The following is a 57,671-nucleotide window of genomic DNA, read 5'->3' on the forward strand; positions in this document are numbered from 1 at the left end:
GGTGGATAATGATTCTGATACCTACTTCGGTAGTGTCACTTCGGTAACGGCTTGTGAGCAACCTGTTGGGTATTCGCTTACGGCGCCTACTGCAGATGACTGTGATGATAATGATCCTAATGAGTTCCCTGGGCAAACTTGGTACATCGGGGTGGATAATGATTCTGATACCTACTTCGGTAGTGTAACTTCGGTAACGGCTTGTGAGCAGCCTGTTGGGTATTCGCTTACGGCACCTACTGCAGATGATTGTGATGATAATGATCCTAACGAGTTCCCTGGTCAAACATGGTACATCGGGGTGGATAATGATTCTGATACCTACTTCGGTAGTGTGACTTCGGTGACTGCTTGTGAGCAGCCTGTAGGCTACAGCTTAACAGCGCCTACTGCAGATGATTGTGATGATGCTGATGATACTATCTATCCTGGTGCTCCAGAAATCACAAATGATGGTATTGATCAAGATTGTGATGGCTTTGATCAAACAACACTTGATAGAGATAAATTAGAATTCCGAAATATTGCTGTAACTCCTAATCCTTTCGGAGATAATATCAATATTGCTTTACCATTAAGTTATAATAATACGGAATTCAGTATTCAGATATTCGACATGAATGGTAGATTAGTTATAGACAGACAGTATTCAAATAGTAATAATAAAATAAAGGTAAATGGTTTAGATAAATTAGATCAAGCGCCGTATATAATTAAAATTATTAATACAGAAACTGGATTCTCAATGATGAAACAGTTAATAAAATTTTAAACAAAAATAGAAGTTAAATGAGGTTGAATTTGGTATGAATTCAACCTCATTTTTTATAAAATCCTTATAAAAATTACTTCAAAATTTTAAAGCTTCAACTAGTTGATAATCAGTATTTTATATTTTATTAATGCATTTCATCGATTATTTTTGTATTTCATAGAGTTATAACTTACATTTGAGGCTTAAATAATTAGTCCCAAACTAAAAAATTTAACCTCTTATGAAAAAAATTACTTTTCTATTTAGGTTTAGTATACTTATTGTAGGTATTCTATTTTCTTCAGTTGCTTTTTCGCAAAGTCAAACATTTACATCTAGTGGTACATTTGTTGTTCCTGCCGGAGTAACATCAGTTAATGTAGCCGCATGGGGTGCAGGTGGTGGTGGTGGAGATGAAGCTAGTAATGACGGTGCCGGCGGTGGTGGCGGTGGTGGTTTCCGTGGAGGAACTATTGCAGTAACACCTGGTGATAATATTACAATAACTATTGGAAATGGTGGTGCTGGAGCCACATCTAACGGAAACGATGGAGCAAACGGTGGCAACACAATTGTTTCACATACGATAGGAACTATAACCGCAAATGGTGGTGATGGCGGTACAACTTCTTTTGGAAGTGGTGGATTCGGAGGTGCTGGCGGTGGCGGATCATTTACAGGAACGGTTACCAGCCAAATAGCCTTTTCTGGTGGTGATGGAGGCGATGGTGACGGAGATGAAGGTGGTGCCGGTGGTGGTGCAGCAGGAGATAGTGGTAATGGAAGTAACGGAGCTGATGCCGCAGGTAATTTTGCTCCTCCTGGTGGTGCTGGAGGTACGAATAATGGTAACGGTGGTACTGGAAACGGTGGTGATGGCGGAAATGATAATAATGGTCAAGATGGTGAAGATTATGGTGGTGGAGGCGGTGCTTCAGGAGATGGAAATGGTACTGGTGGAGATGGAGCTCAAGGATTGGTAATACTAACTTGGACAGTTTCTGCTCCAGAAATAAATATACAAGGTAATGCTACAACGATTACAGATGGTGATACAACTCCAACAACCGTTGACCATACCGATTTTGGTAATGTAGCAGTGGCTAGTACGCTAACAAGAACTTTTACTATTGAAAATTTAGGAAATGTAGATTTGAATTTAACAGGAGGTTCGCCTTACGTAGTAATATCTGGAGCAGATGCTGCAGATTTTAGTGTTACGGCCATACCTTCAACACCTATATCGGCTTCTGGTAGTACCACATTTTCTATTATGTTCTCGCCAAGTACAACAGGAACTAAAAACGCAACGTTAACGATAGCCAATGATGATAGTGATGAAGCTCCTTATAATTTTGACATACAGGGAACTGCTTATATACCTGCTCCTGAAATAGACATTTTAGGTAATAGCACAAGTATTAGTGATGGTGATATTACCCCTGCAACTGCAGACCATACCGATTTTGGCAATGTAGGAACAGGCTACAGCTTTACAAGAACCTTTACTATAGAAAATACAGGAACAGCCGATTTAAATTTAACTGGGGTATCTCCCTATGTAGTTATTTCTGGGGTAAATGCAGCGGATTTTAGTGTTACAACGATTCCAGCAAGTACAATCTCTGCTTCAAATTTTACAACATTTGTCATTACATTTTCACCTACAACCAATGGTCTGAAAAATGCGACTTTAACGATTGCCAATAATGATAGCGATGAAAATCCTTATAATTTTGCAATTAGAGGTACTGGTACACCCCCAGCTCCAGAGATAGATATAACCGGTAACTCTATTAGTATAGCCGATGGCGATACAACACCTGATATTAATGATTTTACAGATTTTGGTTCAGTAAGTGTCACTGGAGACACAAGAACTTACACCTTTACTATTGATAACCTAGGAACTGGTGATCTAAACTTAACTGGAGGTTCACCTTATATAACCATTTCTGGTACACATGCCGCAGATTTTTCGGTTACAAGTATCCCATCAACCCCTATAAGTGTTGGTTCTTCAACAACCTTTAGCATTACTTTTGACCCAAGTGCTACAGGTACAAGAAGCGCTACTATTACTATAGCAAACGATGATAGTAATGAAAACCCTTATACGTTTGATATACAAGGTACTGGAATCACATCATCACCATTACATACCATTTATTATGAAAATTTTGATAATAATAATGGTGGATGGACTATGACAAACGCTGGAAGTGGGTCTACTTGGGCCTATGGCACAAATGCAACTGAAGTTGGGGAGGGCAGTTATTGGTATACCAATAGTTATAATAATTATGCAACAAATTCAGCCACATATGCTACAAGTCCAGTAATAGATTTAACTGGGTATTATAATCTTGAGTTTAAAATTGATGTACGTTACAATACAGATAGCAATGATGGTGCTTATGTTCAATATTCGACTAACGGGTCTACTTGGACGACGCTAGGCGCTGTGGGCTCTGGTAATCAATGGTACAATAGTGCAAGTGTAAATGCACTAGGCAGTGTAAATGGTTGGAGTGGAGACAACGAACCTTCTCCTACTGCGGGAAGAAATAATTTCCATGAAGCAAGTATAGGCTTGCCCTCTGCTTTAGACAATCAAGCAACAGTGCAGTTTAGGGTATACTTTGCGTCTACAACAGCAAATGATAATGGTGTCTGTTTTGACAATGTCTTTATTCACGGTGACCCTTATACCCTATTTCCAGACCCAACGTATGCCCCAGGTGGTGTAACAAGTAACCTTAAACTTTGGCTGAAAGCAGATTCTGAAATTGGAACAGCAACCAATGGAACAGATATCGCTACTTGGGATGACCAAGCACAGGATAATGACGCTGTTAGTGTAACGACAAACAGTCCAGTGTTTTACAATAGTGCAGCTAACAACATCAACTTTAACCCTTATGTAGATTTTGTGAAGGCTAATCAAGACGTTATGAAAGGCAAGGGAGGGTATTATGCAAGAGAATATTTTATTGTTGTACAAGCTAACGATGTAATTGATTATCAAGTAAATAGCACACAAGCACCGCTCTCTGGTAGATACGCATGGGAAACTATGCATAGTGATGGTAGTGGGTTATATTTTGGTGCAGGTTCTCAACGATTTACAAATTACAACTCGATGGTAAATCACATGGTGAGTACCGTACCTCCGTCTTTAACGGGTGGTGTGGATCCAAACGGTAGTTATGGTAGAACATATTCAAGCAGTACAGACTCTTATGATAATGAAGTAATTGTATTTAATATTAAAAATAATACCGCTAACAATTCAACTGAAATTTACAAGAATGGTATAAGAATAGATAATGCGACTGGGGAAACCTCATCCTCATTCGAAACCTTACCATTTAATGAATTTTTGAACTCTTATTTCTGTTTAGGAAGTGGAAGAATTTCGATAAACGGCCACCCTTTTGACACCTTTTTTGATGGAAAAATAGGCGAGGTTTTAAGTTACTCTCAAGCCAATTCATCAACAGATCAACATAAGATTCTATCTGCACTTTGTTTAAAGTATGGTATTACGCTTCATGATACTGGAAGTACTACAGCCGTAAACTTAAATGATAGAGATTATATTGATTCTCAAAATACTGTGATTTGGGATACAAGCGCGAATAGTGGTTATAATTATGATGTTGCTGGTATTGGTAGAGATGATGCTTCAGAATTAACACAGAAACAATCAAGCAGTATAAATGATGAGGCTGACGGAACTGGCCCAATTGAAGGCATATTAACTATTGGGCTATCTGATATTTATGATACTAATAGTGATAATATTACGAGCAACCCAACAAACTTTAACGACCGTGAATTTTTAATGTGGGGAAGCAATGGTGCCGATTTAAATTTAGCAGCAGCATCAGTTGCAGTAGATATGAGTGATGGGATTACAGGTTTATCAACTCCAGTATCGTTTGTTGCAATGCAAAGGACTTGGAAAGTAGTTGAAACAGGTGGAGATATCCCTTCATGTAAAGTTAGAATACCTCAAAATGCGATAAGAAATATAACACCTCCAGGGAATTATTATATGTTTATTTCTGACACTGGAGTTTTCGATCCAACAGCTGATTATAGAGTAATGACCCCTGATGGTAGTGGTAACCTAGAAACAGATTACAACTTTAATGCTACAAAATATATTACTTTCGGGTATGCACCCCAAATTGTTGTTGAACGCTCTGTTTACTTTGACGGTGTTGTAGATTATATGGATATGGAAAACAACTTAGATTTGAACGCTACCGAATATACCTTATCAGCTTGGATTAAAAGAGATACAGGTACCACAAACGCCTCAATAATATCCAAAAGAAACGCTGCAAATACTGAGGGATATGATTTAAGAATTAATGGTGCAGGTAGATTAGCATATACTGTTAATGGTGCTGCGGCAACTGTTACCTCATCCGTAGCAATACCAGAAAACAGATGGCACCACGTTTCGGTAATTTATACTGGAGGTACAGCAACACTTTATATTGATGGAGTAGAAGATACATCAGCAGCTTTACCAGCGCCAATAGCAACTTCTCAAAAATTCTTAGTAGCGGCTGCCGATGGTTTCGATCCTAATACAACCGATTATTTTGCAGGAAACATTGATGAGGTAAGGGTTTGGAATACGGCACTTTCTGTAGATCAATTAAGATATGTGATGAATCAAGAAATTATGGATGATAGTACTTTAGCTTTAGAATACGGTGACGTTATTCCAACAACTATAACCAATTGTGAAATAAGTACTGTACCATGGACGGATTTGGCTGGATATTATCCAATGTCGGTATATACATATACCAATACTGATGATATGTCTGGGAATAACATCCAAGGAGCCTTAAGAAATTTAAACACAGTAGATTTCCAAACCGCACCACTTCCCTATCAAACTCAAGCTGCGGGTTCTTGGGATGCAGCAGGAACTTGGTTGAATAATTCTGTGATTAATCTTCCAAATTCCTTATCGATTGTAGATGGTGTAACACCTATAGACTGGAACATTGTTGAAATTAACCACGACACCTATCTTGGTGCTTCACCTACAGCGGTTAGAACTAGAAATTGCGCTGTTGAAGCATTAATTATTAATAGTGGAGATTTACAAGTGAATGGAGATACTGCAGCCAATACGGGAATAGGCTTAACAGTTTCACATTATTTATTACTTGATGGCACCATCGATTTGGAAGGAGAGTCGCAATTGGTGCAATCTGACCAAAGTGACTTTGATACAGCAAGTACAGGTACTTTGGAACGTGATCAGCAAGGTGTTGCAAGTACATACATTTACAATTATTGGAGTTCACCTGTGTCAACCACAAGCAATGCAGATTATACTGTAGCGGATGTATTTAACAATGTTGGTTTCCTAACATCTGGATATAATGGAACCGCAACTCCATCTGTACAAAACGCTGATTACTGGATTTGGACCTACACCAATTTACCAGATGATGATTATTCGCAATGGCAACATGCAAGAAGTACAACTCCTATTTCTGTTGGTGAAGGATTTACCATGAAAGGTCCAGGTGTAGCTACTCCAGAACAAGACTATGAGTTTGTAGGACAACCAAATAATGGAGATTTTACTTTACCAATTACGGTAGATAACGATTATTTAATTGGTAACCCATACCCTTCTGCTATAGATGCTGATGAATTCATTAGAGATAATTTAAGCAGTCTTGAAGTGGGTGCAGGTGGAAGAAATCCGCTTGGAAATGTAATAAACGGTGCCCTTTACTTCTGGGATCATTTTTCAGATAACACTCATGCACTTGGAGATTATGAAGGTGGTTATGCAGTATATACTTTACTTGGTGGTACTCTAGCGATATCAAGCGATGCCAGAATTAATGCAACTTATGTATCGGGAACTAAACGACCAGAGCGCTACATTCCTGTTGGACAAGGATTCTTTGTATCCGCCGTTAATGACCCAGGTTTAACTGGATTAACACAACCAATAGTTGGAGGAAATATTTTAATTAAAAATAGCCAAAGAGTATTCCAAAGAGAAGTTGTTTCTGGTACAAATACAGGTTCAATTTTTGTTAAAGGTAAAAGTTCAAAATCTTCTGCTAATAACAATAATTCCAATACTGAAGAAGATACAAGACAGAAAATTAGATTAATGTTTGATTCACCTAATGGATTTCATAGAGAACTACTTGTTGGTGTAGATGCTAATGCTTCAAACAGTTTTGATCTTGGATACGATGCGCTTTTATTAGATATTGGTAACGAAGATATGTACTGGAATTTAAATGACGCAGCGCTTGTTATCCAAGGAGTGGATAATTTTGATGAAAACCAGACATTACCTTTAAGTGTTAAAGTATCTAACGCTGGTTTCGGCACAATAAAAATTGAAGACCTTTTGAATATTCCAGACAATACAAATATCTACTTACATGATAAAGAATTAAATATTCATCATGATTTGAAACAAAGCGAGTACACTATAAATTTAGAACCTGGAGAGTATAAAGATAGGTTTGAAATTACATTCAGTAATAGCGCATTGTTAGGAATTGAAGATTTTGAGTTTGATGATGTAAAGATTGAATACCATAACGACAATAAAAACTTGGTAGTTCAAAATCCAAAACAGAGATTTGTTAATTCAATTGAAATTTTCAATCTATTAAGTCAATCTTTGAAGAACTTTGAAGAAACAACAAATAATAATGTTATAGAGCATACAATAAACGGTGTCTCTACTGGGGTTTATTTGGTGAAAGTTCATTTAGATAATGAAAAATCTATATCGCAAAAAATCATTGTTGAATAATTAGTTTATCAATTTAAATAAACGTACCAAAGTTGGAACATAAGTAAATATGTTCCAACTTTTTTTGATTTTAAAGCCCCTAATTAATTAAACTAAAATTTTAGACCTATTAAATTTTAACAAAACAAACACACTTTATCGATGTTTTTATACATTTTATCGTTGTTTTTAATAATTATTAGTTATATTAGCCAAGTATAAATGTATATACACAACCAAATATTTAGCCCCAAACTAAATAACCTAAATATGAAGCATTTTGCTATTATCGTTTTGATGGTATTCTCTCTCTTTTTTAGTACCTCAAAAGTATTTGCCCAACTTCATGACACTCCAGAATGTGGAAATAATTTCACATTAAATTGGTCTACATACCCACAAGAATCTAATGAATATGGTTGGCCCACAGGTACGCTTTCAAATACATTTACCAATGTTGACAATTCAGATGTAAATATTAACATCGCTTTTACAGGAGAAACTAGCACTCTTGGATTTTGGGCTGGACAAACGCCTAAAGTTGGTACGCAATCTAGCTACTTATACAAAGGTATCGATATATTGACTAACGGATTTACCGATGAGGGAATTACCTGTACTATTACATTTAGTAAACCAATATATGCCCTGTCTTTTGATATTCATCATATTAATATGTACTTGGTAAATGGTGATAAATATACCGTAACGGGAAAAGACACTAATGGAAACACCATTTATCCTAAGTTTACAAATTCTCCTAACCCATCGTATACCGCAGATAATACCACAGGAATTGTAAATGCCGTTTCTAATTTAACTTCTGAGGAAAACCCTATAGTTGGCGTTAATTTTTCAGATGAAAACTTAATTACCAGTATTACTATTCTTTGGGAGGACTGTGACGCTTGTGAACCTAACAAACCTCATGCCACTGGCATTGGTAATTTTAGTTTTTGTTCACCGCAAAAATTAGATTTTGATGGTGAAGATGATTACATAAGTAGTACTCCTTTTCTAGGTGGTAGGAATGAACTAACCATGATGTCGTGGATTAAGTTAGATAGTGGTTCAGATGGCGGTGAAATTATGGGGCAACCAAATTTTAGACTGTATATAGATTCCAATAAAAAGCTAAAAGCATTCCTTAAAACTGATACTGGGTTAGACATTGTTTCACCCGCCATAGACAAAGCGATACTAAAAGAAGATATTTGGCAACATGTAGCACTAGCGTTTAATGGTGATAATGGAAGGTTGAAATTGTATTTAAATGGAACACCAATTTGGAATATAAATGATGCATCTATAAAAAATACAATTACCAATAATACTCCTGAATGGAATAATAACTATAATTTTGAAGTAGGTAGAAACGCCCAAAACGAAAACAACTATTTCGAAGGATCAATTAATGAGGTAAGGGTTTATGATAAAGCGTTAACAATTAATCAAATACACCCCCAAATAAATCAAAAAATTGAAGAAGATAAGGGTAATATAAAAGGGGCACTAATACCAAAAAATATTGAAGGGCTATCATGGAATAGTCTACTTCTGTATTATCAGATGGATGCTAAAGGCACTGGATATACACTTGATAGCTCGGGTAATAATCGGGATGGATTATTGCACAATATGGATTCAGATTCAAATCAAGAATATACAGCTCCACTACCCTACCTTACTACCAATACTAGCCATGGCAATTGGCAAGATATTGATTCTTGGAAACATGGTGACGTTTGGGATATACAGGGCTATACCCCTGAACATGCTATAATCAAAGTACAAGGAAATTTAGAAATTGATACTAATATAAGTACAACTGGTCTCATCATAGATGAGGGCAAAACACTCACTGTAAAAAACAAAAATGCTTTAATTAATTCTTTTTATTTAAAACTCGATGGCACCTTAAAACTTGAAGGTGATGCTCAACTAGTTCAAACTGAACATAGCTCTCTTGATATAACAAGTGCGGGCATTTTAGAAAAAGATATAATAGGTACCGCCGATAAATACACCTACAATTACTGGGCATCCCCAGTAAGTAAACCTAATAACACTACAAATAATAATAATAATAATAATTATACCGTTAGTGATGTTTTTTTAGACGTAGATTTTTTAACCACTGGTTACGACGGAACAGAAATACCTTTGGGAATTGCAGATTACTGGATATGGAAATTTAGTAATAAACTAAGTGACGATTATGCGTCGTGGCAACACATTCGAAGTTCAGGTGAGATATATCCAGGTGAAGGATTTACCATGAAAGGCCCAGGGACTGGAAATATTCACGATGATCAAAAATACACACTAAAAGGAAAACCAAACAATCAAGATATAAACTTAACAGTGAATGCTGGTAATGATTATTTAGTTGGCAACCCGTATCCTTCAGCTATAGATGCCGTTCAATTTCTTTTAGACAATAAAGCAGAAATTTCTGGTTTAGGAGCAACAAACGGTACGTTATACTTTTGGAAACATTGGGGAGGAGGTTCGCACATAGCCAATGATTATCAAGGGGGCTACGCTACATTTTCTCTTTCGGGCGGTATCCCAGCAGCAACTCAGGGCACTAATAGTCCAGACATAGCCACTGGGGGAAATCTTATTAAAATCCCTAACAGATACATTCCTGTAGGTCAAGGATTTTATATTACCGCAGAGACTGATGGTACAATAAACTTTAATAATGGGCAGCGTGTTTTTCACATTGAAGATAATTCAATATCAAATAAAAATAGTTCACAGCATAAGAATACGATAACCAGTGCAAAAGATAACAGAATGAAACTTAGAATAGGTTTTAATTCTGTAAATACCCTTAGAAGACAACTACTCATCACAGTAGACGAAAACGCAACTGCAGGTATAGATTGGGGATATGATTCAAAATATATTGATACCCAAATTGATGACATGTATTGGATACTAAATAATGAAAAGTTTTTAATTCAAGGTATTGATGCTATTACAGACAAAACTATAATACCATTAGGAATTCATACAGACAAGGCAGGTTTAAATAACATTTCAATTGATGAAATAGAAAATCCAACTGAAAACTTGAGTATATATCTGCATGATAAAGAACTTAATTTGTATCATGATTTACAGGAATCAAAATATGAAACCTATCTGGAAGCAGGAGAATATTTAAATAGATTTGAAATCGCATTCTCAAAAGCACAAACTTTAAGTGCAGAAAATCTTGAACCATTAAATGATATAGACGTATATTTTTCAAATGAAAAGAAAAGCATTGTTATAAATAATACTGAAGGACAAGTTATAAAATCTGTAGAGATGTTTAATATTCTTGGTCAGTCCTTATTCAATTTAGACACAAATTCTTCCAAAAATCATTTAGAATATAGAGTTCCAAAAAACATATCAGGAAATTACATTTTAAATGTAGAAACCGATTTGGGTAAAATTTCTAAAAAAATATTAATCAATTAAATCAATTATGCTTAATAATGAATTTCATCAATTTTTTTTCCCTTTTATCGTATTTAAGATGACCTGAAACCAATTTCAGTGTCTAAACAGTAATTGTGCCCAACAAATTTTAGCCCCAAGTTAAAATAAATGAAACCATTAATAAACAATAAGCCTACAGATGAAAACTATTAGATTTAGCACTATACTAGTCATATTACTTCTTCTCTATGTCGAAAAAACATTTGGACAACTTCACGCCCCACCAAGCTGTGGAGAAAACTTTACTTTAGACTGGGCTAGTGTACCATCAGCAAGTAATGAATATAACTGGACACCAGGAGGTGCCTTAACAAATACATTTACAAACGTAGACAACTCTGGAATTAATTTTACCGTTACATTTACAGGTGAGACTGGTACACTTGGAAGCTGGGGCGGACAAACTCCAAAAGTAGGAACAGCTGCCAGTGGCGGTTCAACAGAAAATTTAGACTTGTATACTACAGGGTTTTCATCCACTGGTATCACCTGTACAATCACTTTTAGCTCTCCTATTTATGCTTTATCATTTGATTTACTGCATGTAAATGCTGGTGGCGGTCATGGTGATATGTATACCATAAATGCCACTACAACTTCAGGTGGAACCATTTATCCAACATTTACAAATTCAGGAACCCCATCATATACCTCTAATAATGCTACTGGTGTAGTTGATGCCAATGCATCTTCAACATCAGGAACAAATGCTATGGTTGGTGTTAATTTTTATGACCCAGACTATATTACAAGCGTTACCTTTTTATGGCAAGATTGTAGTACATGTTCTCCGTTTAGAGTTCATGGTTCAGGCCTAGGAAACTTTAGTTTTTGCATACCACAAACCTTAGACTTTGATGGCGTTAACGACTATATAAGTAGAAGTGCCTTTTTAGGTGGAGAATCTGAAGTCACCATGATGACATGGTTTAAAATGGATTCAGGTTCTGATGGTGGTGAAATCATGGGGCAACGTAATTTTAGACTGTATGTAGATGCCAGCAAAAGGCTAAAAGGATATTTAAAGACCAGTACTGCACTCGATATTTATTCTCCAGATATTCCAGCAGCATTACTTACCGACGATTTATGGTATCATGCCGCATTAAAGTTCAGTAGCACTAGCGGCACTTTTGAGCTCTTTCTCAACGGAACTAGTATTTTTAACTACACCAACCCTTCACTAGTTGGTATTTCCATAATTAATACATCAGGATGGAACTCAGACCATGACTTTGAAATTGGTAGAAATACATTTAACGACAATAACTATTTTGAAGGTTCTATCTACGAATGCAGAGTGTATGATAAGGCACTTACTACAGCACAATTACATCGCCAAATAAACCAAGAGATCGAGAACAATAGTGGAAACGTTAGAGGTACGGTAATTCCAAAAGATATTGAAGGTCTATCTTGGAGCGATTTAATTCTTTATTACAAGATGGATGTTATCGATACAGGATATACGCCCGATGATTCAAACTCTAATGTAGATGGGCAATTGCATAACATGAGAACCTATCAAGAATACACTGCCCCTTTACCATATGTTACAACGACATCGTGCAGTGGGGATTGGAACAATTCCAGTAATTGGGAGCACGGAGATGTTTGGGATATTCACAGTACACCACCAGACTGTGCCATTGTACAAATACAGGGCAACATAGAAGTGGATCAAAACACAACTACCGTAGGTATGATAGTTGATAGCGGTGCCTCTATTGATGTAAAAGATGATTCTGGATTATTTAACAGCTGGTATCTTAAATTAGATGGAAAGATTGATCTGGAAGGTGAAGCTCAGCTCGTTCAAAATGAAGATAGCACCTTAGACCCAACAAGCAGCGGAACGTTACAAAAGGACCAACAAGGAACCGCAGACACCTTTACATACAATTATTGGTCTTCTCCCGTAGGCAGAACAAATAACTCCACTAATAATAATGCCTACAATGTAACCGATGTTTTTACAAATACGAATTTTTTGAGCACAGGCTATAATGGTACCGTATCGCCTTTGGGCATTGCAGATTATTGGATCTGGAAGTTCAGTAACAGGCTAAGTGACGATTATGCTTCTTGGCAGCATGTGAGGCAATCTGGTATGCTTCAAGTTGGTGAGGGCTTTACCATGAAAGGCCCTGGAAGTGGAGGTATTACTGACGACCAAAACTATGTCCTTGAAGGCAAGCCCAATAATGGTGATATTGATTTGACCATAAGTGCAGGTAACGATTATTTGGTAGGTAACCCCTATCCTTCGGCAATAGATGCTGAACAATTTATTCTGGACAATGGAGCTACAATAGCGGGTACTGGCTCAACTACAGGCACCTTGTATTTCTGGGAACATTGGGGTGGCGGCTCACATATAGCCGACCAATACCAAGGTGGTTATGCTACTTATTCCCTAGCAGGGGGCGTACCAGCTGCTGCTATAGGCACAACAGATCCTGATGTGGCCTCAGGAGGAACACCTACCAAAATACCAGGAAGATATATTCCTGTGGGACAGGGATTCTTTGTTACCGCAGAAACCGGAGGAACCATAAGGTTTAATAACGGACAACGTGTTTTTCAAGTGGAAGATGGCTCTAACTCCTTGTTTGTAAAAAGCAATAACTCAAAGAAATTAGGTAAGGATATAGTTTCTAAAAATGAAGACACAAGAATGAAACTAAGATTAGGGTTCAATTCTACGAACACCTTAAGAAGACAGTTATTGGTTACTGTGGACCAAAACGCCACAAATGGCGTAGATTGGGGATACGATTCCAAGTATATCGATACCCAAATGGATGACATGTACTGGATAATTGACAATGAAAAGTTTGTGATTCAGGCTATTGACACCATTACAAGTGAAAGTATCATCCCATTGGGCATACATGTCAATAAAGCTGGACTTAACAGCATCACTATTGATAAATTGGAGAATGTAGCCGATAACTTAGATATATACTTACATGACAAGGAACTAGATCTGTATCACGACCTTAGGGCTTCTAAATATGAGATAAATCTTCCCGCCGGTGAGCACTTAAACCGATTTGAGATTACATTCTCAAAATCACAAACTTTAAGCAATGGCGATTTTGAAATTGTAAAACTAATAGACGTGTTCTACTCTAATGAAAAAGAAAGTATCATTATCGATAATCCAAAATCTCATCTTGTGCAAAATGTAGAAATGTTTAATATCCTTGGACAATCTTTGTTTAGGTTGCAACCAAATTCCAGCAATAAGAATATAGAATACAAAGTCCCCAGAAACATCGCGGGAAACTATGTTTTAAATATTGAAACCGAGCATGGTAAGATATCCAAAAAAGTACTTATAAAATAGTTTAGTTGAGTTAGTCTTTAGTTAGTGTAATCCCCAAAATCTAAATAACCTTAACTTTACTTCAAGTCCTGAACTGACCTTCAGGACTTCTTTTTTATGGTAGAGATCAGAACTTCCAACGACACTTTTTCCTGTATCCCTTTTTCCATATCCTTAAGCGCATATTTGTTTGAATTGATTTCTTCCTCCCCAACCAACACCACAAAAGGAATGTCCCGTCTGTTAGCATGGGTCATTTGCTTTTTCATTTTAGCTTTGTCTGGATAAAGCTCTGCATTAACACCTTCAGCCCTTAGTGCTTTTATAGCCTTTAAGCTGAATAAAGCTTCTTTCTCTCCAAAATTGATGAACAGCACCTCAACACTTTTAGAAACAGTTTCAGGGAACAATCCTAATTCTTCCAATACCAAATAAATACGATCTAAACCAAAACTAATACCTACACCACTCATATTTGGCATTCCGAAAATCCCAGTAAGGTCGTCATAACGACCACCACCACCAATAGAACCCATTTTTACACCTTCTGGAGCAGATACTTCAAAAATAGCTCCCGTATAGTAATTTAGCCCGCGAGCTAAGGTTACATCTAATTGCAGCTTAGCGGTTTTAAGACCTAATTCAGAAGTGGCATTGTCAATGAATGCTAATTCTTCTATACCTTTTTTTCCTTCTTCTGAAGTTGAAAGAATCGTTTTTAAACTTCGGATTTGAGATTCAAAATCTCCCTTGATAGAAAATAAGGGTTGCAATTTGTCAATACCAGATTGCGGAATACCCTTATCTAGCATTTCTTGTTTTACCTTCTCCTCTCCTATTTTATCCAACTTATCCAAGGCAACCGTAAAATCAATTAATTTATCGCTTGCACCAATAACCTCAGCAATGCCAGATAATATTTTACGATTGTTTATTTTGATGGTAACACCGTCTAACTTAAGAGCAGAAAATACGGAATCATACAATTGAATAAATTCCACTTCCTGCCATAGGGAATCGCTTCCCACCGCATCGGCATCACATTGATAAAATTCTCTAAAGCGTCCTTTTTGTGGTCTATCAGCACGCCATACAGGTTGTATTTGATATCTTTTGAATGGGAATTCAATTTCGTTTTGGTGTTGTACTACATAACGTGCAAACGGCACTGTAAGGTCGTAACGGAGGGCTTTTTCAGAAATACTCGATGTAAGTTTATTTGAGTCTTTTTCATTATAAGCTTCCTCATCTGCTTTAGATAAATAATCCCCAGAATTCAAAATCTTAAAAATCAAACGATCGCCTTCATCACCGTATTTGCCCATTAAGGTATCAGAGTTTTCAAAACTTGGGGTTTCAATAGGTTGAAATCCAAAAGTTTCAAATGCACCTTGAATCGTATTAAAAATATAATTGCGTTTTGCAACCTGCTCAGGGTTAAAATCTCTTGTGCCTTTTGGGATAGATGGTTTTTGTGCCATAACAATGCCTGCGGACGCAGGTATCTCTTATTTAATAATTCGTTTTTTAAATGGATTCCGCATCAAGCGCGGAATGACAAACTTCACGCAAAAATAACAAAAGGTCATATATTATGACTTTTTTTTCCACGCTAAACCAGAAGAGTTTCTAAAATCAATTAATAATATTATCAAAATAACGATACAACTCGCCTTTGGTAATAGAAGCTCCTTGTTCAATCATCTTGAATTTATCTAGGTTTTTATCTTCACTATAATCTTTATCGGCCTGAAGAAACTCTACACGCTCATCCATCAAATTTTCACGCAGCCAGTCATATCCTTCTTTAGTAGTAATATCTATAGCATCGTTCTTAACATTTACAACAATAGCATGCATTTTTTCTTCACTTAAATGAAACAAGTACATATGTTGTGGCGCAAAATGCTCCAAATACTCTGCATTATTTAGCACACCTTCCCAGATTAGATCACTAAAAACATCAAGTTCCATTTCAGCAACTTCTGGTTTATTGGCTTTTAAATTTGTCCATTCATCAGCTGTGATGGATTGCGTTGCCAAAAAGTTTATAAACTCTTGGTGTAATTCTTCAAACTGTTCTTTTGTAAGTCTAGCGTATTTCATAACCCTCTTAACCTCCTAAGCGGAGATATTTATTTCTTTTGTAAAAATAGTGTTTTAGTCGTGTAATGCTTTAGCAACCGCAAAAGGTCGGTCGGTAGCAATAACATCAATCCCCTTATCCACCCAAGTGTTGTAGAGAGCATCCCCTCTTGTTTCAGCACGTTTATCTAAGTTTCCCAAAGTACCCAACATAGTTTTTATACCATAACTGTGTATTTTAGCATACAGCGAATCTGGAGACAAGCGTGTTCCTGTAAATGCTATCATATTTTGAGTTGGAATTCCAGAACGCAACAACCATTCAAATTCCTGATGATTTCTTGCAGATACCGACAGCATTAAATCTGGCGCTACAGCATTTGCCAATTCTGCCTGTCTTAAATCGTAAGTAATAATAATTGAAACGTCTTCTGCTTTAACTTCCCTAATAAGGTCAACCACGTTTTCCAAAGCCACACTTCTTTTGATATCTATAGTTAATATTACCCCGTTGTTTTTAGCCCATTGTAACACCTCCCTAAATTTAGGAGTTTTAAATTTGGTTTCGTTACCAAAATCGTCCTCTAGGTTAAAAGCCTGTAGCTCCTTAAATGTAAAACTGGCAATATTTCCATTACCTGTTGCTGTTCTATCTATAGTATTGTCGTGCATCAATACCAAAACATCATCTTTTGTTTTTGCTACGTCAATTTCAAAAATGGCGTTATCAATGCTATCATTTATATATTTTAAGGTCTCAAGGCAATTCTCTGGATAATTTTTGATGCCTTTACCGCCTCTATGAACGCTTATTAATGGTTTAGCATTTGGAGAATACTTAAATTTTTCCAGCAGAATAGAAGATGTTGCCTGCTCCTCTGATACTGGCTCTACATTTTTTTTTCCTTTTTCGGTCTTACATGAAAAACAAAGCAGCACGAAAAAGATGATGAGTGTTTTCTTCATAAGTAATTATTAATTCAAGATATTACTAGAATACGAATTTGATGCAACTTACAACTTTAAGTTCGTCTCTTCTACTTCTTAAAATTGAATTTTATTAATAAAAAAACCGTTTAGAGCATATCCAAACGGTTTTAATTGTATTTAGAATTTTGAAATTACTTAGCTTGTGCTATAACTTCAAATGGTAATTCAACCGATACTTCTCTATGTAAACGAATAGTAGCATTGTACTTCCCTAAACGCTTTACATTTCCACCAGCAACAGAGATGAATTTTTTATCAATCTCATGTCCTTCTTTTTCTAAAGCAGCAGATACATCAATATTGTTTACCGAACCAAATAGTTTGTCTCCAGTTCCAACTTTAGATGCTATCTTAATTTCTAATGCTTTTATCGCTTCAGCAGTTTTATTAGCATCGTCAATTATTTTCTTCTCTTTAAAAGCTCTTTGCTTTAAGTTCTCTGCCAATACTTTTTTGGCAGAAGGCGTAGCTATTACAGCATGCCCTTGAGGAATTAAATAATTTCTACCATAACCGTTCTTAACTGTTACAATGTCGTCTTTAAATCCTAAATTTTCAACGTCTTGTTTTAATATAAGTTCCATTGTTATGATTGTTTTATTTTAATAAATCTGCTACATAAGGCATTAAAGCCAAATGGCGTGCTCTCTTAATAGCTACAGACACTTTACGTTGGTACTTTAAAGATGTTCCTGTTAAGCGTCTTGGTAAAATCTTACCTTGTTCGTTTACAAAACCTAACAACCAATCTGGATCTTTATAATCTACATATTTGATACCAGATTTCTTGAAACGACAATATTTCTTCTGTTTGTTAGTCTCTATATTAAGCGGAGTTAAATACCTGATTTCTCCGTCTTTTTTTCCTTTAGATTGTTGTTCTATAGTTGCCATAATTAAGCTTTTGCGTTAAGTTTTTCTCTTCTTCTTTCTGCCCAAGCCACAGCGTGCTTGTCTAATTTCACCGTTAAGTAACGCATGAAACGCTCATCACGTCTAAACTCAACTTCTAATTGTTCAATTACCTCACCGGCAACTTGGTACTCAAATAAGTGATAAAACCCACTTTTTTTGTTCTGGATAGGGTAGGCTAATTTTTTTAGCCCCCAATCTTCTTTGGATATCATCTTAGCACCTTTAGAAACGAGAAAATCTTCGTATTTCTTTACTGTTTCCTTTATCTGGTCATCAGATAAAACGGGATTTAAGATGAAAACAGTTTCATAATGATTCATAAAAATCTATTTTATTGTTAAAAATTGGCTGCAAAAATAACCATTTTTTGCTATATTGCAACACTTTCCTAGCATTAAATTTATGACAGTTAAAAACTGTTAATTTTATGTTAAAATCAACAGTTTACCGATGTTTTTTGGTTTTTAGCGGAATTTATTGTACTATTGTCGATATCTTAACCGAAATAATATAAAATGTTATGACTTTAAACTGTGTAGTAGTAGACGATTCAGCGATACAACGTCTCTCTATTGTTAAGTTAGTCGAAAATCACCCTTCACTAAACTTAATAGCTGAGTACAGTAGCGCACTCGAAACAAAAAATGGTTTAAATACGCATCAAGTAGACTTAATCTTTTTAGACATTGAAATGCCAGTGCTAAATGGTTTTGAACTTTTAGACGTATTGAACAAAAAACCCCAAATTATCTTTGTAACCGGTAAAACCGAATATGCTTTTAAGGCCTTTAATTACGATGCTACCGATTATTTACACAAACCAATTACCAAAGAACGTTTTAACACATCTGTTGAAAAAGCTCTTGAGCAACATAAATTGACACTAGATTTCCATGAAGAAGAAGGTGAGCATATTTTTGTAAAGAGTAACCTGAAAAAACGTAAAGTTTATATTAAGGACATTAAATGGATTGAAGCCCTTGGTGATTATGTGAAATTAGTCACTGAAGAAACAAGCTTAGTGGTATTGTCTACAATGAAAGCTTTTGAGGCAGAATTGCCAGAAAACAAATTTTTAAGAATCCACAAATCTTATATCGTAAATCTTGATAAAATTGACAGATTTAACAGTAAAAATGTGGAAGTTGGTGCTTATGAAATACCGTTAAGCCGAAATAAAAAGACACAATTGGTTGATGCATTAAATAACATTTAAACTAATAATTATCGACATTTAAAATTATTTTAACCGACCGAAAATCTTTTACACTAAAGAAGCTATTATTTATTTTAATGATAGCTTCTTTTGTTTTTGATAGGGATTGCTTTTTTGGAATCTTCACTAAAATATTTTTATAAAATTGATTCCTAATTCTTGATACTGGTGGTGACTCCGGCCCCAAAACATTATCTCCAAAAACTTGCCTTAAAGATTTTCCAAACCAAATAGAAGCCTGCTCTACCCTATTATAATCTTTATGCTTTAACGTAATTTTTATCTGTTTATAAACTGGCGGGTATTTATAATTGAAACGCTCATCCATTTGCTCCTTAAACATCGCTTCATAATTATTGGCCGAAACTTGTTGTAAAATATTATGATATGGATTATAGGTTTGCACTAAAACCTTTCCTCGTTTATCGGTTCTCCCCGCTCTTCCTGAAACTTGCATTATCAATTGAAAACTATGTTCATGCGCTCTAAAGTCTGGAAAATTAAGCATATTATCAGCATTCATAACCCCAACCAATTTTACATTTCTAAAATCCAATCCTTTGGTTAGCATTTGTGTGCCCACCAAAATATCAATTTCCTGTTGTTCTAATGCTGTAATTATTTTTTCATATCCATATTTTCCTCGTGTCGTATCTAAGTCCATTCGCGCCACATTATGCTCTGGAAATAATACTTTTACTTCTTCTTCAATTTGTTCTGTTCCAAAACCTTTGTTATCTAACTCGGGGCTTCCACAGGCACTACATGTCTTAATCATAGCGGTATTGTAACCACAATAATGACAACGCAATTGATTTCTATATTGATGATATGTTAAACTCACATCGCAATTTGGACATTGTGGTGCATGTCCACAGGTATTACATTCAATGATTGGCGAAAAGCCTCTACGATTTTGAAATAGTATAATTTGATGTCCTTCTGAAAGCGTCTCAGTCATTTCTTCGATTAATCTATCACTAAAATGACCTTTCATGAGTTTGCGTTTGTGCTTGTCTTTTATATCAACCAACTCTATTTCTGGCATCAACACATTATTATAGCGGTAGTTTAGCTCTACTAATCCATAACGCTGTTGTTGAGCATTAAAATAACTTTCTAAACTAGGGGTTGCAGAACCCAGAAGTGTTTTGGCTTGATGCATATTGGCCAAAACAATGGCTGCATCTCTTGCATGATATCTTGGTGCAGGATCAAATTGCTTAAATGATTGCTCGTGCTCCTCATCTACTATTACCAAACCTAAATTTTGAAAAGGCAAGAATATTGATGATCGAGCGCCCAAAATTATCTGCGCTTTCTTAGAATTATTTAAAACATTATTCCATACCTCAACACGTTCATGCGATGAATATTTGGAGTGAAATATGGCAACTTTCTCTCCAAAGTAATTTTGCAATCTACTGACCAATTGCGTTGTTAAAGCTATCTCTGGCAGTAAGTACAACACTTGCTGTTCTTTTTGCAATATTTCCTCAATTAGCTTTACATAAATTTCTGTTTTACCAGAAGATGTTACGCCATGTAATAAAACCGTATGCTGATTTTCGAATTCAGATTTAATTTCTGATAGCGCTTTTTCCTGATATTCGTTAAGATGTTTTGAGGCCTCATTGGCTTCTCCAGAATACACTACTCTATCGATTTTAATATGGTATTCCTCCAAAACACCTTTATCGATAAGCGTCCTAATAATTGCTGAAGACGCTTCACTTTGTGAAATTAATTCTGAGACTTTTACTGGTTTTTTAGTTTTAGACGACAACATAAACAAGGTCATTATTACCTGTCTTTGTTTCTTTGCCCTACTTAAATTTTCCAACAATTCTTGAAGCTTTAGCTCCGAAGAATAATCAGAAGCGAGCTTCACATAGCGCACCAATTTAGGCTTATACTTTTCAAAAACCTCTTCTTGAACAGATATGGCATCCTTTTCAATCAATCGCTTAATAACTGGCAGAACAGTTTTCTTATCCAAAATACTCATCACATCTTGAACTTTTAAAGACGATTGATGATGCAACGCCTCATAGACCAAAAACTCATCATCTTTTAAATCTTCATCATTAAGTTTCGAGGTGGTTTTGGTAAGTATGGTTTCACTTTCTAAAATAAAGGCATTAGGTAGTGCGGCGCGCATAATATCCCCCATAGTACACATGTAATAGCTTGCTATCCATTCCCAAAATTTTAGCTGCATTTTGGTTACTAAAGGAACTTCATCCAAGATTTGATGAATATCCTTTGCTTCATAAACCACGGGAGCTTGCTCATGAATATTTTTTACAATCCCAGTATATATTTTGGATTTCCCAAAAGGCACCGAAACGCGCATTCCCGGTTTTAAAAAATTTGCCTCTGCAGCTGTAACACTATAGGTAAATAGTTTCTGCAATGGAATTGGTAATATTACGTCTATAAAGTTTGGCAAAAGGAGGTGTTTAGGTTGTAAGTTAATCTTTAATACGTTCCCAATATTGTGTGGCATAGAAAAAAGCGACATAACCCCTAACCTGCAACAAATCTTCATTATCTTCATCTAAACCTAATCTACACTTGTACTTTTTTCCTTTCTGGGGGTCAAAGATGGTACCTCCTTCATAATATCTACCGTCTTTCTCTAGATTTCGAATCAGCACAAACCCCATAATAGGCTTATCCTTATCGTCCCCCTCGCATTTAATACATAACGCATCTTTACGATCTGGATTTAAGATATCCACTATTTTTCCAAATACTTTGCCGTTTTCTTTATAAATCTTAACTATTGATTTTGCTTCGCCAGTTTCATCATCAATGGTTTTCCATTTTCCAAAGATATCTTGAGCGAACATAGAGCAAGAGATCAAACATAAAACTAAAACGGCTATTTTATTTTTCATTACTTCTAATTTTTCTTAAAATATTTAAAGAGGCATTCAATTCATATCCTAACAGTAGGATATTAGAATTTAACCACAAATAAAGCAACAAGATGAGCAAAGCCCCAATAGAACCATATAACTCATTATATTTTGAAAAATTATCAATGTAAATTCCAAACAGATAAGAAGTAAGTATAATTAACAATGTGGTAAGCAAAGCACCGAAGGAAAAAAAGCGGGCATTTCTTCCTTCTTTAGTCCCAAAATAGTACAGGGTTGCCGTTGCTAGGTATACCATAATAACGAAGAACATGTATTTAGCAAAAATAATCCATCCTAACCCTTGGTCATCATCAAGTACTTCACCACTTAAACTTTCATAAATAGGACTCAAAACATAAATTTGAAAATACCCAAAAACAGCCACTGTAAGTAGCACTAAAATTGCTAAAATAAGCGCAATACCCAAAGCATACATGTATTGTTGAAAAACATTTCTTGTTAGCTGTTCGTGATAAGAATTCTCAAAACCAGAAAACACAGCATTAACACCGTTTGCCATTAACAACATGGACAGTAAAAACACTGACGATATCAAGCCTGCACCACTGCCGCTACTAATGTTTTCGAAAATGTTAGAAAAGAAAAAATCTGAAGTTTGGGGCGGTAAAAAAGAATTTAAAAAATCGAGAAACTCAGTTTGAAAATCTTCAATTGGTATGTACGGTATAAGGATGATAACAAATAACAAAAAAGGGAAAATTGCAGTAAAAAAACTAAATGCAATAGCACTGGCTCTGGTGGTAAGTGCGCCCTTTACTATTCCTAAAGCATATAATTCTAATAAGTCGTAAACGGACAGTCCTTCAAAACCCGGTAATTTAATCTGCTTTAAAAACCTAACTAAGACATTTATAATGGGGATTTTATCTAATTTGTCTTCAATCAGTTTCGTCATCAATCACTGTAATTTTCAAATATATCTTGCTATTAACGCAAGTTAAAAAATTAGTAGCATTAACTAAGAGAATGTTTCAGAAATAAAAAGAAAATTGCTATTTAACGGCTTTTAGGCTTAAGTCCATATTATGTACCGAATGTGTCAGAGCACCACAAGAAATAAAGTCCACTCCACATTCAGCATAATGTCTTACCGTGGTTTCATTAATGTTCCCTGAGGATTCCGTTAAGCACTTATTCCCTATTAATTTCACCGCTTTTCTGGTATCTTCGTAATCAAAATTATCCAATAGAATACGGTAAATACCATCACTCTGTAAAATCTCTTCTACCTCGATTAAATCTCTAGCCTCTACCATGATTTGAAGATCTTTACCTGTTTCCGCTAGATATTCTTTAGTTAAATCAATGGCTTTAGTGATGCCTCCTGCAAAATCAATATGATTGTCCTTTAGCATAATCATATCATAAAGTGCAAAACGATGATTTCTTCCTCCTCCTATCTGAACTGCCCATTTTTCGAGCACCCTGATACCTGGTGTCGTTTTCCTAGTATCCAAAATTTTAGTGTCCGTACCCTTAAGTAAGTCCACAAAAGTTCTTGTTTTAGTGGCAATGGCACTCATACGCTGCATTGCATTAAGCACTGTACGTTCCGCCTTTAATATAGACTGGGAAGGCCCTTCCACATAAAGCACAACATCTCCGTAAGTAACCGGAGTTCCATCCTCAATTTTTACTTCTACCCTAAGTTTTTTATCAACATAGTCAAAAACGCGTCTTGCAAAATTAACACCTGCAATCACACCTTTATCCTTAACAAGAAGCTTAGCTCTTCCTCTCGCATTTTCTGGAATACATGCCAAAGAACTATGGTCGCCGTCTCCAACATCCTCTCTTATAGCATTTTCAATAATGTATGCTACTTCTTTTTCAAAATACTCTTTCGTAATCATATTAGGGAATTTGCGCTAAAATAATAAATGGAAGTTTAATTTGCGAATTTTTTAGTTTTAATGCCGAAAAATGCTAATCTCATAAAAAAATGAAATTGTAATTTTGTGCCATGACAATAAAACTACTTGCCATTGGCAAAACTGATAATAAGGAACTAAATACTTTAATCGATATATATACAAAGCGTTTAAGGCATTATATCTCTTTTGATTTTGAAATAATTCCCGATTTAAAAAAGACAAAACACTTAAGCGAAGTTGAACAAAAGCAAAAAGAAGGTGAGCTCATTTTAAATAAACTAAATTCTGCTGATGTTTTGGTTGTTTTAGATGAAAATGGAAAGCAATATACTTCGGTAGATTTTTCAGGATATCTTCAAAAACATATGAATTCTGGGATAAAACGACTGGTTTTTGTTATTGGTGGCCCTTATGGATTTTCTGATGATGTTTATAAGAAAGCAAATGGGAAAATATCACTTTCAAAAATGACATTTTCCCATCAAATGGTTCGTTTATTTTTTATTGAACAGCTGTATCGCGGGTTTACGATTTTAAGGAATGAGCCTTATCACCATCGATAACTAGTGTGTTTTATATACCTGTTTACGTTTTTTTAGTTGTCGGTCTAAATCCTTTATGGTCTCTCTTACCGAAACTTCAAAATTATGTTCATTAGAAGTTGCATATATCCTAGGTCCTGGAAGGCTCAACTCTATATTACATATTTTACCTGCGTCATGATCCTTTTCGTCTTGTTTGAAGTACACCATGGCGCTTATTAAAAACTCATATTTATTAAACAATTTACCTAATTTTTCTTCTGTGAACTCAGAGAGTGTTTCACTAACATCTACACCTACATATTGAAAATTTACTGTCATAATCCATTTACTTTTTAATTGTTAATTCTTATCTAAGATACAAATTTCCACCCTCATCTTGAATGACTAAAATCATAAAAAATATTAAATTTTTTCAATTTCATGAAAGTTGGGCTAGTGCTTTTCGTCTATACTTATATAAACCAGTATATTATGGGAAAAGCAATAACACAGGATATAATAGTTTTTGATGGCGAATGTAATTTATGCAATGGTGTGGTGGGTTGGCTGTTAAAATTTGCCCCAGCTGATGTGTTTCAATTTGTAGCGTTTCAATCACCCTATGGCCAACAGCTTCTAAAAAATTATGGTTTCCCAACAAAGCGGCTGGATACTGTAATTTTAATAGATAACGAAGGTATACAAACACACTCAGATGGCTTTTTGAAGATTGTTTCAAAAATACCAAAGTGGCAACGAGTTGCTGCGCTTTTAGCATTCATCCCTAGATTAATTCGCGATTACATCTATAAAACGGCTTCAAGAAATAGAGTGAAATGGTTTGGCAAATCCAAAAGCTGTACTATTAGTTTTTAAAAAACATAAATTTTCACATAGTTATTCTATTCTAAAATTTCTATTTGTTTCAAAATCTGAGATTCAGATATCAAATAAGGTTTGTTATTTCTAATAGCTTGATAAACATCTTCAAAAATATTCATGTAGTTAGACCTGATTGATGGTATTCTTTCTTGTGTTTTGTTAATACCGTTTTCATAATAAGTCAATATACCTTCTTTACCATCTTCCTCAATACCAAACAGCTTATCGTTTGGTTTTATTCCTAACTCTAATTGGTCTTCTTGCACATCTGCTCGCTCCTTAACATAAGCACCATTTTTACCGTATAAAACGAATGCTGGCATTGGATGAGCAACCAATAAACTTGCTGTTATAAACACCTGTAATCCTTTGGGGTACTTTAAATGTATTTGAGCATAATCATCTATTTGGGTTTTGGGTCTAAACTGTCCTGAAGATTTACGCCATTCAATTGGATCACCAAATAAGGAAATTGCTGCATCAACACTGTGCGCTCCCAAATTGTACATGATACTATTTCCTGCTATAGGAGATTCTTTGTAAGCATTATCGCTTAGTGCATAAATATATCTATCATATCTAAAATGAACTTCTATTAAATCACCAAGTATACCAGTTTCTAAAACTTTTTTCACAGATAAATAATCACTGTCATAACGCCTATTTTGATATGGTAGGATAAGACGGTTGTGTTTTTTAGCTTCTTTATAAAGCTCTTTTGCCTCATCTAAAGTTACCGTAAATGGTTTTTCCATTATAATATGCTTCCCAGATTGGATTGCTTTTAAGCCAAACTCAAAATGTGTGGCACTCGGTGTGTTCACCACAACTAGCTCAATTTCAGAATCTTTCAACAATTCATCAATCGCATCATAGCTTTTAATCTGTGGATATTTTAATTGAGCCCTTTTTTTCGTTCGCTCTACAATAGCATACAAATGGAAGCCAGAATGCAATTCTAAAAACGGACAGTGAAATAAACTTCCTGATTTTCCATATGATAAGACTCCTGTTTTTATTTTTTGAATCATATAAATTTTTTCTTGGATAAACCTGTAATCTAATTTAGTGTTTTTTATATGAACCATTATCCTCGTACTTTTGGTATAACTATTAATTTTAATTATGCTATTAGTTTTTGCCACAAACAATCAAAACAAACTAAAAGAGGTTCAAACCTTAATTCCTGAAAATATTGAACTTTTAGGTTTGAAAGATATAGGATGTTTTGAGGATGTTCCTGAAACCAAAGAGACCATAGAGGACAATGCCATTCAAAAAGCCGAATATATCCAAACCCACTACGGTTACGATTGTTTTGCCGATGATACCGGATTGGAAGTTGACGAACTTCATGGTGCTCCGGGAGTATATTCAGCAAGATATGCCGGCCCACAAAGAGATGCAGCGGATAACACAGCGCTTCTTCTTAAAAATCTTGAGCAAACCACAAACAGAAATGCGCAGTTTAAAACCGTAATTGCACTTTCGCTTAATAGCAAACTCTCAACATTCACAGGAATTTGCAAAGGAGAAATTACCACAGAAAAACATGGTGAAAAAGGTTTTGGTTACGACCCTGTTTTTAAACCCTTAGGCCATGATGAAACCTTTGCAGAAATGGATTTAGCATTAAAAAATCAAATTGGACATCGTGGAAAAGCAGTAAATCAACTTGTAGATTTCCTGAATAAACTTTCTGAAAAAAAATAGAAAATCTGTATTGGCTATTAAAACGGTTTATCTTATTTTTATTCGATGTCTGAAGAAGAGATCGAAAAAGAAAATAAGTTAATAGCCAAGGCCTACAAAAACCTTTTGAAGGTTAGCTACACAACCTTGACCAATGAGGATAAGAAGCTAATAAGAAAGGCGTTTGAAGTTGCGCTTGATGGTCATAAAGACCAGCGCAGAAAGTCTGGTGAAGCCTATATTTTCCATCCACTGGCCGTTGCTAGAATTGTTGCCCAAGAAATTGGTTTAGACGCAACATCCATTGCTGCGGCATTACTTCATGATGTAGTAGAAGACTGCGAAGATTATTCAATCGATGACATCGAGCAATTATTTGGCGAAACAGTTGCCAGAATTGTTGATGGCCTTACTAAGATTTCTTCCTTAAGCAAGGAGCAGGACATGGACGTATCCCTTCAGGCAGAAAATTTTAGAAAAATGCTGCTCACTTTAAATGATGATGTTCGTGTTATCATTATAAAAATAGCAGACCGTTTGCACAATATGCAAACCATGGATTCCATGCGACCTGATAAACAGGTTAAAATTGCTTCTGAAACCTTATATATTTATGCGCCTTTAGCTCATAGAATAGGGCTATACAATATAAAAACAGAGCTTGAAGATTTATCGCTTAAGTATACTGAGCCTGATGTTTATAAAGATATTCTATTTAAAATAAAGGAAAGTAAAGAAGAACAGGATAAGTATATTGAGCAGTTTAGTGAAGTACTAAAAAAATCACTCGACAAAGAAGATTTTGAATACACTATAAAAGGGCGTCCAAAATCTATCTTTTCCATTCGTAAAAAGATGGTAACGCAAGGTGTTTCCTTTGATGAAGTTTATGACAAGTTCGCCATTAGAATTATTTATAAAAGCGACGAGCAAAATGAGAAGTTTTTGGCTTGGAAAATTTACTCCATAGTTACCGATCATTTTAGGCCCAATCCGTTACGACTTCGGGATTGGATTACATCTCCCAAAGGAACTGGTTACGAAGCTTTGCATATTACTGTTATGGGGCCTAAAGGTAATTGGGTAGAGGTACAAATACGCAGTGAGCGTATGAACGAAATAGCCGAAAAAGGATATGCAGCGCACTATAAGTACAAACAAGGGGCGGAAAAAGAAGATAACCTTGAAAACTGGATTAACAGATTGCAAGAAGCACTGGAAAACCCCAGTTTAAATGCTGTTGATTTTGTTGAGCAGTTTAAATTGAATCTCTACGCTCAGGAAATTTTTGTCTTTACACCTGCAGGTGAATTAAAATCGTTACCAAAAGGGGCTACCTCTTTAGATTTTGCATTTCATATCCATACCGAAGTAGGCATGCATACCAGAGGCGCCAGAGTTAATGGGAAACTGGTACCTTTAAGTCATGAGCTGCAAAGTGGCGATCAGGTAGAGATTATCACATCTGAAAGTTCAAAACCAAACGCCAACTGGTTAAATTACGCTACAACTGCCAGAGCTAGGGCGAAAATAAAATCAGCACTTAGGGAAGACCGAAAACTTATTGCAGAAGAAGGCAAAGAAGTGTTGAGGCGTAAACTTAAGCAACTTAAAATAACGCTAAATGAATCCTCTGTTAATGATTTGGTGCGCCATTTCAACTTAAAAACAAGTTTAGATCTGTTTTATCGTGTAGGTATTGGCTCTATTGACAATACCATGCTTAAAGATTTTGCATCTTCCAGAAATAATGCCTTGGTTAGCTTTTTTAAGAACAGAATCTCGAGAAAACCATCCATTTCAAAAGAACAGATTGAAAAAGACGAAATTACATCTAATTTCGATTCGCTAGTTTTTGGTAAAGAAGAAGAAAAACTGGATTATAAATTATCCAACTGCTGTAATCCAATTCCTGGAGATGATGTTTTTGGTTTCCTAACGGTTTCAGAAGGCATAAAAGTACACAAGAACAACTGCCCAAATGCATTAAGCCTAAGGTCTAATTATGCATATAGGATTATGCCCGCAAAATGGATAGACTCAAGTCAGCAGGAATACGCCACGGAAATCACAGTTTCAGGAATTGATCATATGGGACTTGTTAATGACATAACAAAAGTAATATCCAATAACCTAAATGTAAATATGAAAAGCTTGAGCTTTGAGACAGACGACGGTATTTTCTCGGGTAAAATTAAGCTTGTAGTTAAGAACAAAGCATTGTTGAAAAAAATATTGGATAATCTTAAAAAAATTAATGGTATCGATAAGGTTTCCAGAGTTTAAAGTGTAAATTTGCAGCGCGATTATGAATTCAAATACAGATAGCAAAAACCAAGAGATAGTAAAAAGCGTTTTCACTAGTTTTTTAGAGGAAAATGGGCACAGAAAAACACCTGAACGCTATGCAATACTTCAGGAAATTTACGACAGTAATGAACATTTTGATATTGAGTCTCTTTACCTCAATATGAAAAATAAAAATTACCGTGTCTCTCGTGCTACACTTTACAATACCATAGAATTGCTATTGGAATGTAAATTGGTAAGAAAGCATCAGTTTGGGCAAAATCAAGCCCATTATGAAAAGTCTTATTTTGATAGACAGCACGACCATGTAATCTTAACCGATACGGGCGAAGTCATCGAATTTTGCGATCCAAGAATACAATCCATCAAAAAAACTATAGAAGAAGTTTTCGATATAGAAATTAATAACCACTCACTTTATTTTTACGGAAATAGAAAATCTCCTGAAGACAATCAGGATAACTAACTAATTCACTTTTTAAAATGGCAGTAGATTTACTACTAGGATTACAATGGGGAGACGAAGGCAAAGGAAAAATTGTTGACGTACTGACCAAAAACTACAATATTATAGCACGTTTTCAAGGCGGACCAAATGCAGGACACACCTTAGTGTTTAACGGCAGAAAACATGTATTGCATACGATACCATCTGGAATTTTTCATGACGATGCTGTTAATTTAGTCGGTAACGGAGTTGTTATAGATCCTGTGATTTTTAAGAAAGAATTAGATAAACTTGAAGAGCAGGATGTAGATTATAGAAAATCGCTATTAATTTCGAGAAAAGCACATATCATTTTACCTACGCACCGTTTATTGGATGCAGCAAGTGAAGCCTCTAAAGGAAAGGCTAAAATTGGCTCTACCCTTAAAGGTATAGGACCAACTTATATGGATAAAACTGGTAGAAATGGTATTCGTGTTGGTGATTTGGAGTTAGCTGATTGGAAGGAGCGCTATCAAGCACTTGCAGACAAGCACCAATCGATGATCGATTATTATGATGCTTCCATTGAGTATGATTTAAAAGAATTAGAAGCGGAGTTCTTTGAAGCGGTTAAAGTTTTAAAGTCATTAACGTTTATTGATTCTGAAGAATATGTTTATCAAGCACAAAGAGATGGTAAAACAATTTTAGCAGAAGGTGCCCAAGGGTCGCTTTTGGATATTGATTTTGGAACCTATCCATTTGTAACCTCTAGCAATACTACTGCCGCGGGAGCATGTACAGGCTTAGGTGTTGCTCCAAACCAAATAGGTGAGGTTTTCGGGATTTTTAAGGCGTATACTACGAGAGTTGGCTCAGGACCGTTTCCTACAGAGCTATTTGATGAAGACGGTGCTACCATGGCAAAAGTAGGTCATGAATTTGGTGCCACTACTGGTCGACCAAGACGTTGCGGGTGGCTAGATTTAGTAGCTTTAAAATATGCCTGTCAGGTCAATGGCGTAACCCAATTAAATATGATGAAAGGCGATGTGCTTTCTGGCTTCAAAACTTTAAAAGTTTGTACGGCCTATAATTATAAAGGTGAAACCATCAAACACTTACCTTACAATATCGAACCAGAAAACGTAACACCAATCTACTCGGAATTTAAAGGTTGGAGTGAGGATTTAACCAAAATGACCGAAGCCTCTCAATTCCCTAAAGAATTAAACGATTACATTGATTTCTTGGAAAAAGAACTGGAAATTCCTATTACTATTGTTTCTGTAGGTCCAGATAGGAAGCAGACTATTTTTAGAAAATAAAAACTACAAAAAAAGCTGCCTAATGCAGCTTTTTTTATTCTACAAGAATAACTTCTACATGTTCTGTTTCAATTTTAGATAGTAACTCTAGCTTATCATTTTGAAACAGTGCATCCAAATCAGTTAATTCTACATCTAAGTTTTTTGGCTTATAGTTATTATAATCTAAAAACGTAATACCATTTACAACCCTTTTGTTATAGGCTTCCCTAAATCGAATGCCACCACCGTCCACAGCATAACTGTAGGCCAAATAGTCCATTGAAAAATCTGTTTTATTAATCCAATACACAAATTTATCCTCAAAATCGGCACCACCACCTTCCTCATTAAAGGTCACTCCTATTTCATAATAGTCTTTCCCATTAATGGTAGCTTCTCCCAAAAGTTCTTTATTGGCAGCAGGCGCATTGAGGCCATAAGGTAATTGCGCAAAATAATACACGCTATTTACACTGTTAGTATATTTTGTTTTTATGGCATCTGGCAATGCTACCAAAGTATCATTAACGTAACGCTTAAACCCATCATTGGTTAATACGTCTCTTATAAAATCTAAACTATCACTAAATATACGTTCGTATTGGTATGTCCCTCCTTTTTTAATGGACTTATAAGATCTATTCCTAAAATTAAAAGTAATAATGCTCTTTTCACAATTCCCATTACAATGTTTAGCAATTGACTTGTTGACTATATCGTTAGCACTAAGCGTTTTGCCAGAAGAATTACAGCCAACAAGTAAACTTGTAAAAACTAAAGCGTAAAATAATTTCATGAAAATCAGTTTAAAACTAAGTCATAAATACCAAAGAAACCTTTCACAACTAAGATTTTAATTGTTATAAGTTTAACTTTTCATAAAAACCAAAACCATAAAGATACTGTAACCTAAAACTAAAAAGAACCCCTTAAACCTGCTTATTTGCATGCGTTTAGGAATAAAAATAAGAGGTATTAATACTGCTGCAAAACCTAGCATCCAAAAGATATCGTTGGTCAAAATTTGAGGTTCGGTGACTTCTATTGGCTTTACCAATGATGTTAACCCAAGTACGGATCCAATATTGAAAATATTAGAACCTATCAGGTTACCTAGTGAAATAGCCTTTTCTTGTTTTGCAGCTGCTATTACTGATGCCGCCAATTCTGGAACACTAGTACCTATTGCAATTAAGGACACGCCAATTACTGCTTCACTAACACCAATAGAACGAGCTATCTCTTTAGAGCCTTCCACAAGCCATTCACTGCCAAAATATAATGCTGCAGCACCAATAATCAACCAAATTATAATCTTAAAGTTGGAAACTGTTGCCAGAGTCTCGTCTACTTCCTCAACAACTGTATCCTTTCTAGCCTTTCTTATTAGAATAAATAAAAATAGCACTAAACCTAAAAACAGGATACCACCTTCCACTGCTGTAAGCAAGTTATCATTTTTTAAAAAGTAATAGAGCACAAGGGAAAACACCATCATTACAGGCCAATTAAGCTTGTAAAACGATTTATCCACCGCTATGGAGCCCACTAAGGCTGTAACTCCTAGTACCAAACCTATATTGGCAATATTAGAACCTACTACATTATTAATTGCTATAGCCGGAGAGCCAGAGAATGCCGCTTGCAAACTCACCAACAACTCTGGAGCTGATGTCGCGAAGGATACCACCGTCATACCAATAACCATTTTTGAGATATCAAATTTAAAAGAGAGCGCTACAGAGGAACGCACGAGATACTCCCCTCCTACTACTAATAGAACAAAACCAAGAACAACCCAAAGGATACTCATAAACTATTTTTTTGCGAAGATAATACTAAGAATTAACGATTTACAATTTTTGATTTACGATTTATAAACAGCTTAAAAACTAAAAATTTCGTTAAATAACTATAATTTTAGTTTTATAACTATAAAAATAGTTTATATTTGTAAGGCACATATTTTGGTAAGTATTAAAACAAACTGGGAAGCAATGATTTTTGCTGATATGTGCGTAAGGTATAGTAGCGGCATCCTTTTTTACTTTTTTGTAAAAAAGATCTGCCTGTCATATCACAGGTAGGCAGGGTCCCAAATAAAAATTAAAAATACATGGATAAATTAACAAACAAAGAAGAAGAAATAATGCATGTGCTTTGGAAGTTGGAAAAAGCTTTTGTAAAGGATGTGCTTGCTGAAATTGAAGGCGAAAAACCGCATTACAACACGCTTTCTACAATAATTAGAAATTTAGAAGATAAGGGATATGTAGCCCATAATGCTTACGGAAAAACCCACCAGTACTACCCTATTGTTGAAAAAGAGGACTATAGAAAAGGCTTTATGACAGCAGCAATTGACAACTATTTTAACAACTCCTACAAGAATGTAGTGTCATTTTTTGCTAAAGAGGAAAAAATAAGCGTTGAGGATTTAAAGGAAATTATCTCAATAATTGAAAAAGAAAAATAGTTATGGAATATATATTGAAAGCTTCGGGCGTTGTTGCCATTTTTTACGTTTTTTACTTAGTGCTTTTAAGGAAAGACACCTTTTTTAAATGGAACCGGCTGTTTTTGTTAGTAGGATTAGTGTCCGCTTTTTTGCTATCCTTAGTAGTCATACCTATTTATATAGAGTACACTCCAATTGATATCTCCAGTTTTACCTTTGAAACTGCTCAAAGCCAACAGGCTGTAGTTTCATACGACGTTTTAGATTATTTGGCACTTGCTTACTTTTTAGGAGTTACTTACTTTTTTCTTCGGTTTGTACTTCAGCTGTTTTCATTAATTCGCGTTATTTGGAACAATAAAAGAAAACCTATGGAACGATTTGTTTATGTTGAAACCCAGCAGGATATTTCACCATTTTCATTCTTTAAATGGATAGTTTATAATCCCAATCAGTTTAATCCTAAAGAATTACAACAAATCCTAGCGCACGAAAAAGTGCATGTAGAACAACATCATTCAATAGACGTACTTTTAATGCAAGTGTTTTGCATTGTACTATGGTTTAATCCGTTTGTATGGTTGTATTCAAAAAGTTTAACACAGAATTTGGAGTTTTTGGCCGATAGTGCTGCAGTAGATAACTCTGAATGCAAAAAATCGTATCAATATACATTGCTTAAAACAAGTTTGCCAACTCATCAATTGGCTTTAAGCAATAATTTTTATAATTCATTAATCAAAAAACGAATCGTTATGTTACACAAATCAAAATCTAATAAATTAAATCAATTAAAATTTCTTCTTATTACGCCACTTTTAGTGTTGTTCTTAATGAGTTTTAGCACAAAAGAAATTTATATTAAAAAAGATATTGTCCCTGTCTATGAACTTCAATCTAAAGTAGCATCTCCTGTGGAAACTATTATTGAACAAAAAGATACAGGAGCCACTATGGCAAAAACAAATGAAAATATTATAGCCGAAAAAAGAAAAATTAAGGGAAAGCGTGACCCTATTAAAACCAATAGCACAGTTAATAGACTAAATAAAAAAACTATCAGTACAGTAGCTGCTACATCAATTTCAACTTCAAATATTACAAAGCCTGGAGAGGAGGTAATCATCATCACCAAAAATACTAGTGATGAAGAATTGGAAAACATTGCTACGAATCAAAAAAAACTGGGATTAGATTTAAAGTTTAGCGGTGTGAAGCGCAACAAAGACGGCGAAATAACAGCTATAAAAATAGAAGCCAGCACTAAAAGATCCAACGCAAACTATAACATCAAAGATGACGATGCCATAAACCCGATTATGATTAGTTATTCTGATGGGAATATCTCCATAGGAAACGCTAAATCAAAACACAACACTTTTGTTTTTGAAAGTGAAGACAATAACAACAAAACAGTATCCGTAATAGTTGAGGCAGATGAAGACATTGACGAAGATGTGGAAGAAGACATTATTGTAATAAAAGAAAAGAGCAACGGAAAAGAAGATAAAAGAATAATAAATATTGAGAAGAAAAGCAAAATGATTGTTCGAACCAAGGATGGTACTCAGCCACTATTTATTGTTGATGGCAAAGAACTTAAAAGATCAAAGTTCAAAAACTTAGAACCAGATGATATCGAAAAAATTTATGTATTAAAAGGTGATAGTGCTACTGAAAAGTACGGAGACAAAGGAAAAAATGGCGTTGTAGAAGTTATTACCAAAAAGAAAAAATAAAGGGCACTAAACTTAAAACAATTTATTAAATAAGGGCACTCTATCATGAGTGCCTTTCTTATTGATTTTTCTGATTGAAAAAGATGAAATCGTCAAAAAACGACAGTTTTTAAATAAAAAGCGCCTTGGTTTTTAAAACACACCTCCAAAACACCCTATAATTATTTCATATTGAAACCATAATTATTATAAAAAGTTTCATTTACTCACTTACGTAAAGATGGTCACACCAATATCGAAACCAATTCTGTTTTTTTACTTACAAATCACTATTCAAATTCATCGATTTTCATAAAAATGCTTGGTGGACACTAGGGCTAATATATATATTGAAAAAACATTGATAATTATTAACCTTAAAAACCAAATAAAATGATAACTCTTGCCAAATTTTTAGTTGATGTAATACTGTTTATTATATCAAGTATTTAATCCAAAAAAACGGTAAAACTTAGTCTAGAATAAGTTTTACTATTTTTGCTTTAAGTACAGTAAATTTTGAAAAAGCAAGTTTTTATATTTTTAGCGAAGGTTAACAAATTACTTCTCCCCAGCTATTCTAAACGTAAATTAGATTTAACCAAAGCCAGCAAACTACAATTGGCAATAATTGGTTGGCGCTGGTGTGTTACAAAACATGCTTTGGATTAAATTATTCTACACATAAAAGAGAAGTATTTAATAGAGATACAGGATTCCATATACTTACGATACTCCACTGGTAACAAAAACTCCAGCTTATAAATTCGAGCAATATTGAATATCCAATTTAAAGGTAGCTTTAACCTTTGCACGATTACATATCCTGACAAAGCTCCGCTTTGAAAAACAAAAACTCCAGCTTATAAATTCAAGCAAGCTCGATTTAACGCTGGAGTTTTTGTTTTATTCGTGACCACGGCAGGATTCAAACCTGCAACCTCTTGAGCCGTAATCAAGTGCGCTATTCAGTTGCGCCACGTGGCCATTTTTAGTGGCTGCAAATATACATTTTTTATTAAAACACCTCCAAACTTTTATTTCAGTTTAAGATAAAAAATAATAATGATGCTTCATTAAGAGACGTTAAGGGTTTTGGGGTAACTAATGTTACAGTACAATAAAGTTATATAAACTACTTTTAAAAATTACTAAAAATAATAATTAATGAAAAACTTTATTTTCTTATCACTGGTTTCCTTTTTAATTTTTAGTTGTAACGACACCAAGAAGAAAGGATATGCCACATACGATATACAAAAAGACATTAGCCAGCACCCTGGGAAAAAACTAATGGAAACCAATTGTTACATTTGCCATAACCCTACAGCAAGTCATGATAATAGAATTGCACCACCAATGATAGCCATAAAAAAGCACTATATAACAGACACTACAAACAAAAGTGAATTTATTGATGCGATGCAGACATGGATAAAAAACCCTAATGCCGAAGACGCAAAAATGTTTGGTGCCGTATATCGTTTTGGTGTTATGCCTAAAACGCCATATCCTGAAGAAACCATAACGCAAATTGCCGATTATATGTTTGATCATGATATTGAGCAACCAGAATGGTTTGAAGATCATTTTAATAAGGAAAGAGAAATGCAACATGGGAAAGGTACGGGTAATGGTATGGGAATGGGGAAAGGTATGCATAAAAAGCACATGCAAACTAATTTTGAAGATTTGCCTTACGGAGAGCGCGGCTTAAAATATGCCTTAACAACAAAAGCTGTATTAGGCAAAAATTTAATGGGAACAATTCAAAAAAAAGGTACTCTTGAAGCTTTAGCCTTTTGTAATGAAAAAGCATATCCTTTAACGGATAGTATGGCTGTTGTGCACAATGCCAAAATCAAACGAGTATCAGATAAGCCAAGAAATATAAATAACCAAGCCAATACTGAAGAGTTAAAGTATATAAAAACATTTAAACAGGCTATTGCCAACAAAGAAGAGCCCAAACCAATAGTTAAAGAATTAAATAATGAAGTACACGTATATTATCCTATAACTACTAATGCTATGTGCTTGCAGTGTCATGGAAAGCCAAATGAAATTATTAACAAAGCAACATTAGAAAAATTAACATCTTTATATCCAAAAGATAAGGCTATTGGTTATGAAATTAATCAGGTAAGAGGTATTTGGAGTATTACTTTTGATGAATAAACCATGTTCGGTATGGCAAATTTTCGAAATTAATAATTGTTGTATTTGTATTGAAATAATATTAACGCAATACAACTGACAAATGTCATATTTAATAAAACTTATGATTAATATTTTTGAAATTTAGAACCAAAAAACTGTATTTATGATAACTCAAAATATTGCATTATTCAATTGGAGTAATGGCGTAATAATGATAGCTATTTTTGGACTAGTTTGCTTATTTCTTGTTGGCTTTTTAATTAAGTTTATGGCTGGTGGTAATAAGAATAATAATGAGCCTAAAGAACAATAATTTATAGTTTTTAAAATAAAGGAGCGCATTAAAAAATGCGCTCCTTTTTTGTATAATAACTGGATGTTAAAATTTATATTGCAAGAAGGCAGAGAGGTTTCGTCCTGGTTCTGTAATGGGGGTTCTTCCAAAATCTGCTTGGTTTGTAAAAGAAAAGTTTAAATGGTTGTTGTAAGCTTCATCAAAAGCATTAATTAACGCCACTCCTAAAGTTATGCTTTTAATAGGCTTTATTCCCAAGCGCATATCTAAAGTTTCATAAGCGGCAGTTGTTGTTTCTCCAAAGCTTCTTGAAATATTATCTTGTTTTGATACTAAATTATACTGAATATTTCCCCAAAATTTATTCTTTTCAATACCTAAAGATAACCGCGTTGTACGGGGAGGTGTTAATGGAAGGGATTCAGCTAAATCTTTGTTTTTAGCATACACATAAGAAAATTCAGTTTTAAAATAACAATGGTTTAAAAAATCAATTTGCGCCATAGCTTCAAAACCAGTTTTATAAGCTTCATCTAGATTTCTAAAAACTTTTGGGTTTCTTGGTTGTGCCATAGGTCTAAACTTCCTGTTTAACGTTTCATCTACGATACCAACAATATAGTTTTCAAAAAACGAATAGTAAAAGGAGGTTTCATATCTAAAGCTATTAAAGCCATTTTTCAAGGGTTCATTGCCTTTAAAACCAATTTCAAACTGATTATTAACTTCAGCTTTTAAATTAGGATTTCCAATATATTCAAAAGGATCTTGCCCTACTGTAAAATGATTGATGAAGCGCTCTATCATATTAGCAGATCGTACACCTCGCCCATAAGCAACTTCTAAAGTAAATTTATCTGAGACTATTTGTTTTACAGAAACTGTACCGCTAACGTTATGTTCTGTACGCTTCTTTAAATCGTACATGGCAGCAAAGTCGTCCTCAGGATCTTGTATGTCTGAAGCAACATTGTCGTAACGTATTCCAGCTGTAAAAATAGTTTTAGAATTTAGATTGTATTTTGCTTCAGTAAATACACCTATATCTGTAATGTAAGAGTCTTGCCAAACTTTATCATTAAACGTCATTGGCATTGGTAGAGGGTTTCCATTCATTATTTTTACCAATCGCGTTCTGCCTCCGTCTCTAGCAATATGCATTGCATCTATACCCGAAAAAAGGTTTAACCTTTTGGCAGGTTCCCAGTTTAATTCTAATTTACCACCAAGTGTTGTTGCATCAACAGCAGAGGCAGCTTCCATCATCATGAAAGAAGGCCTATTATTGTTGGTCATTAAATGGTCTACATAGCTGTAATAGGCTTTTGCCGTTAATGATTTTAGGGCTTTACCTATATTATCTAATTTATAATCTAAAGCAAAAATGCTACTATTATCATATTCGGTATCCATGGGTAACGCAGCATGTAGTACATCACGACCAAAAGATTGTCGCCAATGTGCTTTTAAACGTTGGTCTTCAGAAAAATTATAGCCTATTTTAATGCCATAATCTGTACTTCTAAAGGACGATGGGATTTCTATACCATCACCATCCTCATAATTTCCAAAATCTCTATAACCAGCATTTGCTACAATATCATATTTTTCTTCAATGTATTGTATTTGTGCTAAGTTTACTAAAGAATTTCCGTTGCTTTCGTAACCTCCAGAAACTTTTCCATGTAATCCATAATCTTCATAATCTGGTTTTTGGGTTACTAAATTTACAATGCCTCCAAAAGTGGCTCCGTATCTAACAGTATAGGGCCCTTTTATAATTTCAATTTTAGAAATTTCCTCAGGAATAATATGCGTTGTAATGGGGTCCATTCGGTTAGGGCAGGCATGCATTGCTTTGGTACCACCATCATACTGAATATTTAACTGTTCGTATTGTGCAGCTCTAAACGATGGGTCGATCGCATAATTTCCTCTTTTTATAACCGAAAAGCCATTAATGTTGTTGAATAAATCGGCTACATTTTTAGGTTGCATAATTTTTTCGTCATATTTATTTGCAACAACAGTAAGTACAGGGTCTGTTGTTACATTTCCATTTACAATAACCTCACTAAGTTTTATTGTTTTTTGCTTTGTTGTATCTTTTTTGGTATCGCTATTTTTTTGACCATAAGATACAGCCGTAATTAGCGTGCATAGAAGCACACTATAAAATGTTTTCATTTACAAGTAATTTAATTTTAACTTAAGTAATTGGAGTGGTAATTACTATCTCTCAGACAAAAAGTATTATACTCTTGGAGGATGAAAAAAATCATAAGTATTTATAAATGAATATAAGTTATTATAGGTAATTAGGACGGGCTTTTTATTATGAATTATTTTAGGAAATAAAAATTCTGAAGTATGAGTTGAGAACAAAATAACTTCCTTGAAATCAATAATACTTTCAGGAGTGTTTTGTTTATTATCTTGCGATTTAGCTACTTTTTTTAAGTGACATTTACCGTTACATTGTAATTCTGGTTGGTCTTTGTTTTCACATAATGCTTCAATAAAACCTACGGGATCTAACTCATAATAGGCATAAGTTAAAGATGTTTTTGTGCTATTGATTAATATCAAAGCACTTAAAAAAATAAAAACTATAGGTGTGCCTACTTTCATTATGCTGCAAAGATATAATAGCTTGTTAGTTTATGTGCAGATTTTTTATCATACTTTCTACAGAACCTAAATTTATAGCACAATTGATTCAGCTACACATATTTATTTCGAATGTCTTAATATAAACTGAATTTCAAAGCAACATTGGTTACATAGTTAAATACTATACAATAGTACCTTTACTATAAACAATACAAATAGTTATAAATTATGAATATCACAGAAACAACACAAGAACAAGAATTTTATGCAATGCCAAGAATTGGGGACACAGCTCCAGATTTTGAAGCGGTAACAACTAAAGGGAAAATAAAAATGTCTGATTTTGCTAAAGACAAATGGATTGTTATGTTTTCGCATCCAGCAGATTTTACACCTGTTTGCACCACAGAAATGAGTGGTTTTGCTACTAGGAAAAATGAATTTGATGCCTTAAACACAGAGCTTTTAGGTTTAAGTATAGATAGCATTCATGCACATTTAGGCTGGGTACAAAACGTTAGGGAAAATACAGGAGTGTATTTTGACTTCCCAATTATTGCAGATATAGATATGAAGGTATCTAAACGCTACGGTATGTTACAGCCAAATGAAAGTGAAACCGCCGCAGTTCGTGCAGTATTCTTTATAGATCCAGAGAAAAAAATTCGACTAGTTATGTACTATCCTTTAAACGTTGGTAGAAATATGGACGAAATTTTAAGAGCTCTAGAAGCTTTACAAACATCTGACAAGTATAAAGTGGCAATGCCTTTAGATTGGAAAAAAGGAGATAAAGTAATTGTTGGTCCTCCAAAGACGTTAGATGAATTAAACGAAAGAATAAATGATGATACTTTAGAAAAGGTCGATTGGTATTTGGCAAAGAAAAATATATAAAAGTAATCTTAAAAAACAGGCTTTTTTGTGTAACATTAGTTACTACTATTAAATTACTTATTGTCTAAATTTATATATAATTTAAACATAATAAGATGAGAAATTCAGTTTTAAATCAGTTAGCTACTATTGCAATATTGTTTATATCGTTTGCATTTTTTAATGGTTGTAGTGATAATGATGAAATTAATGATATTGTAAATGAGGGTATAAATAATAATACACCAAATGATACACCAAAGGAAATATTAACAGCAGCAGACAAGGCAGCTTTATTATTTATGTTAGAAGAAGAAAAATTAGCAAGAGATACATATATCTATTTAAACGATTTATGGGCTATTAATCAATTTGCAAACATTACAAAGAGTGAACAAACCCATATGGATGCGATTGCCAATTTGTTAACTCAAAACAAAATCCAATATACGGTTTTACCTGTTGGTGAATTCAAAAATCAAGATTTACAAAACCTTTACAATCAATTTGTAATTAATGGTAAAGTAGATAAAATTAATGCCTTTAAAATTGGCGCAACAATTGAAGATTTAGACATTGTAGACTTACAAAATCTTATGGATGCTAGTCAAAACACCGATATGATCTCTATTTTTAAAAGTTTACAATGCGGTTCTCGTAACCATTTAAGAAGTTTTATTAAGGGATTAGACAATATAGGAGGCACTTATTCACCACAGTTTTTAACACAAACGGAATTTGACACCATTGTATCAGCACGTAATGAAAAGTGTAATTGATTTAAAAAATAATAAAATCAAATAGTGTTTTTTGAAAAAGTGTTTTTTTAATGTAACATATGTTACATAAGTAAATTAATAATCCTTGTATTTTGCTCTAGAATACTATTTATTTACTGGATACCTTATAATTTTAGGATTTGGAATAAGAATTTAGAAGATTAATAGCAAATAAAAGCACTCAATTAATTGAGTGCTTTTTTATTTCTAAACTATTGCGAGATATAGCACTAGATCTGATAGAGATCATTGTGTCAAACAAATTTCTCAAATATCTTTGGTTGTGTTTTAATTAAAACAGGATTACTAAGCCTACAAAATCTATTTAAAAATCCTTTTGGAATTTCATGCTAAATACAGCAAGGGTATTAGAGTGTCTGCAATTATTGGTGTTGGTATCCTTTTAAATCATACTCTTTTTTTCAGTAAAGAAAGATCAGAGGTTTATGGACGAAAATATACAACTCAACTTCTTAATATAAATAAACATCGATAGAAAAAAGACAGCAAGTAACATTGGTTACAAACTTCAACTCAACATTAAACTATGTTTGCACTGTAAATTTATAATTAATGAAAAAACATATTTATATAACACTAGGCCTTTTGGCTTTTACACTTTTCGTGGAAGCCCAAGAAATGGTTCCAATATCTAAATCTGAAGTACAATCTAAGGTTTTAGAAAACAATACTTCTATTAAAATTTCAGAAGAAGAATTTAAACAAGCACGAGCAGATTACAGACAAACAAACGCTGTGTTTTTACCAAACATTACTGCAAGTCATACAGCAATAGCAACTACTAATCCATTAATGGCTTTTGGTTCAAAATTAAATCAGGAAATTTTAACACAAAACGATTTCAATCCTGCTTTGCTAAACGATCCATCTCAAATTGAAAATTTCGCAACTAAGCTAGAAATACAGCAACCACTTATTAATCTAGACGGAATGTTTCAACGAAAAGCCGCCAAATCTAAAATGGAGGCCATGTCTTTAAAAACAGAACGCACGAAAGACTATTTAGCGTTTGAAGTTGATAAAGCATACATGCAATTACAATTAGCATATAAAGCTATAGATGTTTTAGAAAAAGCACTAGAAGCGGCCAATGCCAACAAAAAACTAGCAGACGATAGTTTTAAACAAGGCTATCTACAACGTGCAGATGTGTTAAATGTAGAAGTACGTGTAACCGAAGTTCAGAACCAGTTACATATGGCAAAAAGTAATGTTCAAAACGCATCCAATTATTTATCTTTTTTAATAAATGATGAAAGTTTCGTTGTTTACGCACCAACCGACGAGTTGACTGTATCTGCTTATACTTTGCAGGATAAAACAGTTTCAGAAAACCGGTCAGATATTAAAGCGATGCAATTTGCATCAAACGCTTTTGAATCCATCAATAAAGCAGATAAAATGGCATTCTTACCAAAATTAAATGCCTTCGGTAGTTATGAGATGTATGACGATCAAATCTTTCAAGCTGATGCCAATGGATATTTATTTGGAGCACAATTAAGTTGGGATATTTTTCAAGGCTCAAAACGTTTTGGAAAAGCGCAAAAGAGCAAAGCAGAATTCGAAAAATCCAAGCTAGAATATGAGCAATATGTATCGCAAAGTCAATTAGAATTGAATAAAGTAAAACGCGCATTTTTAGATGCTGAAAACAAATTAAAACTTACTGAATTAGCATTACAACAATCAGATGAATCTTTACGAATTCGAACAAACAGATTTAAAGAAGGTTTAGAAAAAACATCCGATTTATTAATAGCAGAAACACAATACGCCCAAAAACAATTAGAATATTATCAAACCATTTTTGAATACAATTATACACAAGCGTATTTACAATTTTTAACTAAAGAATAATTTTTAAAATGAAAAAAACATATACAATCCTAACACTTTTGGTAACACTAATATTAGCAAGTTGCGGAAGCGAAGGCAAAAATAACGTTGCTGATAATTCACCAGCAATTACTGTTAAAGTAAACCAAGTGGAAGCAAATGGAAATAGTCCATTTTTATCTACTAGTGGAAAAATACAAGCTAAAAATAGTGCCGATTTAAGCACTAGAATGATGGGTTACGTTAATAAAGTACATGTAAATGTTGGAGACCAAGTACACAAAGGGCAATTATTAGTTTCCATTAACAATGCCGATTTACAAGCTAAAAAAGCACAAGTCAATGCCGGAATTACCGAGGCTACAGCTGCTTTTAATAATGCACAAAAAGATTATAATCGTTTTAAAAACTTATTTGCAAGCAATAGTGCCTCTCAAAAAGAAATGGACGATATAACCGCTAATTTTGAAATGGCTAAAGCCCGTTTAGAAGCTGCAAACCAAATGAAAAACGAAATTAATGCACAATTTACATACAGCAATATTTCCGCTCCATTTAATGGAATTATTACTAGTAAAAATATAAAAGTTGGTGATATGGCAAATCCTGGAATGCCATTAATAAGCATAGAAACACCGGGGGTTTTTGAAGTGATAGCTATGGTACCAGAAACAGAAATTTCAAGCATTAAAACGGGAATAACCATTGATGTTTTGGTGAAATCCATCAACAAAACTCTTAAAGGAAAAGTGACAGAAGTAAGTTCATCTGCAAAAAATACAGGAGGGCAATATTTAGTAAAAATAGATTTAGACAGAACAGAAGCCAATATTTTATCAGGCATGTTTGTTACCGTACAATTTCCAGTAGAAAAGAAAGCTAAATGGTCTATGGTTTTAATACCTGAAGACGCTATCGTAAAAAATGGGCAACTATCTGGAGTTTACACCGTAAGCCAAAGTAATACAGCCTTGTTACGTTGGCTGCGTTTAGGCAAGACGTTTGGGAACCAAGTAGAAGTCTTATCTGGATTAAATGCAGATGAAGCTTACATTGTTTCTGCCGAAGGAAAATTGTTTAATGGTGCAAAGATAAGCCCATCCTCAATCCTTCCCAAAGGGAAGGAAGCCAATACGGAATCAAACTTAAAAAAAAGTATTAATTAAAATTTACCCGTTCAGTTTTTCCCCTTTGGGGAAATTAAAAGGGGCTTATAATTATGAAAGAAGGAATCGCAGGTAAAATTGCCAAAATCTTTATACAATCGAAGTTAACAGTTTTGTTAATGATTGTGTTTATGGTTGTTGGTGTGTATAGTTCGTTTTTAATTCCGCGTGAAGAAGAGCCACAAATTGATGTGCCTATGGCCGACATTTTTGTTGGGTATCCTGGAGCGAGTCCAACAGAGGTAGAATCGCGAGTTATTAAGCCTTTAGAACAACTCATTTCGAACATAAAAGGTGTTGAATATGTCTACTCTACGTCGATGAAAGAGCAAGGTATGGTGATTGTACAGTTTTATGTAGGCGAAGATATTGAGCGCAGTTTCGTGAAATTATATAACGAAATTAACAAGCACATGGATCAAATGCCTGCAGGCGTAACGTTTCCGTTGGTAAAAACACGTGCCATTGATGATGTACCAATGTTAGGATTAACCTTGTGGAGCGAAAATTACGACGATTACCAATTAGGCCAAATGGCACAAGAGCTTGAATCTGAAATTAAAAAGGTAAACGATGTAGCCATGACGCATAAAATTGGCGGGAGAAATCGCCAATTACGTGTGGTTTTAGATAAAGATAAACTAGCAGCAAGTGGACTTGATTTCTTGATGGTTTCTGAAATGATTAAAGTGAACAATAGTCAATTAAACTCCGGAAGTTTTGATAAGAATGATACCGAATTTTTAGTAAATACTGGTAAGTTTTTGGAATCGGTTACCGATGTGGAGAATTTAGTAGTTGGTGTGCAACAAAATCAGCCCATTTATTTAAAGCAAATTGCTACAATTATTGACGGACCAGAAGTACCACAAAACTATGTGAGTTTAGGATTTGGTAAAGGCAGTGCGAAAGCTTCGGAATACCAATCTGAGTATCCTGCTGTAACCATTTCTGTTGCTAAAAGAAAAGGTGCTGATGCCATGAAAATTGCTGAGGTTATTATTGATAAGGTATCACATCTTCGAACAACTTTAATCCCAGATGATGTCCATGTTGAAATTACAAGAAACTATGGTGAAACGGCGTCACACAAAGTATCAGAATTACTCTTGCACCTTATTGGTTCTATTATAGCGGTAACTATTGTGGTTATGTTGGCTATGGGTTGGCGCGGTGGTTTGGTGGTGTTTTTATCCGTTCCAATCACGTTTGCTTTAACGCTTTTGAGTTACTATATGTTGGATTACACGCTAAACAGAATCACATTATTTGCATTGGTATTCGTTACTGGTATTGTGGTAGATGACTCCATTATTATTGCTGAAAATATGCATAGGCATTTTAAAATGAAACGCTTGCCTTTTAAACAAGCCGCCTTATACGCTATAAATGAAGTTGGTAACCCTACTATATTGGCAACCTTTACCGTAATAGCGTCTGTTCTACCTATGGCGTTTGTATCTGGATTAATGGGGCCATATATGGCACCAATGCCAATTGGAGCGTCTATTGCCATGATATTATCCTTATTTGTGGCTTTAACAATAACGCCTTATTTGGGTTATATTTTCTTGAGAGAAAAGGACAAAAAAGTCGCTGCAGATAAACCTGAAAAAGCAATTGAGGATACGGCTATTTATAGAGTTTATAATAAGTTTGAAAGACCCCTATTAGAAAGCAAAACAAAACGTTGGTTGTTTTTAGGTGGAACATTCTTGTTACTTATGGGCACCATGGTTTTGTTTTTTACAAAATCGGTTGCAGTAAAAATGCTGCCTTTTGATAATAAAAATGAATTCCAAGTAGTCATAGATATGCCTGAAGGTACAACACTAGAAAGAACTGGCGTTGTAGCTCAAGAAATTGCACAATATTTATCCACCCGACCAGAAGTGGTTAATTACCAAAACTACATTGGAACCTCGGCGCCAATTACTTTTAATGGATTGGTGCGTCATTACGATTTACGTGGCGGTAGTAATATGGCCGATATTCAAGTAAATTTATTGGACAAAAAAGAACGCTCTGATCAAAGTCACGATATTGCGAAGTTACTGCGACCAGATATTCAAAACATAGCTTCAAAATATAATGCAAATGTGAAATTAGTTGAAGTCCCACCAGGGCCTCCAGTTTTATCAACAATAGTAGCTGAAGTTTATGGCCCCGAATATGACAAGCAAATTGAAATAGCCAATAGTATACAAGATATCCTGAAAAACACAGAAGATGTTGTGGATATCGATTGGATGGTAGAAGCAGATCAAACCGAATATCAATTCGAAATTAACAAAGAGAAAGCAATGTTATACGGAGTTGCTCCGCAGCAGATAGTTTACACAATGAATATGGCTCTGTCTAACAGAATTCTAACCAACCTATATGACGAAGATGCCGTTAATCAAGTTGGATTATTGTTGACTTTAGATGAAAAAGAAAAATCGACAATTTCTGATATTTCACAATTAAAGGTGAAATCTAAACAAGGTAATATGGTGCCTATTGCAGACTTGGTTAATATTACAGAAACTAATACAGCAAAAAGTATTTACCGCAAAAACCAAAAACGAGTAGTCTATGTTATGGCCGATATGGCAGGTGAATTAGAGAGTCCCGCTTATGCAATTTTGGGGATGGAAGAAAAACTGAAAAACATTCCATTACCAAAAGGTTACGAGATTAACGAAATGTATTTAGGTCAGCCAGATTTTGAAGATGACTACACTGTAAAATGGGATGGTGAATGGCAAATAACTTTGGAGGTTTTTCGAGATTTAGGCATCGCCTTTTTAGGCGCTATTATTCTAATTTATATTTTAATTGTAGGATGGTTTCAAAATTTTAAAGCACCAATAGTTATGATGGTTGCCATACCATTATCATTAATCGGGATTATTCTGGGACACTGGATTATGGGGGCGTTTTTTACTGCTACCTCATTTATAGGAATGATTGCTTTAGCTGGAATTATGGTGAGGAACTCCGTATTACTTATTGATTTTATCAACCTAAGAACAGCTGAAGGTGCACCATTAAAGCAAGCTGCTATTGAGGCAGGCGCCGTACGAACAACACCCATTCTATTAACGGCAGGAACCGTTGTAATTGGGGCGTTCGTAATACTTTTTGATCCTATTTTTCAAGGGCTAGCTATATCACTAATGGGAGGAACCATCGTGTCAACAGTTTTAACCTTGTTGGTTGTGCCACTTGTTTATTATATGATTGAGAAAAAGAATTATAAATAATAACATTTGGTTGAGTGCAGTAGAGACCTATATGTAGCAAAGTAGTTGAAATGAGTTCTCGACTGCGCTCGAACCTACAAAAATTTAAGACAATGAAATTAGTCATCGTTACAGCAGTAGAGCAATTTCAGAAAGATGTTTTGAAATTGTTTAAAAAAGCAAATATTGAAAGCTTTAGTAGTTCAGAAATTGATGGATACAAAAATGGAACCTCATTATTAATGGCTTCAAATTGGTTTTCAGGTGAAAAAGGAAGTAATGAATCGAGCTTGTTTTTTTCTTTTACAGAAGACGAAAACATTGATACATTATTCAATTTAATCAAAGAATTTAATACAAACTTAGAAACTAACAATCCCTTAAAAGCGATTGTAGTTCCTATTGAAAAATTTATATAATCTTAAAAATTAAGCAAAATGTTAAATACATATTTTAGAGTTATTGTTGGTTTTATGGTGCTTTTAAGCGTTATACTAACCATATACGTAAATACAAACTGGATGTGGTTTACCGTATTTATTGGCGTGAACTTGATTCAATCAGCATTTACCAAATGGTGTTTATTAGAAACTATATTACAAAAATTAGGAGTGGAAAAATAAGATTTGCGCCCGTACTTCTTTCTAATCTGTAATTAAATATTAGTACATTTTTTATTAAACCCAAATGATAATTTAATACATTTTAAATTGTTATTTTTGGGTATGGATTATAATTTATTGCAACAAAAGTTTTCCCATATTTTTGATGACGAATTAATAGTTGAAATTTCAGAAAAAGGAATATTTAAAAACTTCAAGAAAGATGATATTATAATTGATATTGATCAACCATTAAATTTCATTCCATTATTACTGGTTGGAGATATCAAAATCATTAGAGAAGATGATGATGGTCATGAAATTCTTATATATTTTCTTGAAGCTGGGGAGACTTGCACTATGTCTTTAACATGCTGCCTGGGTATTGCGAAAAGTAAAATTAGAGCTGTAGCCGAAAAAGACTCTAGTTTAATTATGATTCCTGTTCATAATATGCAGAAATGGTTTGATAGTAATGCTAGTTGGAGAAACTTTATTTTACAAAGCTACCAAATTCGCTTTGAAGAAATGCTTGAAGCTATAGATAGTCTTGCATTCATGAAAATGGATGAACGTTTATACAAATATCTAAAAAACATGGCCATGATTGATGAATCTAATACCATATCCATAAAACATCAAGATATTGCCGAAGATTTAAATACTTCTCGTGTAGTTATCTCTAGACTCTTAAAGAAATTAGAGACCGAACGTAAAATTAAATTAGGACGAAATAAAATCGTTATTTTATAAGTTTTTCAACTTTTAAAAGATCTTTTTTCGTCCATTAAAATTCTGAAAAAAGTTTTTAATACCAATTATCCCGTAAAAAATAAACTTCAATGTAAATTTGCAACAAACATTAGGTATGAATTATATATTAAACCCATGGCCTTGGTATATTTCAGGTCCACTTATAGCCTTAGTTATGGCGCTCCTACTCTATTTTGGTAAAACATTTGGCATGTCTTCAAATCTAAGAACCATGTGCACCATTGCTGGAGCAGGTAAATTTGTCGATTTTTTCAATTTTAGGTGGAAAGATCAAATTTGGAATTTAACCGTAGTGTTTGGCGCCATAATTGGTGGCTACATTGCTGTTAATTTCCTATCGAATGATATTGGAACGGATTTAAATCCAACAACAATAGTAGAACTACAAAATATGGGATTTTATAGCCCCGGAGAAACTCTAGTGCCAAATGAAATTTTCGATTTAGACGTTTTAGCATCTCCTAAAACCTTAATAATTCTTGTTATAGGAGGGTTGCTTGTTGGTTTTGGCACACGCTATGCTAGTGGCTGTACATCTGGGCATGCTATAACAGGATTGAGTAGTTTTCAAAAGCCATCTTTAATTGCGGTTATTGGCTTTTTTATTGGAGGTCTCATTATGGCTAATTTCATTTTACCCTTAATATTTTAATATATGAAGTTTTTAAAATTTTTATTGATTGGAGTATTTTTTGGTATTGTTTTGGTAAAATCTGAAGCCGTGTCTTGGTACCGTATTTATGAAATGTTTCGTTTTCAATCCTTCCACATGTATGGCATTATTGGTACTGCAATTGCATCAGGTATTTTGTTTCTTCAATTATCAAAAAAAGGGATTATAAAGAATATAAACGGATCAAAAATACATGTTCCTAAGAAAGAAGATGGTTTAGTAAGATATATTATTGGTGGTATAATTTTCGGACTTGGTTGGGCACTAGTAGGTGTTTGTCCTGGACCTATGTACATTCTTTTAGGTACAGGTGTTTGGAGTATGGTTATTGTTATCGTTGCGGCCATTTTTGGTACATTCATTTACGGACTTTTAAAAAATAAGCTACCACATTAAATGGATTCCACTCAAATATTAGGATATATTGGCGCTCTAATTGTTGGCCTAGTACTAGGACTAATTGGAGGAGGAGGCTCCATATTAACAGTACCATTATTGGTGTACTTATTGGGCTATAATCCTGTAATAGCTACAGCATATTCCCTATTTGTTGTGGGCGCCTCTTCTATGGTTGGTACGTATCAAAAACATAAAAAAGGATTGGTGGACTTTAAAACGGGGTTAGCCTTCTCCTTCCCGTCTTTTGTGGCTGTGTATGCCACACGTCGCTATTTAGTTCCTGGAATTCCTGACACTTTTTTCAGTATTGGTAATTTCAGCTTAACAAAGGATATGGGCATTATGATATTTTTCGCCATTATTATGATAATCGCCTCGTACTCTATGATTAAGAACAGAAAAAAGCGTCTTAATAATTCCAAGAGTCAGAGTCAGCCCTACTACAAAACATTTATACAAGGTGTAATAATAGGAACAATCACAGGAATAATTGGAGCTGGTGGTGGCTTTCTATATGTACCTGCACTTGTGCTTTGGGCGAATATTCCAATGAAAAAAGCGGTAGGCACATCTTTAATTATAATCACTATCAATTCATTAATTGGATTTGTTGGAGATGTCCAAACATTAAATATAGAATGGACTTTCCTGCTAATATTTACAGGTATTGCCATTTTAGGCATCATTTTAGGTGTGTTTTTATCAAGGTTTATTAGTGGTGAAAAGCTGAAAAAGAGTTTTGGATATTTCATACTTATCATGGCTACCTACATCATTTACAAAGAGTTAAATTAAGTTTAAATGTGATAATAGTTACAAACCGAACCAATTAGGTTTAGTAATTTTGATTCACTAAAAAAATAATAAATATGAAGATAGAACAAATATATACGGGGTGTTTAGCACAAGGGGCATACTACATTGAATCTGATGGAGAAGTCGCCATAATTGACCCATTGAGAGAAACACAACAATACGTGGATAAAGCCGAAAAAGAAAATGCGAAAATCAAATATATTTTTGAAACTCATTTTCATGCTGATTTTGTCTCTGGGCATATTGATTTAGCAAAAAAAACAGGTGCAACCATAGTTTTTGGACCTGGGGCAAAAACGGAATACGATATTCATGAAGCCAAAGACAATGAAACTTTTACATTAGGCAACGTTGTAATTAAAGTGTTGCATACACCAGGGCACACACTTGAATCTGCAACGTATTTATTGTATGATGAAAATGGAAGAGAACACGCTATTTTCTCTGGAGACACTTTGTTTTTAGGCGATGTGGGTAGACCAGATTTGGCAATAAAATCGGATTTGACGAAAGAAGATTTAGCCGGCATGCTTTACGATTCACTACGCAACAAAGTCATGACATTACCAGACGACGTTATTGTATATCCAGCCCATGGTGCAGGTTCAGCCTGTGGAAAAAATTTAAGTAAAGAGACAGTGGGTGTTTTAGGAGACCAAAAGCGTACCAATTATGCATTGCGAGCAGATATGACCAAGGACGAATTTGTAAAAGAAGTGTTGGATGGTATTGCACCACCACCGCAATATTTCGCCAAAAACGCCATGATGAACAAAGTGGGCTATGATGCTTTTGAAACTATTTTAAAACAAGGTAATACACCGTTAAATCCAGAAGATTTTGAGAACATAGCAAATCAAGAAGGTGCTTTAGTACTCGACGTTCGTACAGAAAAGGAATTTGTTAACGGACACATTCCCAATTCTATTTTTATCGGTATACATGGTGGTTTTGCGCCTTGGGTTGGAGCTTTAATCACAGATTTAAAACAACCCATTTTATTGGTTACCCCAGAAAGTCGTGAAGAGGAAACCGTTACCAGACTATCGCGCGTGGGTTATGATAACACTTTAGGGTATTTAGAAGGTGGCATTAAAGCTTGGAAAAATGCTGGTAAGGATATTGAAACCATTACCTCAATTTCCGCTGAAGAATTTGCAAATCAGTTTAAAAATGATAGCATACATGTTTTAGATGTTAGAAAAGATGGGGAATTTAGCTCAGAGCATTTAGAAGGTGATAATGTACAGCATTTCGCTTTAGATTATATTAATGATAATATGAACAGTATCGATAAGGAGAAAAGGTATCATTTGCATTGTGCTGGTGGATACCGTTCTGTTATTGCCGCTTCTATTTTGAAAGCGCGCGGATTTGATAACCTAGTTGATATTGCTGGTGGCTTTGGAGCTATCAAAAAAACAGATTTACCAACCACAGATTTTGTTTGTCCCTCAACTTTATAAAATGAAAACAACTTTAAAAATACAAAATCTTAAATGTGGCGGGTGTGCCAATACCATACTAAAGAAAATGTCTACCATTAAGAATATCACTGATATAGAAGTGGACAATGAAACCGATACAGTTTCTTTTAATTATGACGATAATAACACCCTAAATAAGGTAACAACATTACTTAACAATATAGGGTACCCCGTGAACGGAGAAAAAAATGCGTTGTCAACAAAAGCTAAATCTTTTGTGAGTTGCGCCGTTGGCAGGATTAAAAGTTAAAAAAGCCTTTAAGATTAAAATCTTAAAGGCTTACTAATTTATCAAATAGATACTCTTTTTACACAATTTCTGCACTTAAACCAGCTTCTAACAATTTAGAGCATCTAGGTTTTAAGTCGTCATATTCGCCAGTTTTAACTGTACATTTTCCTTTGTAATGCACAATTAATGAACATTGTTCTGCTTGTTCAGAAGTATGATCACAAGCATAAATTAAAGTGTCTATTACATGATCAAATGTGTTAACATCATCATTATACAGTACAATTTCATTTTGTTTTAATACTTCCTCTTCAAGTAATAATTCTTCTGATACTTTTTCTTTTGAACTCATTTTTTAATCTTTTGGGGAGCAATTTCACTACTAATTTAAAAATTTTAACGACACCCAATTGTTCCGTTCTAATTTTTCTTCAAATTTTAACAGATATTTTTCACATTCAGATTGTATCATAGGAATATCATCTGTATAAAATCCACTTAAAAACAACATCCCATTCTTATTCAAGCATGATATATAAGTTCCCATATCTTGCATTAATATGTTTCTATTGATGTTGGCAATAATAATATCATATTTGTTTTTTCCTAAGACAGATGCATCTCCTTCAATTACTGTGATGTGTTTACAATTATTTCGTTCTACATTTTCAAGACTATTTAGGTAACACCAGTTATCATAATCCACAGCCTCAATAGGTTTTGCTCCTTTAAGTTCTGCCAGAATTGCTAAAACACCCGTACCACAACCCATATCAAGAACTGATTTATTTTCAAAATCGTTTTTTAAAATATGCTGAATCATCATGTGTGTAGTTTCGTGATGCCCAGTACCGAAACTCATTTTGGGTTCAATAATAATATCGTACTGGGTATTGAAAGATTCATGAAATGGTGCACGAACCACACATATATCGTCTACCACAATTGGATTGAAGTTTTTCTCCCATTCGGCATTCCAATTGGTTTGTTCTATCTCTTCAAACGTAAAAGATATTTCAAACTCATCAGAACTCAAGACTTGAACATCTTCTAGAATATTTTCATACCATTCTTCTTTTTGAATGTATGCTGTAACACCTTCTTCAGTTTCAATAAAACTTTCAAAACCTGCATAACCTAATTCGGCTATAAGAATTTCAACAACAGGTTGAAGCGGTTGTACTTTGAAATAATATCCAATATAAATCGTGTTTGACATATAACTTATTTAGGGTACAAAGTTACATGTAATTTATGAGTTCATTCCTTTACATTTTCTAAACTTAACTTTTCAATTCTTAATTTGTATCTAAGGTAGCTTGGACAATCACTCTAGCTCCAACCTGAACCTTAACGCTACATTCACTTAAAAAAGTATTATTTTTGAATTGCTATTGTTTGATGATCTTTAAAACTGAACTGGTATTAGCTGTCGTTACTTTGATATAGTAACTCCCTAAAGGCACATCTAAATTTAAATGTATGAGTTGATCCCCATGATAATTGCTATCAAGAAGATGCAGTCCCAAAGTATTATAAACCGAAACGTTAACCTCTTCATAATACTGATTTAAATCTATAATGAGCTCACCCTTAGTTGGATTTGGATAAGCTTTGAAGATTGTACTAAATGAATTATCAAAATCACTTAACGTATTTAAGCCTGGTAAAGTATTAGGCTCATTAGCATCGAATACAAAAACAGAACCAGCACTTTGTAAAAAATTAAGTCCATCTTGGTCCTCGTCCTCTGGATAAGCACCAACAATGGCAAAATCACCACTTAAAGCTACATCAAAACCAAAATAATCACTGTTATTCGCATTTGGATCGTATATCGTCGACACTAGACTCCAAGTACCCGTTCCATCTTTTTCATAAACAAATGAAACACCTGCATCTCCCACACCTCCTACGTCCATTAAGTAAGCACCAACAACCAAACGATTACCATCTAAATCAATAGAGTGGCCAAATTTTGATGCATGTTCTAAATAATCTGGTCTTACTTTTTGAATTTCGTTCCAGACACCATTAGCATCACGCTCAAAAACATAGAATGCTCCGTACTGCGCCCTTGTATTTCCTGTGGCATATTCTTGTGAAGCACCAACTATTAAGGTATTACCTTCCATTGTTACTGATGCTCCAAACCACTCTCCAAACTCTCTATCCGACGCTACAATTTTTTGCGTTTCATTCCATACACCTGCACCATTGCGTTCGAACACATACACAGCTCCAGCACTACCCAATATATTATTGCCAGAAACATCTTTTGACTCTCTAAATGCACCAATAGCTATGTAATTTCCGTCAATAGCCACAGCTTTATCTCCAAAGGCAACATTTGCTTCTCTATCTGAAGCTACAATCTTCTGTACGCGCTGCCAGACACCGCCTCCATCACGCTCAAAAATAAATGCAGATCCTGCCTGGTTAAGTGTATTGGTATCGTTCTCATCTTCATCTTCCCATGGTGCTGATACCACAGCATAATCGCCGCTGATGTCTACTGCGTCGCCAAATACATCTAAAGAGGTTCTATCTGTACCTACTAGTTTTTGAGCTTGAATCCAATTGCCACTGCCATCCTTTTCGAAAATATAAGCGGCACCTGGCGCATCGTTTATATAGTTGTTTTCATTTTCATCGTAATCCTGATTTAAACATCCAACAATAAGGTAATCTCCATCAATGGCTATAGAATTCCCAAACTGGTCGAACTGTCTCGGGCTAGAATGTGTTATGAGTTGTTCTTGATTCCAAACATCATTTACATCCTGTTTAAAAAAATAAACACCTCCACCATCAGAAGCCACTGTGCCTTTGTGTCTAGCATTAATAAAAGCGTAATTGCCTTGCAAAGCCACTGCATATCCAAACTCATCTCCTAATGCCCTGTCATCAGGAACGATTTTCTGGATTTCTCCCCAACCTTGTGAGTTGATATTAAAAGCTATAAATAGGCTAAAAAGAATTAATAGTAATTTGCGTTTCATAATCAAATCATTTTTATAATTAATAACTGTTATAAAATTACTTTGACCATCGCTAAAATACTTAAGGGCTTTCCTTGATTTATTTAAAATCAGGGAATACCCTTAGACCAACTAAGCTTAAAACTTGTTAGATAAAAATTAGAATACGATTAAAGTTAAAATAGAAGATTTTACTAGCCTTAGTCGTAATCACAAAGGCATGTTGAATGTTAAAGCAAGTTATTTTCTATGGCGGCTTTGATAATCCCCACACTATTTTTTGCACCTAGTTTGCTCATAATGTTCATGCGATGGGTTTCTACTGTTTTTGGGCTAATAAAGAGTTTTTCAGAGATTTCTTGCGTCGTTAATTCTTCAAATATAGCTTGCAAGACTTCTTTTTCGCGTCGCGTTAGCTTTACTAAAAGCGTGTTCACATTTTTCTTACCAATGGATTGGGCCAATAACTTTTTTTCGACATCGCGCTGTAGATATTGTTCACCATTAAGTACTGTTTTAAAAGCAGTTAACAATTCTAGCTTATCCGTATTTTTCAATACATAACCATCTGCTCCACTGTTGAGCATTCGTTTGATAAAAGACACCTCATCATAGTTAGAAATCGCTATTATCTTGAGGGTTTTATTATTCTTTTTAAGCTGTTTGCACAAATCAATACCACTTGTATCTGGTAAGTTAATATCGAGTAACAAGATATCTGGTTTGTCTTTTTCAACAGCATTTAAGGTTTCAGAACCACTACTATAAAGACCTATGATCTTGATATCCTTAGTATCTTTAAGCATTGATTGAATACCTTTTAAAACCATTTTGTGATCGTCTGTTATGGCTATTTTAGTAATCATGATAGTTTATTAGTATTGATGTCTATAACGAATGATGTGCCTTTATCATCTGAGGTTATATCTAATTTTGCATTTAAATAAGCTATTCTAGATTTTACATTTTGCAACCCAATACCATTTGC

The 57,671-nt window shown here is 34.5% G+C and carries 50 protein-coding genes and 1 tRNA gene (1 of these 51 running past the window's edge); 29 read left to right on the forward strand and 22 right to left on the reverse strand.

Annotation, left to right across the window (positions count from 1 at the left end):
* The 4 genes from EYD45_RS14010 to EYD45_RS14025 form a co-directional block, all read left to right on the forward strand.
* Positions 1 to 772: MopE-related protein (locus tag EYD45_RS14010; RefSeq protein WP_130965188.1), on the forward strand; the 772-nt coding region annotated here is incomplete at its 5' end.
* 223 nt (positions 773 to 995) lie between these two features.
* Positions 996 to 7,583 (forward strand): choice-of-anchor D domain-containing protein, encoded by a 6,588-nt coding sequence (locus EYD45_RS14015; RefSeq protein ID WP_130965189.1) that lies wholly within the window; start codon positions 996 to 998, stop codon positions 7,581 to 7,583.
* Positions 7,584 to 7,832: 249 nt separating this feature from the next.
* On the forward strand, positions 7,833 to 11,039 hold the full coding sequence (locus EYD45_RS14020) for a LamG-like jellyroll fold domain-containing protein (RefSeq protein WP_165453943.1): 3,207 nt from the start codon (positions 7,833 to 7,835) through the stop codon (positions 11,037 to 11,039).
* A 160-nt stretch (positions 11,040 to 11,199) separates the two neighbouring features.
* A complete protein-coding gene (locus EYD45_RS14025; RefSeq protein WP_130965191.1) occupies positions 11,200 to 14,412 on the forward strand; it encodes a LamG-like jellyroll fold domain-containing protein in 3,213 nt (1,070 codons plus the stop codon).
* Positions 14,413 to 14,492: 80 nt separating this feature from the next.
* On the opposite strand, the gene hisS is transcribed toward EYD45_RS14025, so the two are convergent.
* The 6 genes from hisS to rpsF all read right to left on the reverse strand — a co-directional run bounded on the left by hisS (position 14,493) and on the right by rpsF (position 18,701).
* Complete coding sequence (hisS, locus tag EYD45_RS14030) at positions 14,493 to 15,872, reverse strand: histidine--tRNA ligase (protein ID WP_130965192.1); 1,380 nt, start codon at positions 15,870 to 15,872, stop codon at positions 14,493 to 14,495.
* A gap of 154 nt (positions 15,873 to 16,026) precedes the next feature.
* A complete protein-coding gene (locus EYD45_RS14035) occupies positions 16,027 to 16,497 on the reverse strand; it encodes a DUF6495 family protein (RefSeq protein WP_130965193.1) in 471 nt (156 codons plus the stop codon).
* Positions 16,498 to 16,551: 54 nt separating this feature from the next.
* Complete coding sequence (locus tag EYD45_RS14040; protein WP_130965194.1) at positions 16,552 to 17,442, reverse strand: glycerophosphodiester phosphodiesterase family protein; 891 nt, start codon at positions 17,440 to 17,442, stop codon at positions 16,552 to 16,554.
* Between the two features lie 155 nt (positions 17,443 to 17,597).
* Positions 17,598 to 18,050 carry a 50S ribosomal protein L9 gene (gene rplI / locus EYD45_RS14045; RefSeq protein WP_130965195.1) on the reverse strand — a complete coding sequence of 151 codons (453 nt, stop codon included), beginning with the start codon at positions 18,048 to 18,050 and terminating at the stop codon, positions 17,598 to 17,600.
* A 13-nt stretch (positions 18,051 to 18,063) separates the two neighbouring features.
* Positions 18,064 to 18,360: a 30S ribosomal protein S18 gene (gene rpsR / locus EYD45_RS14050; protein ID WP_130965196.1), complete on the reverse strand. Its 297-nt coding sequence runs from the start codon at positions 18,358 to 18,360 to the stop codon at positions 18,064 to 18,066.
* Between the two features lie 2 nt (positions 18,361 to 18,362).
* Entirely contained in the window at positions 18,363 to 18,701 is a 339-nt protein-coding gene (rpsF, locus tag EYD45_RS14055) for a 30S ribosomal protein S6 (RefSeq protein ID WP_130965197.1), read from the reverse strand.
* A 200-nt stretch (positions 18,702 to 18,901) separates the two neighbouring features.
* Here rpsF and EYD45_RS14060 point away from each other — a divergent pair, with 200 nt between their 5' ends.
* On the forward strand, positions 18,902 to 19,597 hold the full coding sequence (locus EYD45_RS14060; protein ID WP_092580221.1) for a LytR/AlgR family response regulator transcription factor: 696 nt from the start codon (positions 18,902 to 18,904) through the stop codon (positions 19,595 to 19,597).
* A gap of 1 nt (position 19,598) precedes the next feature.
* On the opposite strand, the gene priA is transcribed toward EYD45_RS14060, so the two are convergent.
* The 4 genes from priA to nadC form a co-directional block, all read right to left on the reverse strand.
* Positions 19,599 to 22,049 (reverse strand): replication restart helicase PriA, encoded by a 2,451-nt coding sequence (gene priA, locus EYD45_RS14065; protein ID WP_130965198.1) that lies wholly within the window; start codon positions 22,047 to 22,049, stop codon positions 19,599 to 19,601.
* Positions 22,050 to 22,071: 22 nt separating this feature from the next.
* Positions 22,072 to 22,452, reverse strand: a complete 381-nt coding sequence (locus EYD45_RS14070; protein WP_233702663.1) for a DUF2147 domain-containing protein — start codon at positions 22,450 to 22,452, stop codon at positions 22,072 to 22,074.
* 37 nt (positions 22,453 to 22,489) lie between these two features.
* Positions 22,490 to 23,440, reverse strand: a complete 951-nt coding sequence (locus tag EYD45_RS14075) for a YihY/virulence factor BrkB family protein (RefSeq protein ID WP_130965200.1) — start codon at positions 23,438 to 23,440, stop codon at positions 22,490 to 22,492.
* Between the two features lie 97 nt (positions 23,441 to 23,537).
* On the reverse strand, positions 23,538 to 24,398 hold the full coding sequence (gene nadC, locus EYD45_RS14080) for a carboxylating nicotinate-nucleotide diphosphorylase (protein ID WP_130965201.1): 861 nt from the start codon (positions 24,396 to 24,398) through the stop codon (positions 23,538 to 23,540).
* Between the two features lie 110 nt (positions 24,399 to 24,508).
* On the opposite strand from nadC, the gene rlmH reads away from it, so the two are divergent.
* The gene (gene rlmH, locus EYD45_RS14085; RefSeq protein ID WP_130965202.1) at positions 24,509 to 24,982 is read left to right on the forward strand and encodes a 23S rRNA (pseudouridine(1915)-N(3))-methyltransferase RlmH; all 474 of its coding nucleotides are present in this window, start codon (positions 24,509 to 24,511) and stop codon (positions 24,980 to 24,982) included.
* Here the strand turns inward: rlmH and EYD45_RS14090 are convergent, their stop codons facing one another.
* Positions 24,983 to 25,282, reverse strand: a complete 300-nt coding sequence (locus EYD45_RS14090) for an HPF/RaiA family ribosome-associated protein (protein WP_130965203.1) — start codon at positions 25,280 to 25,282, stop codon at positions 24,983 to 24,985.
* A gap of 153 nt (positions 25,283 to 25,435) precedes the next feature.
* Between EYD45_RS14090 and EYD45_RS14095 the strand changes: the two genes are divergently transcribed.
* Positions 25,436 to 25,819 (forward strand): thiol-disulfide oxidoreductase DCC family protein, encoded by a 384-nt coding sequence (locus EYD45_RS14095; protein WP_165453944.1) that lies wholly within the window; start codon positions 25,436 to 25,438, stop codon positions 25,817 to 25,819.
* A 26-nt stretch (positions 25,820 to 25,845) separates the two neighbouring features.
* On the opposite strand, the gene EYD45_RS14100 is transcribed toward EYD45_RS14095, so the two are convergent.
* A complete protein-coding gene (locus tag EYD45_RS14100) occupies positions 25,846 to 26,913 on the reverse strand; it encodes a Gfo/Idh/MocA family oxidoreductase (RefSeq protein WP_207303317.1) in 1,068 nt (355 codons plus the stop codon).
* A 37-nt stretch (positions 26,914 to 26,950) separates the two neighbouring features.
* Between EYD45_RS14100 and EYD45_RS14105 the strand changes: the two genes are divergently transcribed.
* From EYD45_RS14105 to EYD45_RS14120, 4 genes are read left to right on the forward strand one after another with little or no spacing between them, the layout of a single operon-like run.
* Positions 26,951 to 27,538 carry a non-canonical purine NTP diphosphatase gene (locus EYD45_RS14105; protein ID WP_130965206.1) on the forward strand — a complete coding sequence of 196 codons (588 nt, stop codon included), beginning with the start codon at positions 26,951 to 26,953 and terminating at the stop codon, positions 27,536 to 27,538.
* 45 nt (positions 27,539 to 27,583) lie between these two features.
* Positions 27,584 to 29,803, forward strand: coding sequence for a RelA/SpoT family protein (locus tag EYD45_RS14110; protein ID WP_130965207.1), 2,220 nt, complete (start codon positions 27,584 to 27,586; stop codon positions 29,801 to 29,803).
* 22 nt (positions 29,804 to 29,825) lie between these two features.
* Positions 29,826 to 30,293 carry a Fur family transcriptional regulator gene (locus EYD45_RS14115; protein WP_130965208.1) on the forward strand — a complete coding sequence of 156 codons (468 nt, stop codon included), beginning with the start codon at positions 29,826 to 29,828 and terminating at the stop codon, positions 30,291 to 30,293.
* Positions 30,294 to 30,310: 17 nt separating this feature from the next.
* On the forward strand, positions 30,311 to 31,585 hold the full coding sequence (locus EYD45_RS14120) for an adenylosuccinate synthase (RefSeq protein WP_130965209.1): 1,275 nt from the start codon (positions 30,311 to 30,313) through the stop codon (positions 31,583 to 31,585).
* A gap of 34 nt (positions 31,586 to 31,619) precedes the next feature.
* On the opposite strand, the gene EYD45_RS14125 is transcribed toward EYD45_RS14120, so the two are convergent.
* Together EYD45_RS14125 and EYD45_RS14130 are read right to left on the reverse strand one after the other, a co-directional pair.
* Positions 31,620 to 32,363 (reverse strand): DUF6503 family protein, encoded by a 744-nt coding sequence (locus EYD45_RS14125; RefSeq protein WP_130965210.1) that lies wholly within the window; start codon positions 32,361 to 32,363, stop codon positions 31,620 to 31,622.
* Between the two features lie 72 nt (positions 32,364 to 32,435).
* Positions 32,436 to 33,380 (reverse strand): calcium/sodium antiporter, encoded by a 945-nt coding sequence (locus EYD45_RS14130; RefSeq protein WP_130965211.1) that lies wholly within the window; start codon positions 33,378 to 33,380, stop codon positions 32,436 to 32,438.
* Between the two features lie 303 nt (positions 33,381 to 33,683).
* On the opposite strand from EYD45_RS14130, the gene EYD45_RS14135 reads away from it, so the two are divergent.
* From EYD45_RS14135 to EYD45_RS16960, 3 genes are all read left to right on the forward strand, one after another.
* Positions 33,684 to 34,043: a BlaI/MecI/CopY family transcriptional regulator gene (locus EYD45_RS14135; RefSeq protein ID WP_130965212.1), complete on the forward strand. Its 360-nt coding sequence runs from the start codon at positions 33,684 to 33,686 to the stop codon at positions 34,041 to 34,043.
* 2 nt (positions 34,044 to 34,045) lie between these two features.
* The gene (locus EYD45_RS14140; RefSeq protein WP_130965213.1) at positions 34,046 to 35,764 is read left to right on the forward strand and encodes a M56 family metallopeptidase; all 1,719 of its coding nucleotides are present in this window, start codon (positions 34,046 to 34,048) and stop codon (positions 35,762 to 35,764) included.
* A 498-nt stretch (positions 35,765 to 36,262) separates the two neighbouring features.
* The gene (locus EYD45_RS16960; RefSeq protein WP_130965214.1) at positions 36,263 to 36,415 is read left to right on the forward strand and encodes an SsrA-binding protein; all 153 of its coding nucleotides are present in this window, start codon (positions 36,263 to 36,265) and stop codon (positions 36,413 to 36,415) included.
* A 241-nt stretch (positions 36,416 to 36,656) separates the two neighbouring features.
* On the opposite strand, the gene EYD45_RS14150 is transcribed toward EYD45_RS16960, so the two are convergent.
* Positions 36,657 to 36,730: transfer RNA gene (locus tag EYD45_RS14150), tRNA-Arg, on the reverse strand.
* A gap of 180 nt (positions 36,731 to 36,910) precedes the next feature.
* Between EYD45_RS14150 and EYD45_RS14155 the strand changes: the two genes are divergently transcribed.
* Together EYD45_RS14155 and EYD45_RS16765 are read left to right on the forward strand one after the other, a co-directional pair.
* Positions 36,911 to 37,921, forward strand: coding sequence for a Tll0287-like domain-containing protein (locus EYD45_RS14155; protein WP_130965215.1), 1,011 nt, complete (start codon positions 36,911 to 36,913; stop codon positions 37,919 to 37,921).
* Between the two features lie 145 nt (positions 37,922 to 38,066).
* Positions 38,067 to 38,216: a hypothetical protein gene (locus EYD45_RS16765; RefSeq protein WP_165453945.1), complete on the forward strand. Its 150-nt coding sequence runs from the start codon at positions 38,067 to 38,069 to the stop codon at positions 38,214 to 38,216.
* A gap of 66 nt (positions 38,217 to 38,282) precedes the next feature.
* On the opposite strand, the gene EYD45_RS14160 is transcribed toward EYD45_RS16765, so the two are convergent.
* Both EYD45_RS14160 and EYD45_RS14165 read right to left on the reverse strand, forming a co-directional pair.
* Positions 38,283 to 40,385, reverse strand: coding sequence for a TonB-dependent receptor domain-containing protein (locus EYD45_RS14160; RefSeq protein WP_130965216.1), 2,103 nt, complete (start codon positions 40,383 to 40,385; stop codon positions 38,283 to 38,285).
* 66 nt (positions 40,386 to 40,451) lie between these two features.
* Positions 40,452 to 40,829: a hypothetical protein gene (locus tag EYD45_RS14165; protein WP_130965217.1), complete on the reverse strand. Its 378-nt coding sequence runs from the start codon at positions 40,827 to 40,829 to the stop codon at positions 40,452 to 40,454.
* Positions 40,830 to 41,039: 210 nt separating this feature from the next.
* Here EYD45_RS14165 and EYD45_RS14170 point away from each other — a divergent pair, with 210 nt between their 5' ends.
* From EYD45_RS14170 to EYD45_RS14230, 13 genes are all read left to right on the forward strand, one after another.
* Positions 41,040 to 41,708 (forward strand): peroxiredoxin, encoded by a 669-nt coding sequence (locus EYD45_RS14170; protein WP_130965218.1) that lies wholly within the window; start codon positions 41,040 to 41,042, stop codon positions 41,706 to 41,708.
* 95 nt (positions 41,709 to 41,803) lie between these two features.
* Entirely contained in the window at positions 41,804 to 42,466 is a 663-nt protein-coding gene (locus EYD45_RS14175) for a DUF2202 domain-containing protein (protein ID WP_130965219.1), read from the forward strand.
* Between the two features lie 573 nt (positions 42,467 to 43,039).
* Positions 43,040 to 44,347 carry a TolC family protein gene (locus tag EYD45_RS14180; RefSeq protein WP_130965220.1) on the forward strand — a complete coding sequence of 436 codons (1,308 nt, stop codon included), beginning with the start codon at positions 43,040 to 43,042 and terminating at the stop codon, positions 44,345 to 44,347.
* 8 nt (positions 44,348 to 44,355) lie between these two features.
* A complete protein-coding gene (locus EYD45_RS14185; RefSeq protein ID WP_130965221.1) occupies positions 44,356 to 45,492 on the forward strand; it encodes an efflux RND transporter periplasmic adaptor subunit in 1,137 nt (378 codons plus the stop codon).
* Between the two features lie 53 nt (positions 45,493 to 45,545).
* The gene (locus EYD45_RS14190) at positions 45,546 to 48,740 is read left to right on the forward strand and encodes an efflux RND transporter permease subunit (protein WP_130965222.1); all 3,195 of its coding nucleotides are present in this window, start codon (positions 45,546 to 45,548) and stop codon (positions 48,738 to 48,740) included.
* 92 nt (positions 48,741 to 48,832) lie between these two features.
* Positions 48,833 to 49,138, forward strand: a complete 306-nt coding sequence (locus EYD45_RS14195; RefSeq protein WP_130965223.1) for a hypothetical protein — start codon at positions 48,833 to 48,835, stop codon at positions 49,136 to 49,138.
* 18 nt (positions 49,139 to 49,156) lie between these two features.
* Entirely contained in the window at positions 49,157 to 49,342 is a 186-nt protein-coding gene (locus EYD45_RS14200) for a YgaP family membrane protein (protein ID WP_130965224.1), read from the forward strand.
* A 102-nt stretch (positions 49,343 to 49,444) separates the two neighbouring features.
* Positions 49,445 to 50,074, forward strand: a complete 630-nt coding sequence (locus EYD45_RS14205; protein WP_130965225.1) for a Crp/Fnr family transcriptional regulator — start codon at positions 49,445 to 49,447, stop codon at positions 50,072 to 50,074.
* Between the two features lie 115 nt (positions 50,075 to 50,189).
* A complete protein-coding gene (locus tag EYD45_RS14210; RefSeq protein ID WP_130965226.1) occupies positions 50,190 to 50,747 on the forward strand; it encodes a YeeE/YedE family protein in 558 nt (185 codons plus the stop codon).
* A gap of 3 nt (positions 50,748 to 50,750) precedes the next feature.
* Positions 50,751 to 51,164: a DUF6691 family protein gene (locus EYD45_RS14215; RefSeq protein ID WP_130965227.1), complete on the forward strand. Its 414-nt coding sequence runs from the start codon at positions 50,751 to 50,753 to the stop codon at positions 51,162 to 51,164.
* Positions 51,165 to 51,962, forward strand: a complete 798-nt coding sequence (locus tag EYD45_RS14220; protein ID WP_130965228.1) for a sulfite exporter TauE/SafE family protein — start codon at positions 51,165 to 51,167, stop codon at positions 51,960 to 51,962.
* 74 nt (positions 51,963 to 52,036) lie between these two features.
* Entirely contained in the window at positions 52,037 to 53,449 is a 1,413-nt protein-coding gene (locus EYD45_RS14225) for an MBL fold metallo-hydrolase (protein WP_130965229.1), read from the forward strand.
* Between the two features lies 1 nt (position 53,450).
* Positions 53,451 to 53,720 carry a heavy-metal-associated domain-containing protein gene (locus EYD45_RS14230; RefSeq protein WP_130965230.1) on the forward strand — a complete coding sequence of 90 codons (270 nt, stop codon included), beginning with the start codon at positions 53,451 to 53,453 and terminating at the stop codon, positions 53,718 to 53,720.
* Positions 53,721 to 53,778: 58 nt separating this feature from the next.
* On the opposite strand, the gene EYD45_RS14235 is transcribed toward EYD45_RS14230, so the two are convergent.
* From EYD45_RS14235 to EYD45_RS14255, 5 genes are all read right to left on the reverse strand, one after another.
* Positions 53,779 to 54,054: an ATP-dependent Clp protease adaptor ClpS gene (locus EYD45_RS14235; protein WP_130965231.1), complete on the reverse strand. Its 276-nt coding sequence runs from the start codon at positions 54,052 to 54,054 to the stop codon at positions 53,779 to 53,781.
* 30 nt (positions 54,055 to 54,084) lie between these two features.
* The gene (gene prmA / locus EYD45_RS14240; protein ID WP_130965232.1) at positions 54,085 to 54,921 is read right to left on the reverse strand and encodes a 50S ribosomal protein L11 methyltransferase; all 837 of its coding nucleotides are present in this window, start codon (positions 54,919 to 54,921) and stop codon (positions 54,085 to 54,087) included.
* Positions 54,922 to 55,093: 172 nt separating this feature from the next.
* Entirely contained in the window at positions 55,094 to 56,704 is a 1,611-nt protein-coding gene (locus EYD45_RS14245; RefSeq protein WP_130965233.1) for a T9SS type A sorting domain-containing protein, read from the reverse strand.
* A gap of 209 nt (positions 56,705 to 56,913) precedes the next feature.
* Positions 56,914 to 57,549, reverse strand: coding sequence for a response regulator (locus EYD45_RS14250; protein ID WP_130965234.1), 636 nt, complete (start codon positions 57,547 to 57,549; stop codon positions 56,914 to 56,916).
* Positions 57,546 to 57,671: the end of a tetratricopeptide repeat-containing sensor histidine kinase gene (locus tag EYD45_RS14255; protein ID WP_130965235.1), read on the reverse strand. The gene runs 1,803 nt beyond the window's last position; 126 of the gene's 1,929 nt are visible here — the last part of the coding sequence; the start codon falls outside the window, past its right edge; the stop codon is at positions 57,546 to 57,548. The genes EYD45_RS14250 and EYD45_RS14255 overlap by 4 nt, the downstream gene beginning before the upstream one ends.

Source organism: Hyunsoonleella flava (assembly GCF_004310325.1).
In the GTDB taxonomy this organism is placed as follows: Bacteria; Bacteroidota; Bacteroidia; order Flavobacteriales; family Flavobacteriaceae; genus Jejuia; species Jejuia flava.

Bases quoted from the DNA above. Each gene is read 5' to 3' on its own strand.
- EYD45_RS14015 (WP_130965189.1), top strand. From the start codon at position 996: ATGAAAAAAATTACTTTTCTATTTAGGTTTAGTATACTTATTGTAGGT.
- EYD45_RS14020 (WP_165453943.1), top strand. From the start codon at position 7,833: ATGAAGCATTTTGCTATTATCGTTTTGATGGTATTCTCTCTCTTTTTT.
- EYD45_RS14025 (WP_130965191.1), top strand. From the start codon at position 11,200: ATGAAAACTATTAGATTTAGCACTATACTAGTCATATTACTTCTTCTC.
- hisS (WP_130965192.1), bottom strand. From the start codon at position 15,872: ATGGCACAAAAACCATCTATCCCAAAAGGCACAAGAGATTTTAACCCT.
- EYD45_RS14035 (WP_130965193.1), bottom strand. From the start codon at position 16,497: ATGAAATACGCTAGACTTACAAAAGAACAGTTTGAAGAATTACACCAA.
- EYD45_RS14040 (WP_130965194.1), bottom strand. From the start codon at position 17,442: ATGAAGAAAACACTCATCATCTTTTTCGTGCTGCTTTGTTTTTCATGT.
- rplI (WP_130965195.1), bottom strand. From the start codon at position 18,050: ATGGAACTTATATTAAAACAAGACGTTGAAAATTTAGGATTTAAAGAC.
- rpsR (WP_130965196.1), bottom strand. From the start codon at position 18,360: ATGGCAACTATAGAACAACAATCTAAAGGAAAAAAAGACGGAGAAATC.
- rpsF (WP_130965197.1), bottom strand. From the start codon at position 18,701: ATGAATCATTATGAAACTGTTTTCATCTTAAATCCCGTTTTATCTGAT.
- EYD45_RS14060 (WP_092580221.1), top strand. From the start codon at position 18,902: ATGACTTTAAACTGTGTAGTAGTAGACGATTCAGCGATACAACGTCTC.
- EYD45_RS14070 (WP_233702663.1), bottom strand. From the start codon at position 22,452: ATGTTCGCTCAAGATATCTTTGGAAAATGGAAAACCATTGATGATGAA.
- EYD45_RS14075 (WP_130965200.1), bottom strand. From the start codon at position 23,440: ATGACGAAACTGATTGAAGACAAATTAGATAAAATCCCCATTATAAAT.
- nadC (WP_130965201.1), bottom strand. From the start codon at position 24,398: ATGATTACGAAAGAGTATTTTGAAAAAGAAGTAGCATACATTATTGAA.
- rlmH (WP_130965202.1), top strand. From the start codon at position 24,509: ATGACAATAAAACTACTTGCCATTGGCAAAACTGATAATAAGGAACTA.
- EYD45_RS14090 (WP_130965203.1), bottom strand. From the start codon at position 25,282: ATGACAGTAAATTTTCAATATGTAGGTGTAGATGTTAGTGAAACACTC.
- EYD45_RS14095 (WP_165453944.1), top strand. From the start codon at position 25,436: ATGGGAAAAGCAATAACACAGGATATAATAGTTTTTGATGGCGAATGT.
- EYD45_RS14100 (WP_207303317.1), bottom strand. From the start codon at position 26,913: ATGGTTCATATAAAAAACACTAAATTAGATTACAGGTTTATCCAAGAA.
- EYD45_RS14105 (WP_130965206.1), top strand. From the start codon at position 26,951: ATGCTATTAGTTTTTGCCACAAACAATCAAAACAAACTAAAAGAGGTT.
- EYD45_RS14110 (WP_130965207.1), top strand. From the start codon at position 27,584: ATGTCTGAAGAAGAGATCGAAAAAGAAAATAAGTTAATAGCCAAGGCC.
- EYD45_RS14115 (WP_130965208.1), top strand. From the start codon at position 29,826: ATGAATTCAAATACAGATAGCAAAAACCAAGAGATAGTAAAAAGCGTT.
- EYD45_RS14120 (WP_130965209.1), top strand. From the start codon at position 30,311: ATGGCAGTAGATTTACTACTAGGATTACAATGGGGAGACGAAGGCAAA.
- EYD45_RS14125 (WP_130965210.1), bottom strand. From the start codon at position 32,363: ATGAAATTATTTTACGCTTTAGTTTTTACAAGTTTACTTGTTGGCTGT.
- EYD45_RS14130 (WP_130965211.1), bottom strand. From the start codon at position 33,380: ATGAGTATCCTTTGGGTTGTTCTTGGTTTTGTTCTATTAGTAGTAGGA.
- EYD45_RS14135 (WP_130965212.1), top strand. From the start codon at position 33,684: ATGGATAAATTAACAAACAAAGAAGAAGAAATAATGCATGTGCTTTGG.
- EYD45_RS14140 (WP_130965213.1), top strand. From the start codon at position 34,046: ATGGAATATATATTGAAAGCTTCGGGCGTTGTTGCCATTTTTTACGTT.
- EYD45_RS14155 (WP_130965215.1), top strand. From the start codon at position 36,911: ATGAAAAACTTTATTTTCTTATCACTGGTTTCCTTTTTAATTTTTAGT.
- EYD45_RS16765 (WP_165453945.1), top strand. From the start codon at position 38,067: ATGATAACTCAAAATATTGCATTATTCAATTGGAGTAATGGCGTAATA.
- EYD45_RS14160 (WP_130965216.1), bottom strand. From the start codon at position 40,385: ATGAAAACATTTTATAGTGTGCTTCTATGCACGCTAATTACGGCTGTA.
- EYD45_RS14165 (WP_130965217.1), bottom strand. From the start codon at position 40,829: ATGAAAGTAGGCACACCTATAGTTTTTATTTTTTTAAGTGCTTTGATA.
- EYD45_RS14170 (WP_130965218.1), top strand. From the start codon at position 41,040: ATGAATATCACAGAAACAACACAAGAACAAGAATTTTATGCAATGCCA.
- EYD45_RS14175 (WP_130965219.1), top strand. From the start codon at position 41,804: ATGAGAAATTCAGTTTTAAATCAGTTAGCTACTATTGCAATATTGTTT.
- EYD45_RS14180 (WP_130965220.1), top strand. From the start codon at position 43,040: ATGAAAAAACATATTTATATAACACTAGGCCTTTTGGCTTTTACACTT.
- EYD45_RS14185 (WP_130965221.1), top strand. From the start codon at position 44,356: ATGAAAAAAACATATACAATCCTAACACTTTTGGTAACACTAATATTA.
- EYD45_RS14190 (WP_130965222.1), top strand. From the start codon at position 45,546: ATGAAAGAAGGAATCGCAGGTAAAATTGCCAAAATCTTTATACAATCG.
- EYD45_RS14195 (WP_130965223.1), top strand. From the start codon at position 48,833: ATGAAATTAGTCATCGTTACAGCAGTAGAGCAATTTCAGAAAGATGTT.
- EYD45_RS14200 (WP_130965224.1), top strand. From the start codon at position 49,157: ATGTTAAATACATATTTTAGAGTTATTGTTGGTTTTATGGTGCTTTTA.
- EYD45_RS14205 (WP_130965225.1), top strand. From the start codon at position 49,445: ATGGATTATAATTTATTGCAACAAAAGTTTTCCCATATTTTTGATGAC.
- EYD45_RS14210 (WP_130965226.1), top strand. From the start codon at position 50,190: ATGAATTATATATTAAACCCATGGCCTTGGTATATTTCAGGTCCACTT.
- EYD45_RS14215 (WP_130965227.1), top strand. From the start codon at position 50,751: ATGAAGTTTTTAAAATTTTTATTGATTGGAGTATTTTTTGGTATTGTT.
- EYD45_RS14220 (WP_130965228.1), top strand. From the start codon at position 51,165: ATGGATTCCACTCAAATATTAGGATATATTGGCGCTCTAATTGTTGGC.
- EYD45_RS14225 (WP_130965229.1), top strand. From the start codon at position 52,037: ATGAAGATAGAACAAATATATACGGGGTGTTTAGCACAAGGGGCATAC.
- EYD45_RS14230 (WP_130965230.1), top strand. From the start codon at position 53,451: ATGAAAACAACTTTAAAAATACAAAATCTTAAATGTGGCGGGTGTGCC.
- EYD45_RS14235 (WP_130965231.1), bottom strand. From the start codon at position 54,054: ATGAGTTCAAAAGAAAAAGTATCAGAAGAATTATTACTTGAAGAGGAA.
- prmA (WP_130965232.1), bottom strand. From the start codon at position 54,921: ATGTCAAACACGATTTATATTGGATATTATTTCAAAGTACAACCGCTT.
- EYD45_RS14245 (WP_130965233.1), bottom strand. From the start codon at position 56,704: ATGAAACGCAAATTACTATTAATTCTTTTTAGCCTATTTATAGCTTTT.
- EYD45_RS14250 (WP_130965234.1), bottom strand. From the start codon at position 57,549: ATGATTACTAAAATAGCCATAACAGACGATCACAAAATGGTTTTAAAA.